This window comes from Mangrovimonas sp. sgz306409, assembly GCF_059735265.1.
Genome location: NZ_JCAPEU010000001.1, coordinates 634,388 through 692,058 on the forward strand (window position 1 = coordinate 634,388; position 57,671 = coordinate 692,058).

Genomic DNA, 57,671 nt, shown 5'->3' on the forward strand with positions numbered 1-57,671 from the left:
AACCATAGCGTCGGCAGGAATGGATTTGCGAGCCAATTTATCAGAACCTCGAACCTTAAAACCTTTGGAGCGTACCATTGTTGGAACCGGTTTGTTTATAGAATTACCGATTGGTTATGAAGCCCAAGTAAGACCAAGAAGTGGTTTGGCGGCCAAAAAGGGAATCACCGTTTTGAATGCACCTGGAACTGTAGATGCCGATTATAGAGGAGAAGTGGGAGTGATTTTGGTGAATCTTTCCAATGAAGAGTTTACCATAGAAAATGGTGAGCGTATCGCCCAGATGGTGATTGCAAAACACGAACGTGCCGAATGGATTCAAGTAGAGACGCTTTCTGAAACAGCTCGTGGAGAAGGTGGTTTTGGAAGTACCGGAACCAAATAAAAATTAATAAAAAGATCCCCGCTTAGGCGGGCAATGCATATGAAAATTATCGTACCAATGGCGGGACGTGGCTCCCGATTAAGACCTCATACATTAACTGTTCCAAAACCTTTGATACCTGTAGCGGGACAGCCTATTGTACATCGCTTGGTTAAGGACATTGCCAAAGTACTTGGAGAACCAATTGAAGAGATTGCCTTTGTATTGGGAGATCCAGCCTTTTTTGGGGATGATGTTGTTGAAAGCTTGACTAAATTGGCTGAGGGCCTTGGGGCTAAAGCATCCATTTATAGACAGGATCAGCCTTTGGGAACTGGCCATGCCATCATGAGTGCAGAACCGTCACTTTCGGGGCCGGCCGTAATTGCCTATGCCGATACTTTGATTCGAGCCAATTTCAATCTAGATCCAGAAGCCGATGCCGTAATTTGGACCAAAAAAGTAGATAATCCTGAAGCTTATGGCGTGGTAAACCTTAATGACAAGGAAGAAATCGTAGAGTTGGTTGAAAAGCCGAAAACTTTTGTAAGCGATCAAGCGGTAATTGGTATTTATTACTTTAAGGATGTGGCTGTTTTGAAACAGAAGCTTCAAGAAGTGTTGGATGAAAACATCATGAATGGAGGCGAATACCAAATCAATGACGGTATCAAGCGTATGATGGCCGAAGGCAAGATATTCAAAACAGGAACGGTAGACGAGTGGATGGATTGTGGAAACAAGGCCGTAACTGTGGAAACCAATGGAAAAATGTTGGAATTTTTAGCTAGTGATGGCGAGGAGCAATTGGTATCCAATTCTGTTATCAATAAAAATTCAACTGTAATCGAACCTTGTTTTATAGGAGAAAATGTGGTGCTCAACAATACAACTGTTGGGCCATACGTTTCTATTGGAAATGATTGTGTACTGGATAATGTAACCGTTAAAAATAGTTTAATTCAGAATGCAACAATCATTAAAAATGCTACCTTAGACGAAGCCATGATTGGAAATCATGTAGTGTATGATGGCAATTTCAAGGCAATTAGCATTGGAGATTATTCCGTGTTGGAATAGCTGCTGAAAGTTTATCAAAAAAATTAAAAAAGGTTTGTTATGAGACTAAAAATCTACAGTTGCCTAGTTGTTTTCGGAATGGCCTTAAGCCTAACCCAAGAGACCTATGCCCAAGTAGATTTTAACAAACGTCCAGACGATGATCTTGGAAATGTAGAGGACGCTTACCAAGAATACTTCTTTGAAGCCCTAAAGCAAAAGGGAATTGAAAACTACCAACGTTCGGTAGAAGCCTTGCAGCAATGTCTTAGAATAAACGATTCCGATGCCGTATTGTATTTTGAACTTGGTAAAAACTACAACAAGCTAAAAAACTTTGGAGCGGCAGAGGATGCACTTAAAAAGGCCATTTCAAAAGAACCAGACAACGAATGGTATTTGGACGAATTGTACGATGTCTACATTCAGCAGAATGAAGTGGACAAAGCCATAAAAACGGTTAAGCAATTGGTGAAATACCATCCTACCTATGGTGATGATTTGGTTGGGCTTTACATTAGAGCCAAAAAGTATAAAAATGCCCTGCAATTACTGGACGAATTGGATAAGGATTATGGCGTTAGTGAGGATCGGGATTATATGCGAAATCAAATCTACAATATTACCGGAGATGATGATGAGCGCATAGAAAATCTTGAGGAACGTCTGGAATCGAATCCGGAGAATGAGGACAACTATTTAAAATTGGTATACCGTTACAGCGAAAGTGGTGAAAAGGAAAAGGCCTTCAAAACAGCCAAAAAGTTGTTGGAAGTCAACCCAAATTCACAATTGGTACACTTGGCACTATATAAATTCTACTTGGATGACAATCAAGTGGACAATGCGGTCAATTCCATGAAAATTGTATTGACCAGTTCCTCTATTAATCCAGATGCCAAGGCTAAAGTTTTAAATGACTTTGTTGGTTTTGTAGGAACACACCCTGAGTACGAAGGCGAATTGTTGGAAGTTGTCACTCTAATTGACAATGATAAAAGCACCAAGACACTAAAGGAACTTGGGCAATATTATCTTAAAACAGACGATAAGGCAAAAGCTTTGACTTATTATGAGCAAGCCTTGAAAGAAGAGCCTAGCAATTACAATTTGATTAAGGATGTACTTTTGTTGCAGTTGGATATGAACCAAAATGAAAAGGCCATTATCAAGAGTAATGAGGCTTTGGAGTTGTATCCGGCGCAACCTATTTTTTATCTTATCAATGGGGTGGCCAATAACAAGATGGGTTATGCCAAACAGGCAATTGAAGTCTTGGAAACAGGTTTGGATTATGTGATTGAAGATCCAAAAATGGAATCCGATTTTTACACCCAATTAAGTGTTGCCTACGGCAAACAAGGGAATGCCCAAAAGGCCCGAAACTTTGCCAAAAAAGCAGAAGCCCTGAAAAATGGGCAGGAGTAATGCCCAATAAACCTAAACTATGATGAAAGTTATCAAACCTCTTGTGTTAGCTGCTGTGTTGAGCCTTGTGGTAGGCTGTAAATCGGCGTTAACGGTAAGCAGTTCGGGAGAACTCAATAAAGAGGTGACGGCGAAACAGCTTATAAAAGAGAATTCAAAACAAGAATTGAAGTTCAAGACTTTTCAGTCTAAAGTAAAGATTGATTATATCGAAGGCACCACCACGCAATCCTACGGTGTCAATTTGCGGATTGAAAAGGACAAAGTGATTTGGATCAATGCCACTTTGGGACTTGCCAGAGTTATGATTACACCCAATGAGGTGAAATATTACGATAAAATCAACAACCAGTTTTTTGATGGCGACTATCGTTTGTTAAGTGAGCTGTTGGGCATAGAATTGGATTTCCAAAAAGTGCAGAACCTTCTGTTGGCGGAACCTATATTCGGTTATAAATCGAATAAATATGTGGCCTCTACACATGAGAATTCATATGTACTCCAACCTGAAGAGCAGAATGCCGTTTTAGAACTGTTCTATTTGTTGAATCCAAAGCACTTTAAAATGGATTCCCAACAGTTATACCAGCCATCAAGACGAAGAATGTTTCAAATAGATTATAAAACCTACCAAGACGTAGATAAACAAATTGTGCCTGAAAAGGTCCATATCAATGCAGTTGAAGGCAATGACGGCGTAACGATAGATTTGGAATATAAATCGGTGACCTTTAATGAAGAATTACGTTTTCCATTCAAAATACCTAAAGGATTTAAAGAGATTGTGATTGATGAGGCTAACTAAACCAACCTACTTACTTTTTATTATTTGTGTGTTCCTTGGGACCACATTTGCCCAAGCACAAAGCGACAAGCAAAAGCAATTGGAGGCTAGACGCCAACAGTTGAAAAAGGAAATGGAGCAACTTAACAGCTTGTTGTTTGCCAACAAAAAGAAAGAAAAGAACGTGATTACTTTGGTTGAGGATTTAAACTATAAAGTGAGCGTGCGTAAAAATTTGATTAAGGTTACTAATGATCAAGCCAATCTGTTGACTCGTGATATCAATGCCAATCAAAAGGAAATTTCGGAGCTTCGTGATCAATTGGAGGAGTTGAAAAAGCAGTATGCTGACATGATCGTGAAGTCCTATAAAAGTAAATCACAATTGAGTCGCGTCATGTTTTTAATGTCTTCTTCCAATTTTAAACAGGCTTACAAACGACTTCAGTACATCAAGCAATATACAGATTACCAAAAGCAGCAAGGAGAGGAAATAAAGGCCAAAACCTTAAAACTGCAGGAGCTCAATACCCAATTGCTTAAACAAAAGGAGGAAAAGCAAAAATTGGTAGAAGAGAATAGAATTGCTAAAAAGGAGTTGGAGGCAGAGCTGAAAGAACATGAAGTGTTGATGGCTTCCATTCGCAGCAACATGAGTAAATACAATGCGGAATTAAAGCAAAAGCAGAAGGAATCTGACAGGATTGACAAGGAAATTGATCGTTTGATTAAGGAGGCTATTGCGGCGTCCAATAAGAAGGCAGGCAAGTCTACAAGTTCATCGTCTTTTGCCTTGACTCCCGAAGCCAAAGCTTTAGCTGCCAGTTTTCAGGCTAATAAAGGTAAGTTGCCTTGGCCTGTAGAACGCGGTATTGTAAAAATGCGTTTTGGAAAACAACCTTCAATTATTGATAAAACTGTTGCTGTAAATAGTAAAGGGGTTATGATTGCGACTGAAAAAGGAGCTAAAGTAAGGGCCGTATTTGAGGGAGAGGTGTCGCAGATTATTGTAATTCCAAATGCTAATCCAGTAGTTATTTTACGACATGGTAATTACATGACGGTGTATAAAAACCTGTCTAAGATTTATGTGAACAAGGGAGATAAGGTAAGTACCAAACAAGACATAGGTGAGGTGTTTACCAATAAAACAACTGGTGAAACCCTTTTATATTTTAGGGTATATAAAGATTCTAAACTGGAAAATCCAGCTTATTGGATCAATAAGCTGTAAGCAATTAGTTTTAAAGATTAAAAAAGGCCCTGTATTAATGATACAGGGCCTTTTTTGATGTTTGTTGTAGCTTAATAAGCATCAATTATTTTAATGGTATTGATTAGGTCTTGCGTGACAATTCTAAGCAATTCTTTGCGGTGCTTTAGTAATTCCTGACCGTTTTGGAAATCTGGAGTCAATTCTGGTTGGCTTACCTTATACACATATTCCCAATCATTGCTCCCCACACTAGGAGGGTTGTTGATTAAGCTCTTGTATTCGTTAAGTTTTGCCGTATAAGAAGTTTCCGCAGTGGCAATATTGCGTTTTAAGTTGTTGGTATAGTTTTCCAACTCACGTTTGTTACCCAATTTGGTCTTTTTCATGGCCAAATTGTAATAGGTATCCAAATCTGATTCCAGTTTGGTAAGGTCGTAGTTGAGACTGTATAATTTGGTATTGTAGCTGTTAAACATCCCTTCAATATCCTTCTCGTTCTTCACCGATTTTTTGATATCGAAAGACAACTGCAACCCATCTGCGGCAGAAGATTCAATTTCATAGGTTCCCAACCAAACAATACTACCGCTGTTAATGTCTATCAATTTTGCATTAAACAAAACCTTCATCCATTTTAGGGAAACAGATTCAGGTAATTGGTTTGGAATGCTACCATAGCTAAGCCCTGCGTGATGACTTACAAATTCCTGTACACTTTCATAATCGGATATGTTAAGCGATTTGCTTTTTGGTTCAAAGGTCAGGTTGATTTGGAAGAGATAATCGGCTTGGTCAGCACCGTTTTGCGCCGCTCTGATCACTTCAGCAATATCTGTCATTTCCTGATTGTCCTTTTCGCGGTTTTTGCCTGGCAACCCACGTTGGCTCACCTTGTCAATTTCAGAAATTACTTCGGTATATTGTTGTGGTGTAATTTTACCGTCGGTCAACTGTTTTTTGTATTCCTGTTTAACTACATCGTATTCGCCATTTTCAAGGAGTTTTTCAGACCAATCTGAAAACCACCAAGGGCGTTCGTTGGCGCGGTCGCGTAAGTCTCTTAATTTGGCCTCAAATTTAGAGCGGTCCAAAACGTTGAATCCTTGACGCAATAGGGCTTGTTCAATAGCGCGTTCCGCTTGGTTATAGTAACCGTCGGTATTAAAATCGTTGGTATTGATATTATCTGTAGTAACGTCTTTTTGCTCGTTGGTTTGTGGTACAGCAATAATTACAGAGGGAGCTTTACCATTTTTATTCTTTTGGGCTCCTGGATTGTTGTAATAATCTTCAGATTTTACCGGATATTCTTTTTTCAGGTCAACGTTAAGCACAAGTTCTTTGGTGTCTGGCACTTGGTTGACTTCTGCATTATCATAACTTGGGATGTGTTCTAATTGAGGTTTGGTAGTGTAGAAAGGTTCAAAGGTTTTTTTTCCACAACTGGAAAGCACCAGCAATAAGGAACAATAGAGTAAAGTGTTTTGTTTCATGTTGGTATAGTTTTTAGAAGTTGGCCAAACATATAAAAAATACCTTACAGACTGTAGAAATATCTGTATTTCAACAAGTTTTATCGATAAACTGTAAAAGACTCATTTTGTGGCCTTAATTTAATTTTTAAAAAGGCTTAAACTAAGTGAAAATGCAGGGTATAGGGATATAATTCCAATCCGGCAATAAGAGAAGGAAAAGTGGGAACTACTATCGGAAGGAAAAGAAATTATTCCTCGAAAAGTGCTTTTAGCTCTGTAGCATCTTTCGGTTTCATCTTTTTTGCAAGCACCAAACTCAATTGCTTTCTGCGTAAAGCAGCGGCATAGCGCTCTTTTTCAAGATCGGTTTCAGGGGTTACCTGAGGCACTTTTACAGGCCTTCCAGTTTCGTCAACGGCAACAAAGGTGTAAATGGCCTCGTTGGCTTTGGTACGTTCGCCAGATTCGCGATCTTCAATCCAAACGTCTATAAACACTTCCATAGAGCTTGTAAAAGCTCTGGATACGTTAGCTTCAACGGTTACTACACTTCCTAAAGGAATCGCTCTATTAAAGGCTACATGGTTTACGGAAGCCGTTACTACAATTCTTCGGGAGTGGCGTCTGGCAGAAATACTGGCAGCACGATCCATTCTAGCCAATAGTTCGCCTCCAAAAAGATTGTTCAAAGGGTTGGTTTCACTAGGTAAAACCAAATCGGTCATAACGGTTCTTGTAGAGCTAGGTGTTTTTGCTTCCATGGGTTTTGTTTACAGTGGTGCAAAGGTAAAGCGATTTTGGGCAATCACCCAAAAATTGGATGAATTATCCTAAAACCATTGCATACAACAATACACTCTGAAAATCAGAATTAAATAATTAAAATCGAAATGGGTGTAAATGAAACTAAGGGATTAGTCCAATTGTTTTACCAACAACCAAGCATCTTGACTGTGTTCGCTCTTAATTTTTTGCAACATTTGTAGGGCTTCCAAACGATTGTTGAAGCTAGCATACACTACTTCATGAAGACCGTACTTGTTAACACCAATTTTACGAGCGTTGTAACCCAAGCCTTGCAATTGCTCAACTTTTTTGTCTGAGTTAGCTTCAACTCTAAAAGCTCCTGCAACAATGTGGTAATTCCCAGATTGCTTGGCGACATTTAAAGTTACAGATGGTAGTGGATTGTCAATAACAAAAGTGGCTTCCTGTACTTTGTGATCCAATTGTTCGTTAGCTTGCTCTTGAGCTAATTGATTGTGTGTTTCTACATCCTTCATGTAGTAGTTGGATATAGCAAAACTTCCCACAGTCAAGGCAATAAGGGCTACAGCTGCATAACGCAAATATGGTCTTGCCTTGCGCGTTTCAGGAGTCACCGTAATAGGGACTACCTTTTCAAGGGCTTCAACCTCTTCTTTATATACTTCTCTAGTAATACTAGTAGAATTGAATTGAGACAAGCCAAAGGCATCTGTTAAATAGTTTACGTGGAATGAAGGGTCGAATACAATTTTACCTTCAGAATTCAACACCAAATCCCCAATGTTGTGGAAGGTTAAAGTTTCACCTTGTACCAAATAGGATTTAATGGATTTTACATGTTTGCTCAATTTTTGAGCCGCAACCTCATAAGGGATTTTTTCAACCTCAGAGATGTAATTGGCAAGCAAACCATCGTTGCTTTGCAATTGCTCGTTGAAAGACAATACTTTTTTAGGAGGGAAAAACGCATTGGTATCTGCATCGATCTTGGCAGAAACGCGGTTTGTTAAAAAGGCTCCAAATTCAGGGATGATCACGCAGTCATACCTGTAAAGTAAATCGCTTATGTAGGTTTCTATATGCATAAAAACAAAGTTATAAATTTTTTAAGACGAATAAAAAATGACCTTAAGTATTTATTAACAGCCTAAAATTGCCGTACTTTAAGTTTACAATCAGGAAATTATAGTATGACAGACGACCAATTGCTCTATACTTTGGCCTTACAGCATATTCCGAAAATAGGGGATATCACGGCGAAAAAATTGATTCAGCACTGCGGAACTGCCGAAATGGTGCTCAAGGAGAAGCCCGAAAAATTGCTCCTGATTGATGGGGTTGGAAAACTTACTATAGATGATTTTAAGAATCCCAAATATGTAAAGGAGGCCGAGGCAGAAATGCAATTTATAAAGGACAATGGTATTGCTTGTTTGTATTTTATGAACGACGATTATCCTGATAAATTGAAGCATTGTATAGATGGGCCAGTGCTTATGTTTCAGGTTGGGAATATCGATCTTAAGGATCGGCATATTATTAGCATTGTAGGTGCGAGAAAAATCACTAATCATGGTGTAGCTTTTTGCGAACGCTTGGTAGAAGAGTTGGCAGTTTTCAATCCAGTGATTGTTTCTGGTTTTGCCTATGGTACTGATATTACTGCACAAAAGGCGGCCATGAACCATAATTTACCGACTATTGGCTGTTTGGCTCATGGTCTCAATCAAATATATCCCAAAACCCATAAACGTTATATGGCAAGTGTTGAGAGTAATGGTGGGTTCTTCACCGATTTTTGGAGTACGGATGCTTTTGACAGGACCAACTTTTTAAAACGCAACCGAATCATAGCGGGCCTAAGTGAGGCAACGATTGTAATTGAGTCAGCCGAAACAGGAGGGAGCTTGGTAACCGCCGATATTGCCAATTCTTATAATCGAGAAGTGTTTGCCGTCCCTGGGCGTCCAACGGATCTACAGAGTGTGGGGTGTAATAATCTAATCAAACAGCAAAAGGCGCATTTACTCTCTACGCCTATGGATGTGCCCTATATTTTAAACTGGTCCATAGAGCAAAAGCCAGCTGTTGTTCAAAAACAGTTGTTTGTGGAATTGGATGAAGATGAAAAAAAAGTGTTTAACTATTTGAAGGAGCATGACAAACAGTTGTTGGATAGCATTGCTTTAGCCTGCCAGCTTCCAATCTTTAAAATAGCGGGAATTCTCTTAAATATGGAATTGAAAGGGGTGGTAAGGCCACTTCCGGGGAAATTATTTGAAGTTGTTTGAGTTGTGTTCATTAGAAATGAAACTAAACAAAAAGCCTCCATTTTAAGTGGAGGCTTTTTGTTTATAAGTGTTTTTGGAATTAATATCCAGCCTTTTCTCTTACACGTTTTAAGACATCATTAGCTACCAATTTAGCTTTTTCGGCACCAAGGGCCAATGCTTTGTCAAGTTCTTCCAAGTTGTTCATATAGTACTGATACTTTTCTCTTGGTTCGGCAAATCTTTCAACGATGAGTTCAAACAGGGCTTGTTTGGCATGTCCGTAGCCATAATTGCCGTTTTCATAGTTGGCTTTCATGGTTGCTATTTGAGCGTCATCTGCCAACAGACTATAAATGGCGAAACAATTACAAGTGGACCAATCCTTAGGCTCTTCCAATGGGGTGCTATCGGTTTTGATGCCCATAATTTGCTTACGAAGCTTTTTATCCGTTTCAAAAATATTGATAAAGTTGTTGCGGGACTTGCTCATTTTCTCTCCATCGGTCCCTGGAATAAGCATAGTGTTCTCCTGGATTTTTCCTTCTGGTAACACAAAAACGTCTCCCATTTTTGCATGAAAACGGGAAGCGACATCTCTTGTCATTTCAATATGTTGCAATTGGTCTTTTCCTACCGGAATAATTTCTGCATCATACAACAAAATGTCAGCAGCCATTAACATAGGATACGTAAACAAACCGGCATTGACATCCTCCAAACGGTCTGCCTTGTCCTTAAAACTATGCGCTAAAGTAAGTCGTTGGTATGGGAAAAAGCAGCTTAGGTACCATGATAATTCAGTGGTTTGTGGGATATCGCTTTGTCTGTAAAAAACCGTTTTTTCAATGTCCAAGCCAAAGGCAAGCCAAGTTGCAGCTACAGAATAGGTGTTGTATCGCAACTCTTCGGCATCTTTAATCTGTGTTAAGGTGTGAAGGTTGGCGATAAACAAAAACGAATCGTTTGCTTCGTCTTTAGACATTTCTATGGCCGGTAAAATAGCGCCCAAAATGTTCCCTAAATGAGGGGTTCCTGTACTCTGTATTCCTGTAAGTATTCTTGCCATGTGTAGTTTCCCTGAAATGGAAATTATTTAAAATTCGACTTTTCTTTTTTGGAAGAACAAAGGTACTTTTTTTACTACAATAGCTCAATAAATTTGACTAGTTTTGGTCGCAATGAAGATATTCAAATATATATTTTGGCTGTTATACCGCATTTGGTTTTATATTTTGGTTGCGGTTCCTATTATAGTTTTATTTCCGTTTTTGATCATTTCCATTCTTAAAGAAAGCTGGTATCCTTTTTTCTTTAGGCTGGCGCGAATATGGGCTAGGTTCATTTTAATTGGGATGGGCTTTAGGGTGAAAATTGAACGGGAAACAGTTCCCGAAAGGAACGAGAGCTATATGTTTGTGGCCAACCATACATCGATGACGGATATTATGTTGATGCTCCTAAGTGTTAAGAATCCGTTTGTGTTTGTGGGGAAACAGGAACTGGCAAAAATCCCGTTGTTTGGATTTTTCTATAAGCGTACTTGTATTTTGGTAGATCGCAGTTCTGAAAAAAGTAGAAAGGCGGTTTTTTTAAGAGCTCAAAAACGGTTGAAGCAGGGATTGAGTATTTGTATTTTTCCTGAAGGAGGCGTACCTGATGAGTCCATTGTGTTGGATGAATTTAAGGACGGAGCCTTCCGATTGGCTATCAACCATCAAATTCCTGTGGTTCCTTTAACCTTTGCGGATAACAAAAGGCGATTTTCCTATACTTTTTTTAGTGGTAGTCCGGGAAAGATGAGAGCGAAAGTGCATAAGTTTATCCCCACCGAGGGATTGACCATTGCCGATACAAAAACCGTGAATGCAAAAACTAAGGCGGTTATTCTACAACAATTAACCGAATTCCATAACACATGAAAGCTGCCCTTTGGCAGAGGGCAGCTTTCAGCAATTACTGCAGATTTAAGCAATAATTCATCTAACCAACTAAAAAACTAAAATTTGTAACTCAACCCAGTATACACACCAATAAAGTATGGCTGAAAATCGCCAGAGGTGTTATTGAAGGTATTGAGCTGGTACTTGAACATGGGTTCAAGGTTCACTTTTATTTTTCGAGATACATTGTAATTCATTCCTAATCCAAAATTGGCACTATAACTCATGTCGTTAATGTTGGTGGCCTCTCCAATATGAATTCGATAACCATCGCCAGTAGCGTATACATCGTTGTGGTTTGTGAATAGGGTACTAAATCCACCTATAAGGTTAAGCCCCAGTTTTTTGTTCACCAAAGCATATTCCAACTCGACAGGTACTTCAATAAAGCCGAATTGTTGCTCCAAGGCGCCGTATGTTTTTACATTCATAACCTCAGGTGAGCTACTGTTAAGGTTTTGCGTGCTCATGACGGAGTTGTTGGAAGCACTATTGCTCATTCGTAAATTTTGCAACTGAGAATTATTATTGTTGGCGCTGTTATAAGCAATCACATTTTTGGTGCTGTATCCAAGGTCTACTTTGTTGACCCCTACACGAACTTTTATTTTGTCGTTAAAGGCATAGCTTCCGTTTACCCCATAACTAGTATTGATTTCGCCGCTTTTGGAATTGTTAACAAACTGTTCGTCAATAGGAGAGCCTTTGCCCATTGTGTTGAAATAAACAGGCGCCACATTTGGAGAAATGTTCCACCTGTTTAGTTTCTCTTCTTTTTCCTTTTCATTAGTTTGTTCATTGGCTTCTGCAATAGCCTCTTCTATTGTGGTTTCTTCTTTTTCTTCTACTGAAGCTACTTCTTCTGACTCATCAATGGTTCCGTTTAGAGCATCCTTAGGTGTATTGGAATTATCATTGTCATTGGAAGTAGAAGGTGTGGTGGTTCCTGCAACCCGTGTTGTTGTGTCTGTCTTGTCTGTCTGAAGACTGTTGGGTTGTGGGTTCTTGTTTAGAGTGGCAGAATTATTTGGATTAGGTTCAGGTAGATTTGGAACATTATTGGTTAAGGCTCTGTCAGTATTAGGTAAAAGAGCATCCTTTTGTTTTTGAGGGCTATTGTTTTGTTTGTATGAGGTGTTTTCTTCGGAAGAAATTACAACCGTAGAAGCATTATTTGCACTTGAAATGGAGTTGTTTTGTTGAGGTAGTCCCTTTTTGGAACCATTTAATGCATCATCCCTTTGGTTGTTTTCTGTTACAGTATTTTTGGTGCTTGAATTGAAATCGATAGTCGAATCAATCACTGCGTTTTGTGAGGTGCTATCGTTATTTTCACTGTTGGTTTGCTCTTCAACTAATGGTGTTGAGTTCTCTTCAATAATATCTGAAGGGGTAAACATGAATTTGCCTGCTGTAAACAGCAGTGCCAAGAGTGCGGCAACACCTGCCAGTTGCCACCAAATAGGAATGACTCTGCGCTTCCGTTTGTTGCCATGCAAGCGCTGTTCTATGTTGTTCCAGACCTCTTCATTGGGAGTGGCTTCAAAATTTTTGAACTGCTCCTGAAATAGCCTGTCAATATGTTTTTTATCACTCATTATAACGATTGGGAATTGGATCCCGTTTTATGCATTTCAATTTTTTCTTTTAAAATCAATCGAGCCCTTGCCAAATTGGATTTTGAGGTTCCCGTGGATATCTCCAACATTTTGGCAATTTCCTTATGCGAATACCCATCCAGAACATAAAGGTTGAACACCAATCTGTAACGGTCCGGTAGCTGTTGGATGATGCCCAATAGGAAATCGAGGGAGATTTGTTCTTCATCAATTTCCAAAGAAACATCTTCTATTTGGCCTTCGTTTACAATGTCAAACACACCTGTGCTACGATAGCGCTGTAAGGCCGTGTTGATGGCTATGCGTTTCATCCAGCCTTCCAGAGAACCTTTGCCTTGATATTGCGAGATTTTACTAAAAATGGTAACAAATGCGTCTTGCAGATTGTCTTCTGCCTCGGCATAGTTTCTAGAATACTTTAGGCATAGCGAGAATAGTTTGCTCGCGTAGAGCTTGTATATCTGGCTTTGTGCTTTAGCATCATTTTTTTTACAACTTTCTATAAGTTGCTCTAGGCTCACATTATCGCGGTATTTGGTTAGGTTTTAATGTTTATTCTACTACGGGGACTTCAACAATATAGTACAAATCATTCCCGTTCTCATCTTCACCTTGCCAAAATTTGAATATATAAGTTCCGTTGCTTACTACTTTAAAGTTAAAGGATACTTCCTCAATTTCTTCTTCCTCATATTCAATGCAATCATTGGTGTATACTTTGTCTACAATTGCAATGGTTCTTTCATTAAGTTCACTATCATAGTAGAGGTTGTTGAATACGTAGCAGCTTGAAGGCTTTATGTAACTTAGGTAGATTGGGTAGGTTTCTCCTAGGACAAATTCCTCAGGCATGTCAACGCTTTCAATTGGTAGAATTTCATAATAGAAAGAAGGTGTACTGTCATCATCAAGGCTACAGGACATAAGGGTAAGTAGGAATGCGCACGCAAATAATATCTTTTTCATTTTCAATAGTATTGGGTTTAAAGAATAATACCTTTTTCAAAGGTAAGATGCGAAAGAGGTGAAATGGTTGCGTTAAAAACAAAAAAAATCCCGTTTTAAACGGGATTTTAATTTTTGGTTAGGATAAAGTCGCTTCTTTTGCAACTTTCCTTACTTTTCCTTCCAGCTCATCCATGAGCTCTGGATTGTCTTTTATCAAGGCTTTTACGGCATCACGGCCTTGGCCAAGTTTGGTGTCTTCGTAGCTAAACCAAGAACCACTTTTCTTGATGATTTCATTCTCTACGGCAATATCCAGAACTTCTCCAACTTTGGAAATTCCTTCGCCGTACATGATGTCAAACTCAGCAGTTTTAAATGGAGGCGCTACTTTGTTTTTAACCACTTTCACTCTAGTTTTGCTTCCAGATACGTTCCCGTCGCTTTCCTTAATTTGGGTTGAACGTCTAATATCTAAACGTACCGAAGCATAGAATTTAAGGGCATTACCACCGGTAGTCGTTTCAGGGTTTCCAAACATAACTCCAATCTTTTCACGTAATTGGTTGATGAAAATCATGGTACAGTTGGTCTTGCTAATAGAACCTGTTAATTTTCTAAGGGCTTGAGACATCAATCGCGCGTGAAGGCCCATTTTAGAATCTCCCATTTCACCTTCAATTTCACTTTTTGGTGTCAAGGCTGCCACAGAATCCACCACTATAATGTCAATAGCTCCAGAGCGGATTAGGTTATCAGCAATTTCAAGAGCCTGTTCCCCGTTGTCCGGTTGAGATATGATAAGGTTTTCTAAATCTACTCCCAGTTTTTCAGCATAAAATCTATCAAAGGCGTGCTCAGCGTCAATAAAGGCTGCAATCCCACCAGATTTTTGCGCTTCTGCAATGGCATGCAAAGTAAGAGTTGTTTTACCTGAAGATTCAGGACCGTATATTTCAATGATTCGTCCTCTTGGATATCCGCCTACACCAAGTGCAATGTCCAAACCAAGGGATCCAGAGGAAATGGCTTCAACATCAGAGATTGCCTGGTCGCTCATCTTCATCACCGTTCCTTTTCCGTAAGCCTTGTCCAATTTGTCCAAGGTAAGCTTCAAGGCCTTTAATTTTGCATCTTTTTCAGTACTCATTATTCAGTTTTTCTAAAATTAAATTCAGGCTAAAATACGATAACTTTTGAATTTTTTCAATCTTATCACGCAACCTTTTTGAGCAATTCACATCTACTTTATAATTAGGGGAAATCTTGCTATGAAATTCTTTAAGGAAACAATTGTTAACACCGCATTGGGCGTTTCGGTTGCCATTACTTTTAATAGCAGCTGTAAAGCCGATGGAGGCTAACTCGGACGTATATTTTTGAGTTTAAACAACAAATAAAAAAGTATCAAATCGAGTTAGTCTGTAAAAAGCACTTTAGGCAATCTAAAGTGCTTTTTTCTTTGTTATGGCGCAATGATTTAAAAATAGTACCTTTGCGGCATTAAAATAAAATCTTTAACCTTAAAACATTAGTATAGCATGCAACTGTACAATAAATTAAGTGCTAAAGAGCGAGCGGAATTAATCGATCAGGCAGGTAAGAATCGATTAACGCTTTCTTTTTACCAATACGCGAAAATTCAAAATCCTCAAGAATTTAGAGATCAATTGTTTATTGTCTGGGACCGTTTAGAGGTCTTGGGTCGAATTTATGTGGCTCACGAAGGTATCAACGGACAATTGTCTTTGCCAGCCGATCGTTTCAACGAGTTCAAGACACATTTGGATACCATTGATTTCTTAAAAGATATCCGTTTGAATGTTGCTGTAGAGCAAGACAACAAATCGTTCTTAAAGCTTAAAGTGAAAGTTCGTGATAAAATTGTTGCCGACGGATTGAACGACGACACCTTCGATGTAACAAACAAAGGAATTCATTTAAAAGCAGAAGATTTCAATCGCTTCATTGAAGACGAAAATACTGTGTTGGTGGATATGCGCAACCATTACGAAAGCGAAATTGGTCATTTTAAAAATGCGGTTACGCCAGATGTAGACACCTTTAGAGAATCGTTGGATATTATTGAAGATGATTTAAAAGATCATAAAGAAGATAAAAACCTTGTAATGTATTGTACTGGTGGGATTCGCTGTGAAAAGGCGAGTGCTTACTTTAAGCATAAAGGGTTTAAAAATGTATTTCAACTTGAAGGTGGAATTATCGAGTACACCCGTCAGGTGAAAGAACAAAACTTAGAAAATAAGTTTTTAGGTCAGAATTTCGTGTTCGACGAGCGTCGTGCCGAACGTATTAGTGATGATGTAATTGCGCAATGTCACCAATGTGGAGAGCCTTTTGATGTGCATACCAATTGCGCTAACGATGCTTGTCACTTGTTGTTTATCCAATGTCCGAAATGTCAGGAAGAAATGGAAAACTGTTGTTCTACCACTTGTATGGAGATTAACAGATTGCCATACGAAGAGCAAAAAGTATTGCGTAAGGGGCAAGGAAACAGTAACGATATCTTCAAAAAAGGTCGTGCCGATCACTTGCCTTTCAAAAAAGATTTAAGAAACATTTTCGAGCATTTTAAACAAGAAAAAGCCTAGTTGTATTATGCAAAAGATTGAATTAATGGCTCCTGCAGGGAATTTTGAATCGTTGCAAGCGGCCCTAGATAATGGTGCAGATTCTGTTTATTTTGGTGTAGAGCAGCTTAACATGCGTGCCAGAGCATCCATTAACTTTACTTTGGACGACCTTCCTGAAATTTCCAGAAGATGTCAGGAAAAAGGTGTTAGAACTTATCTGACCTTAAACACCATTATTTATGATCACGATTTATCTATCGTAAAAACTTTGGTTAAGCGTGCCAAAGAGGCTGATATTACCGCTGTGATTGCCATGGACCAAGCTGTGATTATGGTAGCTCGTGAATTGGGAATGGAAGTGCATATTTCTACGCAAATCAATATCACCAACATTGAAACGGTGAAGTTTTATGCCATGTTCGCAGACACTATGGTAATGAGTAGGGAGTTGAGTTTGCGTCAAGTAAAGAAGATTTCAGAGCAAATAGAAAAGGAGCAAATCAAAGGTCCCTCAGGAAAACTGGTAGAGATTGAAATTTTTGGTCACGGAGCACTCTGCATGGCGGTTTCTGGAAAATGTTATATGAGTTTGCATTCGCATAATTCTTCTGCAAACAGAGGCGCTTGCAAGCAAAACTGTAGAAAGAAATATACCGTGGTTGATCAAGAAACAGGCTTTGAAATGGAATTGGACAATGAGTACATCATGTCTCCAAAAGACTTGTGTACCATCGATTTTCTGGAAGAAGTAATCGATGCCGGAATTACCGTGTTGAAAATAGAAGGTCGGGGACGAGCGCCAGAATATGTGGCCAATGTCATTAAATGTTACCGTGAGGCAATTGATAGTATTGAAAACGGAACCTATTCCAAAGAGAAGGTAATTGGTTGGATGCAGGAATTGGAAAAAGTTTACAATCGGGGCTTTTGGAGTGGCTACTATTTAGGTCAGAAATTGGGAGAATGGAGTAAAGGTTCGGGGTCGCATGCAACACAGAAAAAGGTGTATATCGGTAAAGGGGTGCACTATTATCCAAAAAGTAGTATTGGGGAATTTAAGATTGAAGCCTACGATTTGTCTTTGGGTGACACCATTTTAATTACTGGACCAACTACAGGTGCCAAGGAAATGACAGTGGACACTATGCTGGTTAACGATGAGCAGTTGGAAAAAGGAGTAAAGGGGGATTCGGTAACCATTCCAATACCTTTTAGAGTGCGTCCTTCTGACAAACTTTATAAGATTGTAGAAAATAAAGTTGAGGCTTAATGGTAGTTGTAACCCTTCAGAGGAATAAATGTATCGGTTGTAATTATTGTGTAGAATTGGCTCCTGAGCAGTTTCAAATGTCCAAAAAGGATGGGAAAACGGTGCTTTTGAGAAGTCAGGAGAAAAAAGGTTTTTTTACCTTAAAATCTCCAGACGAGGCTATTTTGGATCCTTGCGATCAGGCAGCAAAAGCTTGTCCCGTTAAAATAATTTCGGTGAAAAGCATTTAAGTATTAATGTCTTAACTATCTTGCAGTGGATGGAATTTTACAAGCTATTGCAGTTAAATAGAAAGGTCAAATGGCATAGGGTAAAGTTTTTTGGGCTTTACTTACTGCATAAATTCAATAAGCGGTATTTGGCAGTGAATCTAGATCCTGTTATGGCCTGTAATTTACGATGTAAGATGTGTTATTTTACGGATGCTGATTATGTGAAGACGCTTAAAGGACAATTTAAGCCAGAGGAGTTGAAAGCTGTGGCAAAGGCCATTTTTGGAAGAGCATTGAAGTTGCAGATTGGCTGTGGAACAGAGCCCACTTTATATAAAAATTTAGCGGATCTTGTAGCGCTGGGCAAGAACTATAAAGTACCCTACATTTCCTTGACGACCAATGCTAATTTGTTGACTGAGGAAAAGATAGAAGAGTTGTTGAAGGCTGGCTTGAATGAATTCACAATTTCGCTACACGGTGTGACAAAGGAAACTTATGAAGGCTTTATGAAAAAGGCTAGTTATGAAAAGTTTCATGATGCCTTTAAGGCTTTTGCAGAACTGAAATCTAAGTATGATTTTAAGGTGCGTATCAATTATACCTTCAACAAGGATAATTTCTATGAGTTGCAGGAGTTTTTTGAGCACTTCGATCCCAAGAGCTTTGATATTCTTCAAATAAGACCAATTCAAAAAATAGGGAATACCGAGTATAATGATTTTGACATCTCTACTTTGGTTGGGGATTATCCTGGGATTATTAAGGACATTAAAGAAACCTGCAAGTCTAACGAGATTACGCTTTTGGCTCCTGATGAATTATCTATATTGGCAGGTGAGAACCAATCTAGTTTTATTTTCGACTATACATTTTGCTATATTTCTCCGAAGCAATTTTGGAAAGAGGGGTTTAATTGGCGTGAAGTGAGTTTTAATGACTTTTCCCGTAAAATAGGTTGGAGCTCAACGTTGTTGTCCAATGTTTTTAAGTCGAAAAAAACGTTAAAATCCCTCTCCAACAGACTGAATTATGAGATAGAGATTTAATTAATTCCCAATAAAAACAGTGATGTTTTTATGTCATTAGAATAATCTTATCTTTACATTTTAGAAAACAAATTATTAATCTCCATTTGCTAGTCTAGATTAGCAAATTATATATAAAATTTATGGGTTGTAACAGTTGCTCAACTGGTAAGGATGGTCAACCAAAAGGATGCAAGAACAATGGAACTTGTGGAACCGATAGCTGTAACAAGCTAACGGTTTTTGATTGGTTGTCCAACATGTCCCTTCCTCAGGGACAAGAACCTTTTGATGGGGTGGAAGTACGTTTTAAGAACGGAAGAAAACAGTACTACAGAAATACAGAAAATTTATCATTGAATATAGGCGACATTGTCGCTACACAAGCTCAGTCTGGACACGATATTGGTATGGTGACGCTTACAGGTGAATTGGTTAGAATTCAAATGAAGCGCAAAAAAATAGATATCAATAACCAAGATGAGGTTCTGAAAATTTACCGAAAGGCCAATCAGCGAGATATCGATGTGTGGTCTAAGGCTAGGGATAAGGAAGAGCCTATGAAGGTTAAGGCAAGGCAGTTTGCCATTGATTTGAAACTGAAAATGAAAATCTCCGATATCGAATATCAGGGAGATGCCAGTAAGGCGACCTTTTACTACACAGCCGAAGAGCGTGTAGACTTTAGGGAACTTATTAAGTTGTTTGCCAAAGAGTTTAGAACCCGTATCGAAATGAAGCAGGTTGGGTTCCGTCAGGAAGCTGCCAGACTTGGAGGTATCGGGTCTTGTGGGCGCGAATTGTGCTGTTCCACTTGGTTGACAGATTTTAGGTCTGTAAGTACTTCCGCGGCGAGATATCAGCAGTTGTCATTGAATCCACTTAAGCTTGCGGGACAATGTGGAAAACTGAAGTGTTGTCTTAATTATGAATTGGATGCCTATTTAGATGCTTTAAAGGAATTTCCAAAAACTGAAATCAAGTTGTATACCGAAAAGGGTGTTGCCTTGTGTCAAAAAACGGATATTTTTAAAGGCGTGATGTGGTATGCCTATGAAGGCGAATGGATGCATTGGCATAAACTAACCGTTGAACAGGCTAATGAAATCATCGAAAAAAACAAGAAAAAACAAAAGGTTGCCAGCCTCGAAGAATACGCGGCAGAACTAGTGGAAGACACTAAAACCGAGTTTGAAAATGTTGTAGGACAAGATAGTTTAACAAGGTTTGATAGTCCAAAAGGCAAAAGAAAACGTAAAAATAATAAGAGGAAACCTAGAAGAAACAACAATAAGTCTCAAAATAATGCCAAAAAATAGTTATTGGTTAGTTCTTTTAATGGGCATACTGTATTTGTCATGCGATTCCAATCAGGTTTATGATGAATACCAAACCGTACCCAACAAGTGGCATAAAGATGCTGTCATTTCTTTTAAGGTAACGCCTCCAGATTCGTTGAACAACTATAACCTGTTTGTAAATCTTCGAAATACTAGTGCCTACAAGTACAGTAATTTGTTTTTGATTGTAGGAATGGAATATCCTAACGGTAAGATAACCAAGGATACTTTGGAGTATGCCATGGCCAAACCTAACGGAGAGTTTTTGGGAACTGGATTTTCGGATGTTAAGGAAAATAAGTTGTGGTACAAGGGTTATGAGAGTCCTTTTGTTTTTGATGAATCAGGGGAATATACCATCCACATCCAACAGGCCATGAGAGAAAATGGTCATGTGGAAGGAGTAGAAGAGTTGGAAGGTATTACCGATATTGGTTTTAGAATAGAACACGCAAACACTAAATAATTATTATGGCTAAAAAGGCAACAAATAAGAAAAACGCAGCACCTGATTTTTCTAAGTATATCCGTTGGTTTTGGATTACTTTCACGGGCGGTTTGCTTTTTGTAGTGCTGTTATTTTTATTAGCATCTTTTGGGGTGTTTGGAGAAATGCCAGACCACACCGTGTTGGAGAATCCTAAAACCAATTTGGCCACAGAAATCATTTCTTCGGATGGGAAAACATTGGGTAAATTCTACTACAATGATAACAGAACACCTGTAGATTACAGTGAGTTGCCTCAGAATTTGGTAGATGCCTTAATTGCTACGGAAGATGCCAGATATAAAGAGCATTCAGGAATCGATGCAATAGGTACTTTAAGAGCCGCTGTTTTTCTTGGAACTAAGGGAGGAGCAAGTACCATTTCCCAGCAGTTGGCCAAGCAGTTGTTTCATAAAAGGGAAAATGCCAATATCGTTGAGAAACTATCACAGAAGATAAGGGAGTGGATTATAGCTATTCGTTTGGAGCGTCAGTATACCAAAGAAGAAATCATGGCTATGTATTTCAATATCTATGACTTTGGTAACAATGCCGATGGTATCCGCAGTGCTTCCCGTATTTACTTCGGTAAGGAGCCTATCGATTTAGAAACTAAGGAGTCGGCTATGTTGGTGGGGATGTTTAAAAATTCGTCCCTATACAACCCAAGAAGGAATGTGGAAGGGGTTACCAATAGACGTAACACTGTTTTGGGACAAATGGTGAAATATGGATATCTGGATGAACAAGTTTCGGATTCCCTTCAAGAAACCGGTTTGGATTTGAACTATTCACCAGAATCGCATAGAGAGGGAATTGCTACCTATTTTAGAGAGTATTTGAAGCAATTCATGAAAGAATGGATTGCTGAAAATCCTAAGGCAGATGGCGAAAAATACCACCTTTATAATGATGGGTTAAAAATATATACTACGATAGATTCTCGAATGCAACAATATGCGGAGGATGCTGTGCAAAAGCACATGGCAAGGCTGCAGGCGGAATTTGATCATCAAAATACACCAGATCGTAACCCTACGGCACCTTTCTTGGATTTGAATAATAGTGAGATAGATGCCCTAATGAAACGTTCCATGAGACAAAGTGAGCGTTGGAGGCACATGAAGTACGATCTTAAAAAATCGAATGATGAAATTATAGCTTCTTTCGATGTCCCTACAGATATGAAAATTTTCTCATGGAGTGGTGAAATCGATACTATTATGAAACCTATTGATTCCATGAGATACTATAAGTCATTCTTACATACAGGGATGATGTCCATGGATCCACAAACAGGTCACGTTAAAGCATGGGTTGGTGGTATCAACTACAGGCATTTTCAATACGATCACGTAAAACAAGGGAAGCGCCAAGTAGGGTCTACCTTTAAGCCATTTGTATATGCTTCGGCTATAGACCAATTACATTTGTCTCCTTGCGATACTTTACCAAATACTCAAATCACCATTGAGGCCAATAAGTTTGGGAATCCAGAACCTTGGACTGCCAAAAACTCAGATGGTAAATATGGTGGTTTTATGACATTGAAACATGCTCTTGCAACCTCTACCAATACCGTTACCGCGAGGCTAATGGATAGAATTGGACCGCAACCGGTAATCGATATGGCTAAGAATTTGGGAGTAGAGGAAGATATTTTGCCAGTTCCAGCCATTGCCTTGGGGACGCCAGATTTAAGTGTATATGAAATGGTTGCAGCGTACTCAACGTTTGCAAATAAAGGTGTTTATAATAAGCCGGTTATGGTAACGCGTATTGAGGATAAAAATGGCACAGTATTGTATCAATTTACGCCGGAGTCTCGCGATGTGTTGAGTGAAGAGGTGGCTTATGTAACTGTAAATTTATTGGAAGGGGTAACACATGGTGGTTCTGGAACCCGTTTGAGAACTACAGGAGCCGATAAATACAGTGCAGCTTATCGGGAAATTATTACGGGCTACCCTTACGAGTTTACCAATCCTATTGCGGGAAAAACTGGGACAACCCAAAACCAAAGTGATGGATGGTTTATGGGGATGGTGCCAAACTTGGTAACAGGTGTTTGGGTTGGTGCCGAAGATAGAGCGGCGCACTTTAAAACCATTACCTATGGTCAGGGAGCTGCTATGGCCTTACCTATTTGGGGGCTGTACATGAAGAGCTGCTATGCCGATGAGGACCTTGGAATTTCAAAAGAAGATTTTGAAAGACCTGAAGAGTTGTCCATCCGTGTAGATTGTAACGCGAGTGAAGAAGATGAAGAAGCTGAGATGCTTTTGGAAGAAGATGAGGACCTTGGTCTCGGATTTTAATATTTTGGAATATTGACATTAAAACGCTTGAATTATTGTTGATTGCAAAATATTAGCTAAAAAATATTACTCTTATCAAAAAAAACCGAAGTTATTCTTTTTAGAATCGCTTCGGTTTTTTGTATTTTACCCCTATAAAATTCTTAGCAAATGATTAATAAAAAAGTAGCAAATGTGTCGGAAGCACTTGAGGGTGTTTCGGATGATATGACCTTTATGCTTGGAGGCTTTGGGCTTTGTGGTATCCCTGAGAATGCCATTGCAAAGTTGGTACAACTTGGTATAAAAGGACTGACATGTATTTCCAATAATGCCGGGGTTGACGATTTTGGCCTTGGGCTTCTTCTTCAAAAGAAACAAATCAAAAAAATGGTGTCTTCATATGTTGGTGAAAATGACGAGTTCGAACGACAGATGTTGAGTGGAGAATTGGAGGTGGAGTTAATTCCTCAAGGAACGCTTGCCGAACGTTGCAGAGCTGCCCAAGCTGGGATTCCTGCTTTTTTTACACCTGCAGGATATGGTACAGAAGTTGCTGAAGGAAAGGAAACCCGTGAATTCAATGGTAAGATGCATGTGTTGGAAAATGCTTTTAAAGCAGATTTCTCGTTTGTTAAGGCATGGAAGGGTGACGAGGCTGGTAACTTAATATTTAAGGGAACAGCACGCAATTTTAACCCTGCTATGTGTGGTGCTGCAAATATTACAGTGGCTGAGGTGGAAGAATTGGTGCCTGTTGGCACTTTAGATCCTAATGAAATACATATTCCAGGGATTTTTGTACAGCGTATTTTCCAAGGGGAAGTATATGAAAAGAGAATTGAACAACGAACCGTTAGAGTTAAAAATGAAACAATTTGATGATTGGGTGATTTGAAAATGAGAAATGATCGAAACAATGTAATTGTAAACCTAACCATGGAATTCTCTCTCGAAATCATTAAATTTTCTGAGGAATTAAGAGGCTTGAATAAATTTGAAATGGCTTCACAAATTTTTAGAAGTGGCACTTCCATAGGTGCTAATATTCGTGAGGCTCAGAATGCTGAAAGCAAGAATGATTTCATCCATAAATTTAAAATATCGGCTAAAGAGGCTGATGAATTGGAATATTGGCTGGAATTATGTGAGAAGTCAGAGTTTTATCCAAACCCAAAAAAGGAGCTATTGGAAGGTTTAAATTCAATTATAAAAATCATCAGTAAGATTATTTCAACCTCTAAAAAGTAATTTTCAAATCGTATAATTTTCAAATTAAAAAATTATCGAAATATGTTAGATAAAACAGGAATAGCAAAACGAATTGCCAAAGAAGTAAAAGATGGCTATTACGTGAATCTTGGAATAGGAATTCCAACGTTGGTGGCTAATTATGTGCGACATGATATCCAAGTGGAATTCCAAAGTGAAAACGGTGTGTTGGGCATGGGGCCTTTTCCTTATGAAGGGGAAGAAGATGCCGATATTATCAATGCGGGTAAGCAAACAATCACAACCTTGCCCGGAGCTAGTTTTTTTGACTCCTCTATGAGTTTTTCCATGATTCGTGGGCAACACGTAGATCTGACCATTTTGGGAGCCATGGAGGTTGCTGAAAATGGAGATATTGCCAATTGGAAAATCCCCGGTAAAATGGTGAAAGGTATGGGAGGTGCTATGGACTTGGTAGCCAGTGCCGAAAATATTATTGTTGCTATGATGCATACCAATAAAGCAGGTGAATCCAAATTGCTTAAGGAGTGTACTTTGCCGCTTACGGGTGTAGGTTGTGTTAAGAAGATCGTGACTAATCTAGCGGTGATAGAAGTTACCGATAAAGGTTTTAAACTTTTAGAACGTGCACCGGGAGTTTCAGTTGAAGAAATTCAAAATGCAACCGAAGGGCATTTAATTGTGGAAGGAGAGATTCCAGAAATGCAATTATAGCATTTATAGATGTTTAGAGAAGCTACTTTATAAAGTAGCTTTTTTTTGATAGATACATTAAATTTGTAGGAAAAGTATTTTGTTTTAAATCTAAATGTTAAAAATTAATACGTTTTATCGATTTTTAATGTATTTAAACTGATTTTTCAAAAAAATGTTTCATATTAGCTAAACCAAATCGAGACAAGGTAATTTACCAAGTCTATCATAAACTTAATTTATGATTTGCCCCAAATTTATCATGAATTTATGCTTATGGAAAATGTTGCCCCAAATCTACCAAGACCTACTTATTTTGAAAACAGGATACTTACTGTAATTCAAAATACTTTAAGCCTACTTAAGAATATTTTTGCCCTAATTAAAAAATTATTCATGCTATAACCCCTTCGGGATGGCATGAATTAATTTTTTGGTGTATTCCCTTTTTGGATTGTTGTAAATTATATCGGCGTCATCCAATTCTTCAATTTGTCCTTTGTTCATCACCAATAATTGATCCGACATATATTTTACCACAGCAAGATCATGAGAAATGAAAATATAGGTAAAGTTATAATTGGACTTCAATTCGTTAAGTAAATTCAGCACTTGTGCTTGCACAGAAATATCCAATGCAGAAACCGATTCGTCACAAACAATCAATTTAGGTTGTAAAGCAATGGCTCTGGCAATCCCAACACGTTGACGTTGGCCTCCAGAAAATTCATGCGGGTATTTATAAAAGGATTCTTCTGTCAAGCCTACTTTTTCCAAAATTTCTAAAACCAATTGCTTTCTTTCCTTGTCGGAATTACCAATGTTATGTACTGTCATGGGTTCCATGATGGCCTTTCCAATAGGCATTCTGGGATTGAGTGAAGCAAATGGATCCTGAAAAATAATCTGTATGTCTTTTCTAAGGGCTCTAACCTGAGTTTTAGATAGTTTGTTGATGTCCGTTCCTCTGTAGAAGATTTCTCCCGAAGAAGCTTTGTCCAATAATAAAATGGCGTTGCTTAAAGTTGATTTTCCACAGCCGGATTCTCCAACTAGGCCAAGGGTTTCCCCTTCATAAAGTTGAAAACTTACATTGTTGACGGCTTTAAAGGCTTCAGGTTTTGAAAACCATCCCGATTTTGAAACATAGGTTTTGTTGAGATTCTTTACTTCCAATAAAGGCGTTTTGGAGTAAAGCTCTTTATGAAAAGCTTTTCGGTCTTCCGAAGAAATGATAGTGTTGTCTACCGAATCATTGATGACATCTTTAATGGTTGGCAACCTTTTAAGCCGAACATCCAAGGATGGCTTGGATTGTAACAGGGCTTTGGTGTAGGTGTCTTTAGGTGCTGTGAATACTTCGTTGGCAATACCTTGTTCTACAATATTTCCTTGGTACATCACCAAAAGTCTATCGGCAATTTCGGAAACTAAGGATAGGTCATGAGAAATGAAAATAATGCTCATTTGTTCTTCCTGCTGGAGTTGTTTCAACAAGAGAATGATTTCCTTCTGAACGGTTACATCCAAGGCGGTTGTAGGCTCGTCCGCAATTAAAATTTTGGGTTTGCAGGCAATGGCCATTGCAATCATTACACGTTGCTTTTGTCCTCCTGAGATTTCGTGAGGATAGGCATCGTAAATGCGTTCTGGGAGCGGTAATTTCACTTTCTCAAAAAGAGATAAGGTTTCAGTTTTGGCTTCCGTTTTGGAAAGTGATGTGTGCTGCAATAAAATTTCCTGAACCTGTTTGCCGCATTTCATTGATGGATTCAAAGAACTCATGGGTTCCTGAAAAATCATGGCAATTTCATTTCCCCTAATATCTTGAAACTGTTTTGCAGGTAGGGTTGTAAGATCTTGACCTTGAAATAAGATGTGTCCATTGGTTATTTTTGAAATCTTCGGAGGCAATAATCCCATAAGGGCTAATGAAGAAACGGACTTTCCAGATCCCGATTCTCCTACAATTCCTAAAATTTCATTCTCAAACAAATCATAACTTATTTGATGGATGATTTCCTTTTCGGATTTATTCGATATAAAGGAAATGCTAAGCTCTTTTACAGATAAAAGGGGTGGTGTGGCCATGTGCTAAACACTAATAATTTCATTGTCCTGTAACAGTTCGTCGCCTCGCAGTCTTAAAAATATTTGGGCTACGGCCACTGTATCTTTTTCGCAATAGATGACAATTCTGTCAATATCATTTTCTTCGTAATACACTCTTCTTACTTCGCTGCCATCAATATCGTCTTTTGGTGATGGAATACCGAGAACATTGGTAAGGAGCTTAAGAGAGGTGAAATGTTTGTAATCTCCAAATTTCCATAGTTCCAATGTGTCTAAATGGGGTACTTCCCAAGGCTTTTTGCCAAAAAGATTGAGTTTGTATGGTAATTCGATGTTGTGGATGATCATTCGTCGCGCAATGTATGGAAAATCGAATTCTTTCCCGTTATGAGCGCACAATACATGTTTTGGTTGTCCAAAGTGGGTAGACAATAAGTTTTTGAAGTCCTGAAGAATTTTAATTTCATCTCCAAAAAATGAGGTGACCCGAAACTGTCTCATGTCTCCCTGAAAACTAAAATAGCCAACGGAAATACAAACAATTTTCCCGAATTCGGCCCAAATACCTGCGCGTTCATAGAATTCTTCAGCGGTATATTCGTCCCGTCTTTGGTATTGGGATTTGGCATCCCATAAATATTGTTTGGTGGTGTCCAAATCTGAAAAATGTTCTGTTTCCGGAACGGTTTCAATGTCTAAAAATAATATGTTTTCCAGTGGCAGTTTAGAGATCATATCCTAACATGTTATAGGCTTCTTCTATGTAAATTGAAATATCATCAGTAAAAGTGGCTACAGCTGATCCATCGCCTTTTGAGTGTCCTAAGCGCACAATAATGATATTGTCATTTGGTTCTACAATCACGTACTGCCCAAGGTGACCTCGCATCATAAAAAAGTGCTTGTCCCCAACATCTTTTAGCCACCAGCCATAACCGTATTCAGGGCTTGCAGCAAATCTTGGGGTAATAGACTTTGCAATAAAAGCGGAGTCCAATACTTGTTGGCCATTCCATTTACCATGGTCTTTATAGAGTTTTCCCATTCGGGCAAAATCCTTGGCATTGGAGGCGATACAACAATAGGCCTTAACTAAATTATGGTCTTCGCTGTCTACTTGCCAAAGGGCTTGGTTTTCGCAACCCAAAGGTTGCCAAAAACTTTCGGTGAGATAGTCGTACAGTTTCTTATTGGTGGCTCTTTCTATTACCATTGCCAACAATTGGGTGTCGCCACTAGCATATTTATAAGCTTTTCCAGGTTCGTCTACAACTTTCAAGCCTGTAATCACTTTTTCCAAATCATCATCAAAATAGGCGCGTGTGGTGATCGAGAAAGGCGAATAGTAGGCTTCGTCCCAATTGGTGCCGGATGCCATGCTTGACAGATCTCCAACAGTCATTTTTGCTGCCAAACCCTCACAAAATTCTGGAACAAAATCGCAGACAGGTTGATCCAAACTCTTAATATAACCATCCATGATAGCCTTTCCCAACATAGCCGACACATAACTTTTGGCCATTGAGAAGGAATTACTTTGGGAGTTGCTGTTAAATCCATCAAAGTAGTCTTCAAACCAAATGCTATCATTTTTTATGATAACATAAGCTACGCTACCATTTTCTTTATGGATGGTGCTTAAAAGTTCTGTGGCCTTTGCTGTGTTGTAATCTTTGTGGTTTGGCCAAGGTTGAGGTAGGCCTTGATCAATGACTTTGTTATCAAATTCTTTATAATCGTTCAAGTAGGCAGTAGTATGCCCATTTAAATAAATGGTGCGAAACGCTTTGATTAAATAATCGGTGTCTGTGGCATACAATGCTATTACAGGGATACCGCATAGGACTGCTGTCCATTTAAGGAGATTTTTGAGGAATTTCATGAGAGCTAATTTAATAACTAAATATAGGAGAATTTTTTAAAAAAGGCGCTGTTGTTTATATGGGCTTTCATGTTCCAAAAGCCATTGTTTCCGGTGTAATCCACCTGCATAACCAGTGAGGCTGCCATCACTTCCAATAACCCTATGACAGGGAATAATGATCCAAATGGGGTTTTTCCCATTGGCATTTGCCACGGCTCTTATAGCCTTGATGTCTCCCAATTGTTTGGAGAGTTCTAAATAGGAAGTTGTTTTTCCGAAAGGAATTGTTGCCAATTTATTCCAGACTGTTTTTTGGAATTCGGTGCCTTTTGGGTTTAGTGGAAGGTTAAATTGTTGACGCTTGCCATCAAAATATTCTTGTAGTTGATAAACGCAATCTTCCAAAGCTTCGGGAATAATATCCGTAACCGTTTCGTCACTGTCTAAAACTGTAACCGAAGTAATGCCATCTTGGTCGCCAGAAATTTTTGCAAATCCCAAAGGGGTATTGATGATGCAGGTTTCCATAAACTTTAATCTTCAATAAGTCCAAGGCGTTTGGCTCTATCTTCCCAACTTTTTCTGGCCAATAATTGTAAATCGGCAATGTTGTCGCTTTCGTCCATGATTTCAAGGCCCAAAAGGGTTTCAATCACATCTTCCATAGTTACCAAACCACTTATAGAGCCGTATTCGTCAACTACCAAAGCCATATGGTTTTTGCTTTCAACCAAGAGTTCAAAGAGTTTAGGGATAGGCATGTTCCTATTGATGATGATGATGTCACGCTTGATATCCGAAAGAATTTTGTCTCCATGGCCAAAGGCCATTTCTCTAAAAGCTTCATCTTTTAGTACTAAACCTGTAATATTATCGGCTTCGTTGGAATACACAGGGATTCTTGAAAATCGGATGTTTGAGTTTCTTTCAAAGAATTCTGCGACGGTTTCACTTTCATTTTCAATTGTCATGACGGTCCTTGGCGTCATGATATCTTTGGCCTGAACGTCCTTAAATGTCAAAAGGTTTTTAATTACTTTACTTTCAGATTCTAAAAAGACACCTTCTTCTTCTGCTAAATTGGTCATGGCATGAAAATCTTCACGACTTAGAACGCTGCCATGATGTCCTTTGCCTCCAATAAGTTTGGTGGTGAGTTGCAGTAGCCATAAAAGGCCAGTCCATTTTAAAGGAAAGATTAAAATGGTTAGGGCTTTGGCTGTAAAATTGGCCAGTTGTTTCCAATAGGTGGCACCAATGGTTTTAGGAATAATCTCCGAAACGACTAGAATCAAAAATGTCATGATAGCGGAAACCACGCCAACCGTATTTATTCCAAAAAGTTCAATTTTAAAGGGTAATTTTTCAGCTTGAATCCCTACCATCATCGCTCCCAAAGTATGGGCAATGGTGTTGAGTGTCAAAATAGAAATGAGAGGTTTGTCGACGTCCTTTTTTAAGTTTTCCAGAGTTTCAGCATAGTGCTTCCCTTCCTGTTTTTTAATGTTGATAAAGGTTGGCGTTACGCTCAACAAGACGGCTTCCAAAATGGAACATAAAAAAGAGAAGAAAATGGATATGGTAGCCCAAAAAATTAATGCGCTCATAAAATGGCTTTCGTTTTACTCGATTCTCGAATTCATTTATTTGGAACTCGAATTTTTGAATTACTACGTCGTGGTGACCCGCGAGGTAGTTCACTAATTTACGAAATCCAACGAGTTAAGCGCATAAAATATGAATTTGTGTGATTTTAAGACTTTCAAAAGAAAAGCCCTGGTCATTTCTAAAGTGGACCAGGGCCTTTATAAATTGAAGTAGTTTATCGATTTAAAATCTTAACCACATCCTTTGCAAAATAGGAAGCGATAATGTCGGCGCCAGCACGTTTGATGGCAGTAACCTGTTCCATCATTACGGCGTCGTGGTCAAGCCATCCTTTTTCGGCAGCGGCCTTTACCATGGCATATTCCCCAGAAACTTGGTATACAGCCACAGGCACATCCACTTCATTTTTGATTTCGCGAACAATATCCAAATAGCACAAGCCTGGTTTTACCATCACGATATCGGCACCTTCATCGATGTCCATTTCGGTTTCTCGAATGGCTTCAAAGCGGTTGGCGTAATCCATTTGGTAAGATTTTTTGTCCTTTGGAATATCGATCATGTCCACTGGAGCAGAATCCAGGGCATCTCTAAATGGCCCGTAAAACGCCGAGGCATATTTAGCAGAATAGCTCATGATACCCGTATTGAAATAACCTTCGTCCTCCAAAGCTTCCCTGATGGAAAGGATCCGACCATCCATCATGTCACTAGGGGCTACAAAGTTGGCGCCAGCTTCAGCATGCGAAAGGCTCATTTCTGTAAGGATGTCTACCGTGTCATCATTCAGAATCAAACCATTTTCTATAATGCCATCATGCCCGTATGAAGAATAAGGATCTAAAGCTACATCGGTCATCACCAACATTTCCGGACAGGCATTTTTTACAGTTTTTACGGCGCGTTGCATCAGTCCGTTAGGGTTGATGGCTTCCGTACCTTTGTTGTCTTTTAAATTGTCTGGGACTTTTACAAACAATAACACCGATTTCAATCCAAGTTTCCATAATTCCTTAACCTCTTTTTCCAAAAGGTCCAAGCTGTATCTAAAATAGTTGGGCATGGAAGGGATTTCTTCCTTCACATTTTTGCCCTCCACCACAAACAATGGTACTAGAAAATCGTTAGGGGTAATTATGGTTTCGCGAACCAATGAGCGAATGGCTTCATTGGTGCGTAGTCTTCTATTTCGTCTTAATGGGTACATTATGATTTACTTAAATTACGTTACAAATTTAAGGATTAAAAAAGTATTGTAGATTCTTACATGTTAATATATCTTCGCTCACTTTACAACCAATTAACTATTTTATTTATGATTAAAAAAACAATTGCCCCGTTGTTATTATTAGGAGGGCTGTTATGCCAAGCGCAAGTGAATACTGTTGAAATTCCTTTGGAAAAGGATCAAAAGGTCGTGCGAAATTATACTACGGAAAACGGTTACTCGTCAATTTTAGTTTTTGATAATAAGTCTAAAACAAAGAACTTGGAAATTTATACATATGATGATGATCTTAAGTTGAATTACAAAAAACAATTCGATACAGATTTCAATGATTTGTCTTCGGTTATGAATGGGTCACTTACTATTCCGAATTATAACATGATAAAATCAAGAAAGGGAGAATACTTTTATTCTAATGTGGATGAAATTTTTCTGGATCAGGGTGGAAACAAAATTGATTACGGTTTTACTATAGAAACAAGAAGACCTTTTGAATTGGAAGGCGGCGAAAGGGAGTTTTATGTTAAAAATCAATTTCTTACTCAGGAATATACTTGTTGGTTTGGGTTTTCATATTTGAAGAATAAGACTGGAAAGAAAAGGGATGGAGAATATTATTTTATAAGAAAGGACAACACAGATCAATCTAGAAAAGAATTCCCTATTAAGGTTTATGATGGGGAGGAAGGTAGGATGAATTTACAGTTGATAGACTTTAATGAAGAAATGTTTTATACTGTAAGTAAGGATTTAAATAAAGAGAGAACCAAAAATATATATCATATTTCAGGGCTAGACTATGAAGGGAATAAGGTCTATAGTTCTAAAATTTCAGTGGCCTTAGATGGAAAGTTTTTTATGCCTTCTAATAATGGAGGCGGTAATGTTCGTCCTATTTCATTGGGTACTGGGCTTAATCCAATAGGTACTAAGTTTGTAATGGGCTTTACATCTGCAAGTAATATTTATGTAGATAAGCAAAACGAGGTTTTTTATGTTTATGGACTATACACGGATCGTAAGGAGGGTGATTTTTACAATGCGAAATTTGGAGGATTTTACGTCCATAAATATAGTTTTGAGGGAGATGTTATTTGGAAATTGCAAAGAGAAATAGACGATAAAAAGGACTTTAATAAAAAAACTACAGCTGCTAATATGGTTGTAGATTTATATGCGGGCTTAAATGGAGAAATGGGGTTTAGTGTGCATAATACTTATTATGGATCCACATATGCCCATTTTTTTGTATTGAACGCTAATGAAGGAGAAATTACGAAGACTGAAAAAATAGATTTTAAAGTTGATCAAAAATTCCATAGAGGTGTTAGAAAAGGTATTAAAAAGGAGAATGCATTGCGGGCTGGAATTTCAATAGAGGATCAGTATGGGGAAAATTACATGGACATATATACGCTTTATGCGGCTTATGTTAACGAAAATGTGAAAAATTATTTGATTTCAAAGAAAGATGAAGATGTGTTGAGTTTTAATGCTACAATTACCTCGGAGGGAATTTATATTATTGAAGAAAATCTAGAGGATAAAATTTATAAGCTTATGAAGTTTGAGTGGGAACAAGCTTTCTAGTTCCATTAAAAAGAAATCTTGAGATAATATTAAATAGCCCTTTTGATTAAGGGCTATTTTTTTGCTTTTAGTTTTTCATTCATCTTATTCTGCATATCATCTGCAAATCCTACCAAAGATTTGGGTGCTTTAAAGCGATAACCTACAAATATTTGAAAATAGGGAATGTTGTCTGCTGCGCGGGATGACCTATCGGCAGAGTGGTTCAAAATTAAGTAACTATAATGAGCGCCTAAGTATAAGTTGTCAATATCGTAGGTGGCGGCGGCCCTAAAGTTCAATTCGGTCAATAAAGAGTTTAAGGCATCTTCTCCTTCCGATTTTGAGTGGTTCAATCCAATCCCGGCAGACACACCACCAGACAGAAGAAGGTTATTTGTGGGAACAAAATTGTAATAATAGGAAGGGGCAAAAGCAATATCAAAGGAATAGTAACTGAAATCAATGTAATCGCCAGTTTCAGTGCTATTGCCTTCCAAATTGAATTTTGAATAATAGTAGATAATTCTAGGAATAAAGCTTCCGGTACTTTTCAATTGTTTTTCGTCCTGTGAGGTGATGGCTCTAAACGAAAAATTCTCATTCCATATATAGGATGTGGCCCCTCCAATTTTAAAGTTTTTGGAATGTGGTAAATAGACGGATATATCGTCACTATTATTAAACTTCAGGTAGAACCCTTTCTCTTTAAACAATTCGAAGGTTTGCATGAAATGATCTCCAAAAAAGGTTCTAAAACTCAAGGTGAACAGTTTGGAGTCTTCATTGTCCTTATTGGTTCCCATAAAATCGGGCGAAAAAGAGTAGGAGCCTGAAATACCTCGAAAGGAAACAGAAGCTCCAATCCTGTTTTGTTTGTTGGGTTCGAGATTGAAGAAATCATCCGAGTTACGATCTTTGATTTTTAAGTCGTTGGAGGTGTTTACATAAAACGCACGGGCTGTAATCCTATTGGGGTAGGACGCCTTGTATTCCGAAGCCTCTTTGTAAATAATGTTTGTGGCCGTGGTGTCCTGAACAATTTCTTTAGGAGTAATTTGGGCCCAAACAGAGGTGACTGAAAGGACTATTAAAAGGTTAAGTATACCTAATTTTAAACCCATGTTTTTGGTTGTTTTAAAACGGAGAGCAATTCTGCTTCCTGGCTGCCCTCTTCGGGATGGTGATCATATACCCATTGTACATGAGGAGGTAAACTCATTAAAATACTTTCTATACGACCGTTGGTTCGTAATCCAAATAAAGTGCCTTTGTCGTGCACCAAATTGAATTCTACATAACGCCCGCGACGTATTTCTTGCCAAGTTCTGTTGGCTTCTGTATAAGGAAGATCCTTACGTTTTTCAACAATTGGTACATAGGCTTCCAAAAAGCTGTTGCCTACTTCGGTGACAAAATTATACCAATTTTCCATGCTCATTTCTTCTGTGGCTTTACAGTAGTCAAAGAACAAACCGCCAACGCCTCTGGCTTCATTGCGGTGGCTGTTCCAGAAATACTTATCGCATTTTGTTTTATATTCTTGGTAGAAGTCTGGATGGTGTTTGTCACAGGCTGTCTTACAAGTGTTATGAAAGTGAATGGCGTCTTCTTCAAATAGGTAATACGGCGTTAAATCCTGTCCGCCGCCAAACCATTGATCCACAATTTCGCCTTGTTCATTGTACATTTCAAAGTAGCGCCAATTGGCATGCACGGTTGGTACCATGGGGCTTTTTGGATGTAATACCAAACTAAGGCCACAGGCAAAAAAGTTGGCATCCTTCACGCCAAAATAGTTTTGCATGCTCTCCGGAAGTTTGCCGTGAACCGCTGAAATATTCACACCGCCTTTTTCAAACACATTACCGTTTTCAATGACTCTGGTTCTTCCGCCACCGCCTTCAGGGCGTTCCCAAAGATCTTGACGAAACTTGGCCTTGCCATCAATGGTTTCCAAAGTTGAGGTGATGCTATCTTGAAGGTTTTGTATGTAAGCGTAAAATTTATCTTTCATTATGTATTTGGTAAAGTTCCATATCCAGCGGTCCTTTTGCGGTGGATATATAATCGTTTTCTAATGTTTTTGCCCATGAAAACCCACATCTTTTGGCCACATTAACACTAGGTGTGTTGCTATTGTGGACCAAGATGTTTAAGGTTTGAAGCTCAAGCTTATCAAATGCAAATTCCATACAGGCTTTTAGGGCTTTGGCCATCCAGCCGTTACCTGTGTAATGGCTTCCAAGGCAATAGGCAAATTCCCCTTCCTTTTGGTTCCAGTTGAGGTTTTTAAGAATAACCAATCCTGCAACTTTAGAGGTTTCCAAGTCTTTAATGGCAAAGGTGTATTCTGTTTGATTTTCTATGGCTTCCCTTTGTTGGGAAATATAGTCTTTGGAAGCGTCTTCTGAAATATTCTGCGCTAAGGTTTTGGGTAGATACAACTGAAAGCGCCTTCCGTTGGTAATCATCAACTGGCTTAAGCTAGAAGCGTCTTCGGGTTTCAAAGTAGCCAATTCAAATGTGTCTTTTACCAAAACCATTTATTGTACGTTTTCTTTTGAATTATTCAGCTCCAAAAGTCTAACGGTTTCTTTGGAAGCTGCTGTTACTGAAAGTGGTAACACGATCATTAAGCATAAAATAGGAATTAAAAGGCAAAGTAAAAACACAATTCCGTTTCCAATTGCGGTGCCTTTGTTCTTCTTTACAAATTGAATGCTGTCGTGGTAATTGAAATGCCGCTCCAAAGTGTAGTCCATATTTCCAAAACCTGCATAATAGGCTTGAATTAAAAAGAGTAACACAGAGGATGCAATGCCAATAACAGGAATAAAACCTATTAAGAGCACAGGGATGGTAAGTGTGAGTTCTTTAAAAAGGTTACGCAAATTGATTTTAATACCTCGCGATAATTGCGAACCGAAAGAACTTTTGTTATTCCTTGGTAAAGGGCTGTTGGTTAAATGGGCTTCTATCCGTTCGGAAACGGGACTCATAAAGGGGGCCGAAAGGGCCATGACAATATGTTTGTAGAGCAATAGGCCAATGGCAACAATCGCCAAGCCAATGAATATTTCAGATAGATTTCTTAACCATGAAGAGGAATTCCAACTAGGGAAAATACTCAGGATGTAGTCGAAAATATTATCCGATAAACCATAGGCGGTCAAACCAATGCTAATGGCAGTCAAAAGACTGATGACAATTGGAATTGCAAAATATTTCCAAAGCCCAAGTTTTGAGATTAATGCAAAGGCTCCAAAATAGGCTTGTATGGCTTCGAAAATATTTTTTAGCATCTATAAGGTGGTTCCTGTGCCAATTGAATTGGCAAGGTTTTTAAAGATCTATGCTTTGTATTCCTTTACAGCATCAATAAATGCCTTGGCATTATCTAATGGAATATTTGGCAAAATACCGTGCCCTAGGTTGACAATGTATTTATCCTTTCCAAATTCATCAATCATTTGGTGAACCATCTTTTTGATGACGTCTGGAGGCGATAATAGTCTTGCTGGGTCGAAATTTCCTTGAAGGGTAATTTGTCCACCAGTTAAATAACGGGCATTTTTAGGAGAACAGGTCCAATCAACTCCAAGGGCAGAGGCATTGGATTGTGCCATTTCATGGAGGGCAAACCAACAACCTTTTCCGAAGGCAATTACTGGAGCATCATCTTTTAGGGCTTCAATAATTTGATTGATATACTGCCATGAAAATTCATGGTAATCGGTTGGAGATAACATACCTCCCCAAGAATCAAACACCTGAACTGCGTTAACACCAGCTTTTACTTTTTCCTTTAGGTAAGCAATAGTGGTATCGGTGATTTTTTGCAATAATTGGTGGGCTGCAATAGGATTGGTAAAACAAAATTCCTTGGCTTTGTCAAAGGTTTTGCTGCCTTGGCCTTGCACGCAGTAGCACAAAATAGTCCAAGGAGAGCCTGCAAATCCAATAAGAGGAATTTCGTCATTCAACAATTCTTTGGTGGCTTTTATCGCTTGGTAAACATAATCCAATTCTACCGTTACATCTGGCACAACTACATTGTCCACATCTTTTTGGCTGCGAACAGGGTTAGGTAAGTAGGGGCCAAAATTTGGCTTCATTTCCACCTCGATGTTCATAGCTTGTGGAATCACCAAGATATCAGAAAACAAGATGGCTGCATCCATACCGTAGCGACGAATAGGTTGAACGGTGATTTCGCTGGCCAATTCAGGAGTGCGACAACGTGTAAAGAAATCGTATTTTTCGCGAATTGCCATAAATTCTGGTAAATAGCGACCTGCTTGACGCATCATCCACACTGGTGGGCGTTCAACAGTTTCTCCTTTTAGGGCTCTTAAAAATAAATCGTTTTTTATCATGTTTATTCCGCTGAAAAGCGACTCTATTTAATTCAACTTTTTTAATTCAAACCTAAAGATTAGGCGTAATGTTCGTTTACCAGTTCTATCACACTTTCTACCGTAGGAACTTTGGCAATACGAACATCCTTGAAATATTTTTGGGCTTCCTTGGCAGTGGTTTCTCCTATACAGAAAGCAATGCCGTTGGGTTTATTTTGTTGGATAAAACTTTCTACGGTTGAAGGACTGTAAAACATAATGCCTTCAATATTGTCCTCCACTTTTTCCGAATCGTAACGGGTTTGGTAGGCTTCAATTTCCTCTACCTTGATGTGGTTGTCCTTTAAAATGGTTGGCAAATCGTCCAATCTCAAATTGCTGCAGAAATAAGTAACCTCTGTACCGTCAATATAATCAACTAAATATTCGGCCAAGGTTTTTGCGTTTTTGGCAGCATGTGCTACAGGGCCTATTTTTTGTTCAATAAGGCGTTTGGTACGACGGCCAACACAATAGATATTTTTAAAATTTAAGTCTTCGGAAGGGCAATTGGTAAGAATGGCATCTACCGCATTTTGACTTGTAATCACTACATTTTTAATTGAAGCCTTAAGCTTGCTTGCAGGGATTCTGTTGGGGTTGGTTTTGATGGCATCGTTGCTCTTTACAACCAAACTGTCGTTTAAAAGAAACTGCTGATCTTCGGTTAAGGATTTTGTAGAATAAATATTGGTTTGCTTCCCTGAATGTTTAATACCATCCATCAAGCGTTTGCCGCCACGTTCAATAACATTTTCGGCACATTGCTGTGCTAAATCTTGATGCCTACCTAATTTTACGGATCGGGAAACTTCAATCTTTTTGGTTCCGTCAGGACTTAATAAAACTCCAGTAAAACTGATTTCTTCATTTTTGATAGTTGCCAAGGCGCCAATAGGGGCAGAGCAACCACCTTCCAAAACTCTTAAGAAATTACGTTCTATAGAGGTGCAGATTTCTGTTTCTTCGTGGTTGATTTCACGACAGATTTCCAAAATATCCTCATCTTTTTCCAAAGCAGTTACCATCACAGCTCCCTGAGCAGGGGCAGGAATCATCCAATCTAAATTGAGGGCATTTTCAGGGCGAATTTGCAAACGTCCTAAGCCTGCCGCAGCAAAAATGGCACCATTCCAATCTTCGTGGTCTTCCAGTTTTTGAAGGCGTAAATTTACATTACCACGTAACCCAACTACGGTGTGAGTAGGGTAGCGGTTGAGCCATTGTGCTCTTCGGCGTAAACTTCCAGTGGCAATAATACCTTCTCTCTGTGATAGGAATTCTTCATTATGTTTAAAAACCAACATGTCCTTGTTGTTGCCACGTTTTAAAACTGCGGCTTGAACAATTCCGTTCGGTAAAGCTGTAGGGACATCTTTTAGGGAGTGGACTGCTATATCGATATCACCATTTAGCATGGCGATGTCCAAAGTTTTGGTGAAAATACCAGTAATTCCTAATTCATAAAGAGGTTTGTCAAGGACCAAATCCCCAGTTGATTTTACGGGAACAAGAACGGTTTTGTGGCCCAAGTGTTCCAGTTGATGCTGTACGGTTTTGGCTTGCCATAGCGCCAATTGGCTATCGCGGGTTCCAATGCGGATAATTTTAGACATGTTTTGTGGATTCTTCTAATTGAAACACCTTCTTAATTAATTCCAGGCTTTCATCAGTAGAAATGCCATCCTCTCTTAAATGATGTGCAAAGTGATTTGTAATCTTTTGAATGATATTGTTACTGATCAATTCGGCCTGCTCTTCATTGAAATTAGACAGCTTTTTACGTTGCGTGTCTAATTCTGCATTCTTAAAATCGGTCAGTTTTAGTTTTAGAGCCTTGATGGTAGGAGCAAATTTTCGGGTTTCCAACCAGGTGTTGAATTCCGCTTTTACTTCTTCAAGAATGGCCTCTGCTATTGGGATGTGCGCCTTTCTCTTTTCTAAGGTTTCATCTGTAATCTGAGAAAGGTCGTCTAGGTGAATCAAGGTGACATTGTCCAATTCGGTAACGTTGTGGTTCACGTTTCTAGGAATGGACAAATCCAAGATCAACAACGGTTTTTTGGTTTGAATCAAAAATTTGTCGACGGTAGGGTTTTGAGCGCCAGTGGCTACAATCATAACGTCAGACGCGTTGATTTCTTCCTGTAAATTGGCATAGTCCTTTACCAACAAGTTGAACTTGCCAGCAATTTCCTGTGCCTTTGTTTTGGTTCTGTTGATAAGGGTGATGTGCTCATTTTTAGTGTGCTTCACTAAATTTTCGCAAGTGTTACGCCCTATTTTTCCAGTTCCGAAGAGTAGAATATTTCGGTTGGAAATATCTTCAATATTGTTCAAGATGTAATGTACCGAAGCAAAAGACACCGAAGCCGCTCCCGAGGAAATATCGGTTTCCGTTTTGATACGTTTACTGGCTTGGATTACGGCATTGATCAAACGCTCCAAGTAGGAATTCAATAAACCTGCTTTTTTAGAATCCTTGGCGCTAGACTTTAACTGACTGATAATTTCAAAGTCACCAAGAATTTGACTGTCCAAACCAGAACCTACCTTAAACATGTGGGCGATAGCTTCTTTGTTTTTGTAGATGTAGGCAACTTCCTGAAACTCTTCAACGGTTCCTTTGGTGTTCTCGCAAAGTAACTTGATAAGTTGGTAAGGATGCTCGGCAAAACCGTAAAGTTCAGTACGGTTACAGGTAGAGGTTACAATAAGGCTGTCAATGCCATTTGCCTTGGCTTGGGTATATAGCAATTGCTTGCCATCATTATCCAAGCTAAAGTGGCCTCTTATATCTGCATCGGCTTTTTTGTAGCTTAGGCCAATGGCGTAAAAATATGTTGTTTTCGACTTAGTGTTGTATTCCATTAAATAACGTTGGAAATTCGGGAACAAAAATATATTTATGCAAATTAAAAAAATAACGCTAAAGGAACAATAAGTATCGCTGGTGGTTTTTTTGGCTTGTTTTTCGAATTAATGTAAATAATATCATACTTTTGCAGTTGAAACAACGTGTTTGACGAAGTTTGTTTAGAACAGGTCTAAATAGTTTTGAGATGGATTCGAGTTTTGATGCAGAAAAAAATATCGCCATAGGTTCTTTAAATACGGCCATAGATTCTTTTAATGAAGTAGAGATAGAAAAGGATTTTTATGTGCTGACCTACCAAAACGAAACCGATAAAGTGGTGACTCTTGAAAGGGAAATTGATAGTAGTTTTATTCAATTTCACTTTTGTTTAAAGGGCATTTGTAAGTTTATTTTCAATAATGGTCGTTATGCTTTGAATATTGAAGATGAAAATTCATTGCTACTCTATAATCCACAACAGGATTTGCCTCTTCATATGGATTGTCAACCACAATCTTGGTTGGTTTCGGTGATTATTTCTATTAAAAAATTTCATGGATTGTTTTCGCAGGAGGCGGATTATATTACGTTTTTGAGTGAAGACAATAAGGATAAGAAGTACTATGATGACGGGAAGATTACACCGTCAATGGCCATTGTGCTTACCCAGTTGATTAATTTCAATCTTAATAATTCCATTAAAAATCTCTACTTTAAAGGGAAGGCTTATGAGCTTTTGAGCTTGTATTTTAACCGAAGTGAAGATGCCAATGTGGAGCAATGCCCATTTTTGGTAGACGAATCCAATGTCATCAAAATTAGAAAGGCTAAGGATATCATCATTTCCCGAATGACCGAACCGCCAACCTTACAGGAACTTTCAGAGGAAATTCAGTTGAGTTTAAAGAAATTAAAGGAAGGCTTTAAAGAGATTTATGGAGATTCTGTCTATAGCTTTCTGTTTGATTATAAAATGGAGGTGGCCAGAAAATTGTTGGAATCGGGAAACCATAATGTCAATGAAGTTGGTTTAAGGGTAGGTTACAGTACAGCGAGTCATTTTATTTCAGCCTTTAAAAAGAAATATGGAACAACCCCCAAAAAATACATACAATCAATATTATGAACATGAAACACTTATTGCGAATAGCCATATTTTTTATAAGTATCATTGCTCAGGCGCAATCGGATACAGAAGGTGTAAAAGTTGAGTTGCTGAAGTACTTTGATTATGTGGAAGCTAATAATTCCGATGGGGTGATTGGTTACATGCATCCTAAAGTATTTGAAACCATTTCCAAAGAGCAGATGAAAGCGGGAATGGATCAGATGCTGCAGAATGAACAGATGAAAATCGAGTTTTTGAGTACGGAAATCACCAATATTTCAAAAATTATTACGCTTCGGGATAGTCAATACAGTCTTATTGATTATTCCAACGATATGAGAATGACATTTCTTTCCGCAGCAGATAAGACCTTGGAAGAAAAACAGACCTTCATGGATTTTATGGCGCCTACGATAGAAGAGCAGTTTGGAGAGGGCAATGTGAAGGAAGATGCGGAAACTGCTTCTTTGATAATTCATGTGGAAAGTAATATTTACGCTGTTAACAATGTTGACTTTGGTGGTTGGAAATTTTTGGCCAACGATCCAAATATGGCAACGGTTGTGAATGGAATCATTCCTGCGGAAGTGAGAAATGAATTGACAAAACAAAACTAAAATAGGTTAATAACGGCTTTATAGGATTTATGAAAAAGGGAATTTTACTTGTTAATTTAGGGTCGCCAGACAGTCCAGACCCAAAAGATGTGAAAAAATATCTTGGTGAATTTTTAATGGATGAGCGGGTAATCGACGTTCCGCTTTGGGCAAGAAACTTGTTGGTAAAGGGCATTATTTTAAATACCCGTCCTAAAGCTTCTGCAGAGGCTTATGGTAAAATTTGGTGGGAAGAAGGTTCACCGTTAATTGTGATTTCTGAACGCGTAAAGGCAGGAATCCAAAAGCAAGTAGATGCTCCTGTAGCTTTAGCCATGCGTTATGGAAGCATGACCATTAAAAAAGGCTTGCAGGAATTGGTGGATCAAGGAGTGGAAGAAGTATTTATTGTGCCATTATATCCGCAATTTGCCATGGCAACTACGGAAACAATTTTAGTATTGGCAGAAGAGATAAGAAAAGAGCACTTCCCGAATTTGAAATTCTCCGATTTAAAGGCTTTCTACAACCGTCCTGATTATATTGAAGTGCTTTCCAATAGTGTGGCAAGACATTTGGAAGGAAAACCATTTGAGCATTTATTGTTCTCATATCATGGGGTTCCTGAGCGCCACATTAGAAAAAGAGATGTTACCAAATCTCATTGTAAAATTGATGGAAGCTGTTGCGCTACACCTTCCAAAGCCCATGAATTTTGCTACAGACACCAATGTTTGGAAGTGACGCGATTGGTTGCTGAAAAATTACAGTTGGCCGAAGGAACCTATTCTACTTCGTTTCAATCAAGACTAGGTTTTGATCCTTGGTTATTGCCTTATACCGATAGAACTATTGAGGCATTAGGTAAAAAAGGATTAAAAAGTATGGCCATTGTAACGCCTGCCTTTGTGAGTGATTGCTTGGAGACTTTGGAAGAAATTGCCATGGAAGGAAAGGAGATTTTTGAAGAAATGGGGGGTGAGCATTTTACAACCGTACCTTGTTTGAATGATGACAAAGAGTGGATTGACTTGTTGTCTAAATGGATGAATGATTGGCTAACATCAGAAACGGTTAAGGCGTAATGGCAAAAATTTCTGCCCAAGAATTAGGTTCACAGCCTATTGGGAAACTATTAATTAAACAGGCGGTTCCTGCGTCTATTGGTATTTTGGTAATGTCCTTGAACATTCTTGTAGATACCATTTTTGTAGGGAATTGGATTGGGCCAACGGCAATTGCTGCCATTAATGTGGTATTGCCGGTATCCTTCTTCATTGCTGCTTTGGGAATGAGTATTGGTGTAGGCGGTTCGTCCATTATTTCTCGAGCTCTTGGTGCCAACGATCATGAAAAGGCACTGAAAACATTCGGAAATCAAATTACGCTTACCTTATTGTTTACTGTTACGCTCGTTATCTTAGGGCTGACATTTGTGGATGGCATTATTCCAGCTTTTGGTGGGAAGGGAGCCATTTTTGATCCCGCCAAAGTGTACTATATCATCGTGCTGTATGGAGTGCCGTTTTTGGCCTTGTGCATGATGGGGAATACGGTGATTAGGGCAGAAGGAAAGCCAAAATTCGCCATGTATGCCATGATGATCCCTTCGGTTGGAAATTTGATTTTTGACTATATTTTTATCAACCTAATGGATTTGGGCATGGAAGGTGCAGCTTGGGCTACCACGGGCTCTTACATGCTTTGTTTTGTATTCATTATTTGGTTTTTTATGTCCAAAAATTCCGAGCTAAAGATAGGGTTGTCCCATTTTGGCTTGAATTCAAAAATTGTATCCGAAATAGGGTCTTTGGGCTTCGTTACTTTGGCTAGACAGGCTGTGGTAAGTATCACCTATCTGTTTATGAACAATATTCTATATAACCTAGGAGGGGAAGTTTCGGTTACAGCTTATGCCATTGTTGGGAGGATGCTCATGTTTGCCCTGTTCCCAGTGTTTGGAATTACCCAAGGGTTTCTGCCCATTGCAGGTTTTAATTATGGAGCATCCCAATTTGATAGGGTTAGAGAAACAATCAATACCGCCATTAAATATGCCATTCTGTTGGCGACGATTATATTTATTGCTTTGATGGTATTTCCTGAGGCGATTACCAGATTGTTTACAGATGATGCTGAGGTACTCAAAGAAACGCCAAGCGATATGCGCTGGGTATTTGCCGCTACACCAATTATTGCCATTCAATTAATTGGGGCAGCCTATTTTCAGGCCATTGGTAAAGCAACACCAGCCTTGCTATTGACATTGACGAGGCAAGGCTTCTTTTTTATTCCCCTTATTTTAATATTGCCTAAATTTTTTGGCGAACTTGGGGTATGGATGTCCTTTCCAATTTCGGATGTTTTGGCAACCATTGTGACTGCTTATTTTCTACATATAGAAGTCAAAAAAACACTCATTAGTGAAACTTAAATAGCTGTTATGGAATACTACAATTATATCAAGGCGCTGCACCTTATTTTCGTGATTACTTGGTTTGCAGGGTTGTTCTATATCCCGAGATTGTTTGTGTATCAAATAGAGGCTTTCCATAAACCCTCGCCAGATAAGGAAATTTTGGGAGAACAATTGAAGCTTATGGCCAAACGACTTTGGAATATCATTACTTGGCCTTCGGCTATTTTGGCAACGGTATTCGCAATTTGGTTGATTGTTTTAATGCCAAGTTGGTTACAGCAGGGGTGGATGCATGTGAAATTGGCTTTCGTTGTATTATTGATTATCTATCACTTAAAAACTCATCAATATTTCAAACAGTTGCAACGCGATGAGGTGAAAAAAACATCCAGCTACATGCGTTTATGGAATGAAGGAGCTACCTTTATTTTGTTTGCGGTGGTGTTTTTGGTAATCCTAAAAAATGCCATGAATTGGATTTTTGGAGTTGTTGGCATTGTGGTGTTGGGCATCTTGATCATGTTGGGCTACAAAATCTACAAGAACATCAGGGCTAAAAATCCAAACGCGTAAACAAATCTGTTTTGGTGTGATTATTGTTATATTTATCGCACTAGAAAATTTCAAATGAAATTAAAAAAGCTTTCCCTTCGCGTCCGCATTTTCTTGGCCATGATTTTATTGGTGTTGATTGCTTCCATTCTTATTGTGGCGGTTACCGTTTACCAATACAACGAAGAGGCGTTGGACTACCATAGGGATCGCTTGGATAAAAAGGAGGAGAACATTAAAAGTAGTATTGATTTCACCATCAAGGAAACTACCTATCCTGTTACAACCGAAAATATTCCCAAAATTTTTAAGGACAAGATTTATGAAATTGCAGCTATTCACAAGCTGCAGGTAAACTTGTATGATTTGGAAGGAGGTTTGCTTAAAAGTTCACGTCAGAGTATTTCCAACGATACTATTGCCAAATGTATCAATGCTGAAATTTTAAACACCTTGGCCAATACAGCCGAACACCGGCATGTGACAAAATACGTGGAAAACGGAAAGATTATCCAGTCTTCCTATACTTATATTACAGACCAGAAATTTAAGCCCTTAGGTATCCTGAATTTGCCATATATGGAAGACGACAAGTTTATGGATAAAGAGCTGTACGACTTTCTGGAGCGTTTGGCTTATGCCTATATTTTCATGATGTTGATTGCAGTGGCCTTGGCTTATTTGTTGTCAAAATACATTACGAAATCACTCAAGACCATTAGTGACAAGATTAACGAAACCCGACTTGAAAAACGCAATAAGAAAATTGATATAGAGTCTTCGAGTGAAGAGATAGTGACCTTGGTACATTCATATAATACTATGATTGACCAATTGGAGGAGAGTGCTGTAAAGTTGGCTACTAGCGAGCGTGAGCAGGCTTGGAGAGAAATGGCAAAACAGGTGGCGCATGAGATTAAAAACCCGTTAACACCTATGCGTTTGACCGTTCAGAATTTTCAAAGAAAGTTCGATCCACAGGATCCTGACATCTATAAAAAGGTGAATGAATATTCCAAAACCTTGATTCAGCAAATCGATACCATGAGTTCCATTGCTTCTGCATTTTCAAACTTTGCCAAAATGCCGGCACAGGAAAAGGAAACGCTTAATGTGGTGAAAATCGTCAAACTTGGTTTGGATATCTTTAGCGAGGATTATATCATGTTTACTTCCGAAAAGGAAGAAATCATGGCTAAGTTTGATAGGACCCAACTCATCAGGGTGATTACCAATTTGGTGAAAAATGGTATTCAGGCCATCCCAGATGAACAGGAGGAAAAGAAGATTGTAGTGGCTGTTTTGGACGATCATTCGAATGTGATTATTACGGTGGCCGATAATGGTCAGGGTATCACTGAGGCAAACAAGCAAAAAATCTTCGAACCTAAGTTTACTACAAAGTCAAGCGGTATGGGACTTGGGCTTGCCATGGTAAAAAATATTGTGGAAACTTATAATGGAAGTATTACCTTTACCTCTGAAAAAGGAAAAGGGACCGTTTTTAAGGTGATTTTCCCTAAAGTATAACCTCTCTAGGCCTGTTAGAGTTTTTAAATATTGGGCCTTTTTAATCTTCTTTACGATGAATTACGATAATATTATTTCTGAAGTAAATAATGGCATTGCCACTATTACCATAAACCGACCAAATAAGTTGAATGCTTTAAACAAAGCTACCATACAAGAACTACACCATGCTTTTAAGGAAGCAGATGAAGACAATGGAGTTAAGGTTATTATCGTTACGGGCTCAGGAGAAAAAGCCTTTGTAGCTGGAGCCGATATTAGCGAATTTGCTGATTTCAGTGTAATTCAGGGAAAGGAATTGGCGGCTAAAGGACATGAGTTATTGTTCGATTTTGTGGCAAATTTATCCACTCCGGTTATTGCCGCAGTGAATGGTTTTGCACTTGGTGGCGGATTGGAGCTGGCCATGGCGGCACACTTTAGAATTGCCAGTAGCAATGCTAAAATGGGATTGCCGGAGGTGTCTTTGGGAGTAATTCCAGGATATGGTGGAACCCAAAGATTGCCACAATTGGTGGGGAAAGGACGTGCTATGGAAATGATCATGACTGCAGGAATGATCGATGCGCAAACTGCCTTGTCCTATGGATTGGTGAATCATGTAACGGCTCAGGAAGAATTGATGGATTTAGCTGAAAGTCTTGCAGCAAAAATTATGAAGAATTCTTCTGTGGCTATTGGTGCATCCATTGCCGCCGTTAATGCTAATTATGAAGATGGCGTGAATGGCTTTGAGCAGGAAATTCAGAAATTTGGTGAGGCTTTCGGAACGGAAGATTTCAAGGAAGGTACTACGGCGTTTTTAGAAAAACGTAAGGCCGAGTTTCCTGGAAAATAAAATTGATATTAAATAAGTTATAGAAAATGGGTTTGTTGAAAACCCATTTTTTATTTAACAGTTTTAGAGAGGCAATCTTCGTAAATTTAAAACACTTGTTTTTATAACTAGGTAAATTATTACTTATGGATTCAAAGGCTATCATCAAAGGAAGAGGGGCGCAAGTAAATGTGTCCAATCGCTTTTTTGAGCTAAGCCATGAACTTCGTGATGATTTTTTGGAGTATTGTGCCCAGGAGGGAGAGCCCGTGGATCCAAATAAAACAAGATATTTGGAGGTGTCCCCTAAAACCATTGTCAACAAGGTGGATAGCCCAGATGTAGGCATGGGCTATTCCTTGAATATGTACCAAGGCTGCGAGCATGGATGTATTTATTGTTATGCACGTAACAGTCACGAATATTGGGGCTATAGTGCAGGGTTGGATTTCGAGCGACAGATTTTGGTTAAAAAGGAAGCTCCTAAATTATTGGAAGCCTTCATAAAAAAGAAAAGTTGGAAGACCCATACCATTGTGTTGTCTGGCAATACAGATTGTTATCAGCCTGCTGAACAGCAATTTGAAATTACAAGGAGATGTCTGGAGGTTTTCTTAAAATATAAGCATCCAGTGGGCATTATTACCAAAAATGCTTTGATATTGCGAGATCTGGATATTCTGCAGGAATTAGCCAAAGATAATCTGGTAGCAGTAAATATTTCCATTACTTCCCTTTCGGAAGAGACAAGACGTATTTTGGAACCAAGGACGACCACTATTAAGAAGCGATTAGAGACAGTAAAAGTATTGAGTGAGCATGGTGTTCCTGTTAATGTGATGATCGCTCCAATTATTCCATCGATTAATAGTCACGAAATACTGCCTTTGGCCAAAGTGGCGGCAGATGCTGGAGCTTTATCTATAGGGCATACCATTGTACGATTAAACGGTGCTATTGGGGAAATTTTTACCGATTGGATTAAGAAAACCATGCCAGATAGGGCTGATAAAGTATTGCATCAAATTGAAGATTGTCATGGTGGTTCTCTTAATGATAGTCGATACGGTACGCGAATGAGAGGTGAAGGGAAAATTGCGGAACAAATAAATGACTTGATTAAGTTGGCTCGAAATAAATACTTCAAGGATAAAAAGATGCCTGGTTTAAATCATGATCTTCACGAGCAATATAAGGATGGGCAATTAAAATTGTTTTAAAACGAAAAGAGCAGCCCTAAAGCTGCTCCCTTACTAACTAACATTCTAACATTATCTAATAATCAAACTTGTAAAATGGGTTATATTTTCATGGAATGTGTAAATTCTCTACCTTCAGTAGTCACAACAATTCTATAATCCCCTTTTCTGCTTTTATCCAATTTGTAAATACGCTCTACCACTTTTTCGTTTTTAATGGTTTCAGAGTGAATAGATTCAAACTCGTCATCGTGGTCGTAAGAATCGTCATAGTAAATGTCTACTTCAACAGGAGTTAATTCCAAATCTAATTTAGAGAACATGATTTTGTTGCCTTCTACTCTAAAAATAGGCTTGTAGAATTTGGTCTCTTTTTGTTTGTTGAATTCCACTTCGTGGGATTGTACTTTAAATGGAATGATCTCAATGGCTACGTCCTTGTCTATTTCAAAGAAATAATTCCCGTTTGGAAGTTCTGTAAGGTCGAACAAGTTGGTATAAGTTCCAGAGCTAGTAATGGTTTCTTTATAAAGTACCAATCCGCTTAAATCTCTGATCATTAATTTTTGTCCCTGTTTTACATCTTCCAAAGTCAACATTGTTTTTTTTGCTGCCTTCATTTCTAAGGAAGAAATGTTTGTGTTCGCATAACCGCTCATGGCTGCAATTAATGCTACCATAAGGATACTGTTTTTAATTGCTCTTTTCATGACACATATTTTTTAAGTTATTTGATATTCCAAAAGTAGGCGCAATTTCAGGGGAGAAAAACATCAATTTTTTCCAATTTATATGTTTAATTAACATTAATGCGTGTGTTAAGAAATTATTAAGTTAATTTAGCATAGATAATAGTTAAAATGGCATATACGTTAGGTTTCCATTAATATTAATTTTGTATTTAAATTGCTGTTCCAATGAAAATTAAGCCTACATATGAGAAGGTAAGCCCTAGTTTTGGTAACTCTATACTTGTTAGCCAACATACTGAAGCCGCGACCAATAATAATGGGAAGTGGCATTTTCATCCAGAAATTGAATTGGTGTATGTAAATCAAGGAAGAGGAAAACGTCATATTGGCAATCACCTATCCTATTTTAACAACAGTCAATTGATTTTGTTGGGTTCCAATCTGCCTCATTATGGCTTTACCGATCGTTTAACCAGTAAGGGTTCTGAAACTATTATTCATTTTATGCCCGATTTTTTGGGAGATTTGTTTTTTCAGAAACCAGAAATGGCTGCCATTAATCAATTGTTGGAACGTGCCAAAAGTGGCATTCTGTTTAAACCGGATACTAAAAAGATTGTGGGGCCGAAAATTGAAAGCTTGATTGAATATGAAGGTTTCAATAGAATAATGAAACTTTTGGAGATCTTAAACGATTTAGGGCTGTCTAAAGACTATACCTTATTAAACGTAGATGGGTTTGCTTTTGAAACGGAGCCTAAAGATAGTGACAAGCTCAATATTATTTTTAAATACATCAATAACCATTTTATGGCGCCTATTCCCTTGGAGGATATCGCCGATAGAGTGAGTATGACGGTACCTGCCTTCTGTAGGTATTTAAAAAAGGCAACGGGAAAGACTTTTACCAGATTGGTAAATGAATACCGAGTTGTGCACGCAACAAAATTATTGAACGAAAGTCAACTTAGTATTGCCGATATCTGTTTTGAAAGTGGTTTCAACAACTTCTCACATTTCAACAAAACCTTTAAGGAGATAACTGGTAAAAGTGCCTCAAAATACCGTGCCGAAATCAAGCACCTTATTCAATATTAGACTTACTTTTCACCATCCCATTCTGCATAGAATTGCTGAAGGTATTGCTCCATAAAGGCATGGCGTTGCTCCGCAATTTGCTTGCCTGTTTGGGTATTCATGCGATCTTTTAGGAGTAATAACTTTTCATAAAAATGATTGATGGAAGGCGCTTTGGAAGCTTTGTACTCTTCCTTACTCATGTTGAGGTTGGGTTGAATTTCAGGGTCATACAGTTTACGGTTTTTGAAACCTCCATAATTAAAGCATCGAGCGATCCCAATAGCGCCAATGGCATCTAGTCTGTCGGCATCTTGTACAACATCCAATTCAGGAGACTTGAATACCTGTGCTTCATTGCCGCCTTTAAAGGAAATATGGGAAATGATATTGACGACATGCTCAATTATAACAGAATCTACATTTTGATTGAACAGAAATTCTCTGGCAACTTTTGGTCCTAAGGTTTCATCACCGTCATGGAACTTACTGTCTGCAATATCGTGCAGCAAAGCGCCCAACTGTACTGTGAACAAATCGACATTTTCGGTTTTGCCTATATGCACGGCATTGTTGTAAACTCTTAAAATATGAAACCAATCGTGTCCGCCTTCGGCTTTGGAAAGTTGTTCTTGGACAAAGGTTTTGGTATTGGCAATAATCTGTTCTGTATTCATATGCTGTAAAACTAAAAATTCCTTTTAGAAAACTAAAAGGAATTTATATAGAGTTAGATTGGTTTATTATTTCAATGCAGCTGGCTCTACCCATTTAAATTGGTATGAGTTTTCTGGAACTCTCATACGCTCTGATAAACGCGTTAACCTTGCAGGTAGCTTCATTAAATAATCTCTTGCTTTTTCTGCCTCGTCATTAAGATTAGTAATCTTGTCAATTTCCCAACGTTTTATAAGCTTTTCCAGTATTTCTACATAATCTGCAGAGGTGTAAACCCCTATACGTTGTGCTGTATTCGAAAATTCTTCAAAAGCCGTAGAAATTTTATCTCCAGATTCTCTTAGGAAATGTGCTGGCATGGTAATTTTTTTCTTCATCATGTATTGAAAGGCCATCATCATTTGACTAGGATCCACTTTAAAAATACGATCCACAAAATCACAGTAAGCGTGGTGGTGGCGCATTTCGTCTCCAGAAATAATTTTACACATTTTGGCCAATTGCTTGTTCCCTTTGTCTTTGGCAATCTTCGCTACGCGGTTATGCGAAATGTAAGTGGCCAATTCCTGGAAACTGGTATACAAGAAGTTCTTGTAAGGATCTCTATCGGTTCCAATGTCAAAACCATCGGCAATTAAGTATTGCGTGGTTTTTTCAATTTCTTTCATGTTTACGCGACCAGAAAGGTAAAGGTATTTGTTAAGCACATCTCCGTGGCGGTTTTCTTCGGCTGTCCAATGTCGCACCCATTTTCCCCAGCCATTACGGCCTACTTGATCTACTCCTTCTACGTCCATTAACCAGGATTCGTATGTTGGCAAGGCTTCTTCAGTAATCATATCGCCTACTAAAACTACCCAAAAATCATAAGGAAGTTCTTTGGACAACTCACGGATTTCTTCAATTTCAGAGAAAAAGGTGTCGGATTCCGAATCTGGCAAAAAGTCTGTTGGTTGCCAGATGGTTTCTATAGGGAGAAGGTACTTATCTATCAAGGAATCAACGTCTTTTTCCAAAAACTTCATGACTTCCAATCGTACATTTTTTAAAGACATAATAATATGTATTAATTGTTTGGTGTTAAGGTTGAACGTTTGAGGTAATTGTGTGTTCTACGCTATCAATCAGCTCATCGGTATTTGCAAAGGTAGCGATTTTAAGAGGCTTATGCACCGTCAAGGTAATATTTGCCCCCAATCCCATCGGGAATTTACCGTAACGTAAAGTCTTCCAGGAGTTATTTATGGTTAACGGCACTACCGTAGCTGTTGGAATATTTTTGATCAAAGTTTGTAATCCACGTCTTTGAAAAGGCTTTGGATGCCCATTTTTACTGCGTGTACCTTCTGGGAAAATAACCGCAGCATAGTTAGTTTCGTTGATGAATTTTGAAAAGTCACTAATGGCTTTAATGGACTGTCTAGGGTTTTTACGATCAATCAATGCTGAACCTCCGTGTCGTAAATTGTAAGAGACACTAGGAATGCCTTTTCCCAATTCAATCTTACTTATAAACTTAGGGTGATGTTTTCTCATAAACCACATTATTGGCGAAATATCATACATGCTCTGATGGTTGGCCACAATGATAACGGGAGCATCAGTATCGATATTGTGAGGGTTGTTATAGGTAAAGCGGGTGCCAAGAATGTTCAAACAGCGTAACAAACAAAATTGAAGGATGTTGACGGTTTTTTCAAGGGTGTGGTAACCAAAAACACGGTGACTGATCCATAGGATGGGGTGGAATATCAAGAGTGTCAATCCAAAGGCAATAAAGTAAAGAACCGTTAGAGGGTATGCTAGGATTTTCATTTAGTAGCTAATAGGTTTTAAATTAAGGTCCAAAATTACACATAAAAAAACCACGCAAAAAGCGTGGTTTGCAATATTTGGAAAAAGTTGTTTAGCAAAACTCGTTGTAGGCGTCCACAAGGTTTTCGGCAATCATTTCGGCCGGACGTCCTTCAATGTGGTGACGCTCTAGCATGTGTACCAATTCTCCATTTTTAAATAGCGCCATAGAAGGGGAGCTTGGAGGAAAAGGAATCATATATGAACGGGCTTTGTCCGTTGCTTCTTTATCTACACCTGCAAAAACAGTTACCAAGTGGTCTGGGCGTTTTGCATTTTGCAAACTTTGTCTTGCTCCAGGTCTTGCATTGGCTGCGGCACATCCGCATACAGAATTTACTACCACAAGTGTGGTTCCTTCTTTTGCAATTGCAGCGTCTACAGCTTCTACGGTGTGTAGTTCTTCAAAACCAACTTTGGTTAAATCTTCGCGCATTGGTTTTACTAATTCTGCTGGATACATATGTTTAAGTTTTTTTGTTAAAAATTCATTCGATGCAAAGTTAATCAAAAATAGGGCAAAAAAGGCTTGGCAAATATATGTTCGTGTTAATCTTTGTTAAAGGTGAGGAGAAAGCCATCGGCGGCAACATTGTCATCTAGAGTCATTTGGTTACCGGAGATGTTGAGTTGTCCATTCAGCATGTTTTCAATGGTAATATACTGTCCATCTTCTGTGGTGCTTAGGCTGTAGTTGTATGTACCGGTTGATAGTCCGTCATAAATAGTGTTCTCTGTATTGTTGTTGGTAACAGTTATGGTGGTGTTGGATGTATTGAAATCCCAAATAATGCGGCCCGGTTCAAATTCGTCATCTACACCTGCAAAGCCACCGGTAACTCTCACTAGGTTCCAAGAGCCCTCTAAAGTGTTGGTGTTGGCATTGTCATCGTCCGAATTGCAACAGGAATATAAACTACTGAAGAATAGGAGTGCAATTAAAAGTTGGGTTTTCATAAAGCGTGGCTGTGTGTTGTGATTTATAGATGATGAAAATGTCTAAAGGTTGCGTATTCCAAAGTAAAATACATCAATGAAAAATTGCAAAATAGTATCTTTGGAATTCAAAACGAAACAGATGAGTTTTTCAAAATGGATTGGGGCTTCCCTAGGGTGGTCTATTGGTGGACCAATAGGAGCTATTATTGGTTTGGCACTTGGTAGTATGGTGGATGCTGCGGTTAATGAAAATAGAGATACCTTATTGGGAGAGGGCAAGGGCCGCAAAAGGCCTCAATATTCAACAGAAACACATACAAGGCCACAAACGCAATCGGGGGATTTTGAAGTGAGTTTGCTGGTGTTGGCCTCCGTAGTCATCAAGGCTGATGGCAAACAAGACCAACGTGAATTGGATTTTGTGCGCCAGCAGTTTGCCAATATGTATGGAAAAGAGCGTGCCAACCATGCCTTCAAACTTTTTAAAGGCATTAGCAAACAGAATATTTCTACACGACAGGTCTGCGGGCAGATTTATAGAATGATGGATCATCCATCACGTTTGCAACTGTTGCATTTTCTCTTCGGAATCGCCAAGGCCGATGGGCATGTTACCGAAGCTGAAGTCACGCAAATCTATACCATTTCGGGGTATTTGGGTATTAGTGCCCGAGACTTTGAAAGCATCAAGGCTATGTTCTATAATAGCACCGATAATGCCTATAAAATCTTGGAAATTGAGCAGTCGGCTTCAGTAGAAGAGATTAAGGCTGCGTATCGCAAAATGGCGAAAAAGTACCATCCAGATAGAGTGATTCACCTAGGTGAAGAGCATCGAAAGGGCGCAGAAGAGAAGTTTCGACAGGTTCAGGAAGCCTATGAACAACTTCAAAAGGAGAAGGGATTTTAAGTGGAGTCGGTAGATTAGACAGTGTTCAATAAAAAAATAATTTTAAAACTATAGGAGACCTTTTTTGAAAATGACCATAAAGTAATAAAGACAATTTATGAGCGATCAAAAAATAGTGGCACTTTTCAAATCTGGTCATCGAGAAAAGGCGTTCAGGCAACTGTATAAGCTGTACCCAAAAATTGAAAGAATGATACTTTCTAAAGGTGGGAAAAAGCAAGATGCCAAGGACGTATTCCAAGAGGCTTTGATTGTGCTGTACCGCAATCTCCAAAAGCCCAATTTTCAACTTACTTCTTCAATTTACACCTATCTATATGCCGTGTCAAGGTATATTTGGAGTGATACCCAAAACAATCTCAACAAACTTTCTAAAAGTGATCTTAATGAGAATTTAGAAGATATTTCCAATCAAGTTCAGGAGGAAAAAAAGTACCGCTTTGCAGAGCGTGCTTTTTCTGAATTAGGAGAACGATGTCAGCAATTGTTGCTTATGTTTTATCACAAAAAAATGTCCTTTAGGGATATTGCCAAAGTGATGCAATTTAAATCAGAAAAAATTGCGAAAAACCAAAAGTATAAATGTTTGGCCAGGGCCAAAGACATTTTTCAAAACACCTTTCAATCTGTTCAATCCTAATTCAAAACCTCATGGAAAACTATATAAATAACATAGAATTAATCGACCAATATGTAAACGGATTGTTGTCTAGTGAAGCGTTGGTTAGCTTTGAAGAGCGATTGCAATACGATGGGGATTTTAATAGTTTGTACCAAGCGCATTTGGTGATGCTGGGTGGTATGGATCGTGTGGCTTTAAAGGCCGAAATGGCTAAGGGGTACCAAGCCTATAAGCTAGGTAAAGGGCTTAAGGTTGTTGCGGTTTCGGTATTTGTAGCAATTGTTTCTGCAGTCTTGTTTGTAGTATTATCAAAGTCTGGTGAGGGAGAAGAAATTCCCAAGTCGAGTACAACAAAGTCCATCATTGATCCAATTACTGGGGAAGAATATCCTAAAGAGCAAGTTGTAATTGCTTTGGATTCCATCCAAGTGGAAAAAGCTTCCAATATAGGTTTGGTGAAAGATTCTGTGCAGGTTCAGACATTCGCTAAAACCTCAAAGCAAACGTATAAGCCAATTTTGAAAGAGGCTGAAATCATAGTCGTGAATACGGCTAAAGATACGGTGATAGTTTGCAGGGAAGGCACAAGGTTGCGGATCAAAGCCAATTCATTTGTTTATAAAAATTCAGGACGTAAAGTCAATGGAAATGTCAATTTAAAAGTGTCGGAATATTATGAGTTAGCAGATATGCTCTTGGCAAATTTAACCACTCGTAGTCATGATGAGCAGTTAGAAACAGGAGGCATGCTACATCTGGAAGCTTCTCAAAAGGGGAAAGCTCTAGAGTTAAAAAATGGAGTTGCCATAGAAATAGGGTTTCCTAAAAAGGGTCAAAAGGATGGCATGCAATTGTTTGCTGGGGAAGTGCAAGGTGGTTATATCAATTGGGAAGTTCAGCCTGTAATAGAGGAAATGGTATCTGTTGAAGAAGTAGAGGAAGTTGATATTGAAGTGCCATTTGCGGTAATAGAACAGGCGCCCATCTTCCCTGGTTGTGAAAATAAGGGTGATGAGCAGTTGCGTCGGGAATGTTTTAATGCGGCAATAAATAAACATGTTCAAAGGTATTTTAACACTGATATTGTTGCTGGTCTTGGAGTTTCTGGGAGACAACGAATCATGAGCATATTTAAAATTAGCAAGTCTGGAGAGCTGCAGTTTATTCAATCTAGTGCTGCCCATCCAGTATTGGAGGAAGAAGCCAACAGGGTAATTGGGCTTTTGCCTAAAATGATCCCAGGCAAGCAAAGAGGAAAGGCGGTTGCGGTACCCTATTCGTTTCCAATATTATTTAGTGTAGAAAATGAACAGGTTGAAGGATTTGGGGTTAGGGATACAGCATTGGTGACTACCGAGATGTTACGCAGAGGTGCGTTTCCTGCGGATACCATTTATACGCAAGTAAGAGGGGTTACCGAGAAGATCAGGGAGATCATGAGGGATAAGGATTTTGTGGTGGATTCTGCTTTTGTGAAAGAATGGCGAAGATGTGAAGAGGAGAAATTGATTCGTGAGTTTGGTTGGGCAAGTACCAGAAAAGTTATGTTGAGAAAACCATTGTTTGAAATGCAGGGAAGCAGATTTAAGATTCTTGAGAATGATTCCATTACGCGAGGAGGGCATGTTATTAGGATTCCTTTGGATAGTTCGGAGGTGCCATCACAAACTGTAGAAATGGAATTAGTGCCCAAAGTCATTGGGTATATTGGCGGGGATAAGGTAAGTGCCGAAGTGTTTGAAAAGAGAGTTGACGATAGTACAGATGATAAAGTGACTTCTAAAGATGTGAGTTATTATGTGTTGAGGACTGCTAATTTGGGTTGGATCAATTGCGATAGGTTTGTAAAGAGTCGAGGTGCAAAAGTCAAATTTAAACTTAAAATCAAAAATTCTGAAGGTGCCAATGTCAATATGGTTTTTAAGGATTATAATTCGGTGTTGCCAGGTTGGAAAGCGAATGATGAAATTGACTTTGGTACCGTGTCCAAAAACGAGGATATTACTATTGTGGCGATTAAACGAGACGGAGGGAAACTTTATTTTGATGCG

The 57,671-nt window shown here is 38.7% G+C and carries 57 protein-coding genes (2 of these 57 running past the window's edge); 30 read left to right on the top strand and 27 right to left on the bottom strand.

What is annotated here, in order from left to right:
- The 5 genes in view from dut to AC6I5C_RS02835 are tightly spaced (at most 39 nt apart) and all read left to right on the top strand, a layout consistent with a single transcriptional unit that may run on beyond the window.
- Window positions 1–385 carry the 3' portion of a dUTP diphosphatase gene (gene dut, locus AC6I5C_RS02815; protein ID WP_497903846.1) on the top strand. 50 nt of this gene lie to the left of the window's left edge, so the window shows 385 of its 435 coding nt (coding positions 51–435); its start codon lies beyond the left edge, outside the window; it ends in the stop codon at window positions 383–385.
- Between the two features lie 39 nt (window positions 386–424).
- Entirely contained in the window at window positions 425–1,444 is a 1,020-nt protein-coding gene (locus tag AC6I5C_RS02820) for a sugar phosphate nucleotidyltransferase (protein ID WP_497903847.1), read from the top strand.
- Between the two features lie 39 nt (window positions 1,445–1,483).
- Window positions 1,484–2,851, top strand: a complete 1,368-nt coding sequence (locus tag AC6I5C_RS02825; RefSeq protein ID WP_497903848.1) for a tetratricopeptide repeat protein — start codon at window positions 1,484–1,486, stop codon at window positions 2,849–2,851.
- 19 nt (window positions 2,852–2,870) lie between these two features.
- Window positions 2,871–3,656: a lipoprotein insertase outer membrane protein LolB1 gene (gene lolB1 / locus AC6I5C_RS02830; RefSeq protein WP_497903849.1), complete on the top strand. Its 786-nt coding sequence runs from the start codon at window positions 2,871–2,873 to the stop codon at window positions 3,654–3,656.
- Window positions 3,643–4,869 (top strand): murein hydrolase activator EnvC family protein, encoded by a 1,227-nt coding sequence (locus AC6I5C_RS02835; protein ID WP_497903850.1) that lies wholly within the window; start codon window positions 3,643–3,645, stop codon window positions 4,867–4,869. Before lolB1 ends, AC6I5C_RS02835 begins: the two co-directional genes overlap by 14 nt.
- Window positions 4,870–4,940: 71 nt before the next feature.
- Here AC6I5C_RS02835 and AC6I5C_RS02840 read toward each other — a convergent pair whose 3' ends face one another.
- The 3 genes from AC6I5C_RS02840 to AC6I5C_RS02850 form a co-directional block, all read right to left on the bottom strand.
- Window positions 4,941–6,344: a hypothetical protein gene (locus AC6I5C_RS02840; RefSeq protein ID WP_497903851.1), complete on the bottom strand. Its 1,404-nt coding sequence runs from the start codon at window positions 6,342–6,344 to the stop codon at window positions 4,941–4,943.
- Window positions 6,345–6,574: 230 nt separating this feature from the next.
- Window positions 6,575–7,087, bottom strand: a complete 513-nt coding sequence (locus tag AC6I5C_RS02845; protein WP_053976467.1) for an acyl-CoA thioesterase — start codon at window positions 7,085–7,087, stop codon at window positions 6,575–6,577.
- A gap of 153 nt (window positions 7,088–7,240) precedes the next feature.
- On the bottom strand, window positions 7,241–8,179 hold the full coding sequence (locus AC6I5C_RS02850) for an HU domain-containing protein (RefSeq protein WP_497903852.1): 939 nt from the start codon (window positions 8,177–8,179) through the stop codon (window positions 7,241–7,243).
- A gap of 105 nt (window positions 8,180–8,284) precedes the next feature.
- Here AC6I5C_RS02850 and dprA point away from each other — a divergent pair, with 105 nt between their 5' ends.
- Entirely contained in the window at window positions 8,285–9,385 is a 1,101-nt protein-coding gene (dprA, locus tag AC6I5C_RS02855; protein WP_497903853.1) for a DNA-processing protein DprA, read from the top strand.
- 79 nt (window positions 9,386–9,464) lie between these two features.
- On the opposite strand, the gene trpS is transcribed toward dprA, so the two are convergent.
- Window positions 9,465–10,433, bottom strand: coding sequence for a tryptophan--tRNA ligase (gene trpS / locus AC6I5C_RS02860; RefSeq protein WP_497903854.1), 969 nt, complete (start codon window positions 10,431–10,433; stop codon window positions 9,465–9,467).
- Between the two features lie 112 nt (window positions 10,434–10,545).
- Between trpS and AC6I5C_RS02865 the strand changes: the two genes are divergently transcribed.
- The gene (locus AC6I5C_RS02865) at window positions 10,546–11,286 is read left to right on the top strand and encodes a lysophospholipid acyltransferase family protein (protein WP_497903855.1); all 741 of its coding nucleotides are present in this window, start codon (window positions 10,546–10,548) and stop codon (window positions 11,284–11,286) included.
- Between the two features lie 77 nt (window positions 11,287–11,363).
- Here AC6I5C_RS02865 and AC6I5C_RS02870 read toward each other — a convergent pair whose 3' ends face one another.
- From AC6I5C_RS02870 to recA, 4 genes are all read right to left on the bottom strand, one after another.
- Window positions 11,364–12,905 (bottom strand): hypothetical protein, encoded by a 1,542-nt coding sequence (locus AC6I5C_RS02870; protein WP_497903856.1) that lies wholly within the window; start codon window positions 12,903–12,905, stop codon window positions 11,364–11,366.
- On the bottom strand, window positions 12,905–13,447 hold the full coding sequence (locus tag AC6I5C_RS02875; protein WP_497903857.1) for an RNA polymerase sigma factor: 543 nt from the start codon (window positions 13,445–13,447) through the stop codon (window positions 12,905–12,907). Before AC6I5C_RS02875 ends, AC6I5C_RS02870 begins: the two co-directional genes overlap by 1 nt.
- A gap of 31 nt (window positions 13,448–13,478) precedes the next feature.
- On the bottom strand, window positions 13,479–13,892 hold the full coding sequence (locus tag AC6I5C_RS02880) for a hypothetical protein (RefSeq protein ID WP_497903858.1): 414 nt from the start codon (window positions 13,890–13,892) through the stop codon (window positions 13,479–13,481).
- A gap of 118 nt (window positions 13,893–14,010) precedes the next feature.
- The gene (gene recA / locus AC6I5C_RS02885; RefSeq protein WP_497903859.1) at window positions 14,011–15,021 is read right to left on the bottom strand and encodes a recombinase RecA; all 1,011 of its coding nucleotides are present in this window, start codon (window positions 15,019–15,021) and stop codon (window positions 14,011–14,013) included.
- Between the two features lie 391 nt (window positions 15,022–15,412).
- On the opposite strand from recA, the gene trhO reads away from it, so the two are divergent.
- The 10 genes from trhO (at window position 15,413) to AC6I5C_RS02935 (ending at window position 25,049) form a co-directional block, all read left to right on the top strand.
- A complete protein-coding gene (gene trhO / locus AC6I5C_RS02890) occupies window positions 15,413–16,486 on the top strand; it encodes an oxygen-dependent tRNA uridine(34) hydroxylase TrhO (RefSeq protein WP_497903860.1) in 1,074 nt (357 codons plus the stop codon).
- A gap of 7 nt (window positions 16,487–16,493) precedes the next feature.
- A complete protein-coding gene (locus tag AC6I5C_RS02895; protein WP_497903861.1) occupies window positions 16,494–17,738 on the top strand; it encodes a peptidase U32 family protein in 1,245 nt (414 codons plus the stop codon).
- Window positions 17,738–17,968 (top strand): ferredoxin, encoded by a 231-nt coding sequence (locus AC6I5C_RS02900; protein WP_497903862.1) that lies wholly within the window; start codon window positions 17,738–17,740, stop codon window positions 17,966–17,968. Before AC6I5C_RS02895 ends, AC6I5C_RS02900 begins: the two co-directional genes overlap by 1 nt.
- A 29-nt stretch (window positions 17,969–17,997) precedes the next feature.
- Entirely contained in the window at window positions 17,998–18,999 is a 1,002-nt protein-coding gene (locus tag AC6I5C_RS02905; RefSeq protein WP_497903863.1) for a radical SAM protein, read from the top strand.
- Between the two features lie 122 nt (window positions 19,000–19,121).
- On the top strand, window positions 19,122–20,297 hold the full coding sequence (locus AC6I5C_RS02910; protein WP_497903864.1) for a PSP1 domain-containing protein: 1,176 nt from the start codon (window positions 19,122–19,124) through the stop codon (window positions 20,295–20,297).
- Window positions 20,284–20,784 carry a gliding motility lipoprotein GldH gene (locus AC6I5C_RS02915; RefSeq protein WP_497903865.1) on the top strand — a complete coding sequence of 167 codons (501 nt, stop codon included), beginning with the start codon at window positions 20,284–20,286 and terminating at the stop codon, window positions 20,782–20,784. The genes AC6I5C_RS02910 and AC6I5C_RS02915 overlap by 14 nt, the downstream gene beginning before the upstream one ends.
- Window positions 20,785–20,789: 5 nt before the next feature.
- Window positions 20,790–23,123 carry a penicillin-binding protein 1A gene (locus AC6I5C_RS02920; RefSeq protein WP_497903866.1) on the top strand — a complete coding sequence of 778 codons (2,334 nt, stop codon included), beginning with the start codon at window positions 20,790–20,792 and terminating at the stop codon, window positions 23,121–23,123.
- 150 nt (window positions 23,124–23,273) lie between these two features.
- Entirely contained in the window at window positions 23,274–23,984 is a 711-nt protein-coding gene (locus AC6I5C_RS02925) for a CoA transferase subunit A (protein ID WP_497903867.1), read from the top strand.
- A gap of 18 nt (window positions 23,985–24,002) precedes the next feature.
- The gene (locus AC6I5C_RS02930) at window positions 24,003–24,353 is read left to right on the top strand and encodes a four helix bundle protein (RefSeq protein ID WP_497903868.1); all 351 of its coding nucleotides are present in this window, start codon (window positions 24,003–24,005) and stop codon (window positions 24,351–24,353) included.
- Window positions 24,354–24,395: 42 nt separating this feature from the next.
- The gene (locus tag AC6I5C_RS02935) at window positions 24,396–25,049 is read left to right on the top strand and encodes a 3-oxoacid CoA-transferase subunit B (RefSeq protein WP_497903869.1); all 654 of its coding nucleotides are present in this window, start codon (window positions 24,396–24,398) and stop codon (window positions 25,047–25,049) included.
- Between the two features lie 378 nt (window positions 25,050–25,427).
- Here AC6I5C_RS02935 and AC6I5C_RS02940 read toward each other — a convergent pair whose 3' ends face one another.
- The 6 genes from AC6I5C_RS02940 to hemB all read right to left on the bottom strand — a co-directional run bounded on the left by AC6I5C_RS02940 (window position 25,428) and on the right by hemB (window position 31,780).
- On the bottom strand, window positions 25,428–27,119 hold the full coding sequence (locus AC6I5C_RS02940; protein WP_497903870.1) for an ABC transporter ATP-binding protein: 1,692 nt from the start codon (window positions 27,117–27,119) through the stop codon (window positions 25,428–25,430).
- 3 nt (window positions 27,120–27,122) lie between these two features.
- The gene (locus AC6I5C_RS02945) at window positions 27,123–27,836 is read right to left on the bottom strand and encodes a 3'-5' exonuclease (protein WP_497903871.1); all 714 of its coding nucleotides are present in this window, start codon (window positions 27,834–27,836) and stop codon (window positions 27,123–27,125) included.
- Window positions 27,826–28,983, bottom strand: a complete 1,158-nt coding sequence (locus AC6I5C_RS02950) for a serine hydrolase domain-containing protein (protein ID WP_497903872.1) — start codon at window positions 28,981–28,983, stop codon at window positions 27,826–27,828. The genes AC6I5C_RS02945 and AC6I5C_RS02950 overlap by 11 nt, the downstream gene beginning before the upstream one ends.
- Before the next feature lie 36 nt (window positions 28,984–29,019).
- Window positions 29,020–29,493, bottom strand: a complete 474-nt coding sequence (locus AC6I5C_RS02955; protein ID WP_497903873.1) for a methylated-DNA--[protein]-cysteine S-methyltransferase — start codon at window positions 29,491–29,493, stop codon at window positions 29,020–29,022.
- A 5-nt stretch (window positions 29,494–29,498) separates the two neighbouring features.
- Window positions 29,499–30,572, bottom strand: coding sequence for a CNNM domain-containing protein (locus AC6I5C_RS02960; RefSeq protein WP_497903874.1), 1,074 nt, complete (start codon window positions 30,570–30,572; stop codon window positions 29,499–29,501).
- 215 nt (window positions 30,573–30,787) lie between these two features.
- On the bottom strand, window positions 30,788–31,780 hold the full coding sequence (gene hemB / locus AC6I5C_RS02965) for a porphobilinogen synthase (protein ID WP_497903875.1): 993 nt from the start codon (window positions 31,778–31,780) through the stop codon (window positions 30,788–30,790).
- 108 nt (window positions 31,781–31,888) lie between these two features.
- Here hemB and AC6I5C_RS02970 point away from each other — a divergent pair, with 108 nt between their 5' ends.
- On the top strand, window positions 31,889–33,391 hold the full coding sequence (locus AC6I5C_RS02970) for a hypothetical protein (RefSeq protein ID WP_497903876.1): 1,503 nt from the start codon (window positions 31,889–31,891) through the stop codon (window positions 33,389–33,391).
- A 53-nt stretch (window positions 33,392–33,444) separates the two neighbouring features.
- Here the strand turns inward: AC6I5C_RS02970 and AC6I5C_RS02975 are convergent, their stop codons facing one another.
- The 7 genes from AC6I5C_RS02975 to hemA are packed head-to-tail and all read right to left on the bottom strand — an operon-like array spanning window position 33,445 to window position 40,641.
- Window positions 33,445–34,494 (bottom strand): DUF4421 domain-containing protein, encoded by a 1,050-nt coding sequence (locus AC6I5C_RS02975; RefSeq protein ID WP_497903877.1) that lies wholly within the window; start codon window positions 34,492–34,494, stop codon window positions 33,445–33,447.
- Window positions 34,485–35,387: an oxygen-dependent coproporphyrinogen oxidase gene (hemF, locus tag AC6I5C_RS02980; protein ID WP_497903878.1), complete on the bottom strand. Its 903-nt coding sequence runs from the start codon at window positions 35,385–35,387 to the stop codon at window positions 34,485–34,487. The genes AC6I5C_RS02975 and hemF overlap by 10 nt, the downstream gene beginning before the upstream one ends.
- Window positions 35,377–35,916, bottom strand: a complete 540-nt coding sequence (locus AC6I5C_RS02985) for a GNAT family N-acetyltransferase (protein ID WP_497903879.1) — start codon at window positions 35,914–35,916, stop codon at window positions 35,377–35,379. Before AC6I5C_RS02985 ends, hemF begins: the two co-directional genes overlap by 11 nt.
- The gene (locus tag AC6I5C_RS02990) at window positions 35,917–36,675 is read right to left on the bottom strand and encodes an EI24 domain-containing protein (protein ID WP_497903880.1); all 759 of its coding nucleotides are present in this window, start codon (window positions 36,673–36,675) and stop codon (window positions 35,917–35,919) included.
- Window positions 36,676–36,723: 48 nt separating this feature from the next.
- Window positions 36,724–37,749, bottom strand: a complete 1,026-nt coding sequence (gene hemE, locus AC6I5C_RS02995) for a uroporphyrinogen decarboxylase (protein ID WP_497903881.1) — start codon at window positions 37,747–37,749, stop codon at window positions 36,724–36,726.
- A gap of 59 nt (window positions 37,750–37,808) precedes the next feature.
- Window positions 37,809–39,386: a hydroxymethylbilane synthase gene (gene hemC, locus AC6I5C_RS03000; RefSeq protein ID WP_497903882.1), complete on the bottom strand. Its 1,578-nt coding sequence runs from the start codon at window positions 39,384–39,386 to the stop codon at window positions 37,809–37,811.
- A complete protein-coding gene (gene hemA / locus AC6I5C_RS03005) occupies window positions 39,379–40,641 on the bottom strand; it encodes a glutamyl-tRNA reductase (RefSeq protein WP_053976440.1) in 1,263 nt (420 codons plus the stop codon). Before hemA ends, hemC begins: the two co-directional genes overlap by 8 nt.
- A 191-nt stretch (window positions 40,642–40,832) precedes the next feature.
- On the opposite strand from hemA, the gene AC6I5C_RS03010 reads away from it, so the two are divergent.
- The 8 genes from AC6I5C_RS03010 to AC6I5C_RS03045 all read left to right on the top strand — a co-directional run bounded on the left by AC6I5C_RS03010 (window position 40,833) and on the right by AC6I5C_RS03045 (window position 48,869).
- Entirely contained in the window at window positions 40,833–41,753 is a 921-nt protein-coding gene (locus AC6I5C_RS03010; RefSeq protein WP_076662563.1) for a helix-turn-helix transcriptional regulator, read from the top strand.
- A 2-nt stretch (window positions 41,754–41,755) separates the two neighbouring features.
- Entirely contained in the window at window positions 41,756–42,352 is a 597-nt protein-coding gene (locus AC6I5C_RS03015; RefSeq protein ID WP_497903883.1) for a hypothetical protein, read from the top strand.
- 29 nt (window positions 42,353–42,381) lie between these two features.
- Window positions 42,382–43,416 (top strand): ferrochelatase, encoded by a 1,035-nt coding sequence (gene hemH, locus AC6I5C_RS03020; protein WP_497903884.1) that lies wholly within the window; start codon window positions 42,382–42,384, stop codon window positions 43,414–43,416.
- Window positions 43,416–44,765, top strand: a complete 1,350-nt coding sequence (locus AC6I5C_RS03025) for an MATE family efflux transporter (protein ID WP_497903885.1) — start codon at window positions 43,416–43,418, stop codon at window positions 44,763–44,765. The genes hemH and AC6I5C_RS03025 overlap by 1 nt, the downstream gene beginning before the upstream one ends.
- A gap of 9 nt (window positions 44,766–44,774) precedes the next feature.
- Window positions 44,775–45,323 carry a CopD family protein gene (locus tag AC6I5C_RS03030; protein ID WP_053976435.1) on the top strand — a complete coding sequence of 183 codons (549 nt, stop codon included), beginning with the start codon at window positions 44,775–44,777 and terminating at the stop codon, window positions 45,321–45,323.
- A 54-nt stretch (window positions 45,324–45,377) separates the two neighbouring features.
- Window positions 45,378–46,832 carry a sensor histidine kinase gene (locus AC6I5C_RS03035; RefSeq protein ID WP_497903886.1) on the top strand — a complete coding sequence of 485 codons (1,455 nt, stop codon included), beginning with the start codon at window positions 45,378–45,380 and terminating at the stop codon, window positions 46,830–46,832.
- Window positions 46,833–46,887: 55 nt separating this feature from the next.
- Window positions 46,888–47,670 (top strand): enoyl-CoA hydratase/isomerase family protein, encoded by a 783-nt coding sequence (locus tag AC6I5C_RS03040; RefSeq protein ID WP_497903887.1) that lies wholly within the window; start codon window positions 46,888–46,890, stop codon window positions 47,668–47,670.
- A gap of 125 nt (window positions 47,671–47,795) precedes the next feature.
- Complete coding sequence (locus AC6I5C_RS03045; protein ID WP_497903888.1) at window positions 47,796–48,869, top strand: PA0069 family radical SAM protein; 1,074 nt, start codon at window positions 47,796–47,798, stop codon at window positions 48,867–48,869.
- Between the two features lie 80 nt (window positions 48,870–48,949).
- On the opposite strand, the gene AC6I5C_RS03050 is transcribed toward AC6I5C_RS03045, so the two are convergent.
- Entirely contained in the window at window positions 48,950–49,558 is a 609-nt protein-coding gene (locus AC6I5C_RS03050) for a hypothetical protein (protein WP_076662556.1), read from the bottom strand.
- Between the two features lie 207 nt (window positions 49,559–49,765).
- Between AC6I5C_RS03050 and AC6I5C_RS03055 the strand changes: the two genes are divergently transcribed.
- On the top strand, window positions 49,766–50,638 hold the full coding sequence (locus AC6I5C_RS03055; protein ID WP_497903889.1) for an AraC family transcriptional regulator: 873 nt from the start codon (window positions 49,766–49,768) through the stop codon (window positions 50,636–50,638).
- Between the two features lie 2 nt (window positions 50,639–50,640).
- On the opposite strand, the gene AC6I5C_RS03060 is transcribed toward AC6I5C_RS03055, so the two are convergent.
- The 5 genes from AC6I5C_RS03060 to AC6I5C_RS03080 all read right to left on the bottom strand — a co-directional run bounded on the left by AC6I5C_RS03060 (window position 50,641) and on the right by AC6I5C_RS03080 (window position 54,106).
- Window positions 50,641–51,294, bottom strand: coding sequence for an HD domain-containing protein (locus AC6I5C_RS03060; RefSeq protein WP_497903890.1), 654 nt, complete (start codon window positions 51,292–51,294; stop codon window positions 50,641–50,643).
- A gap of 66 nt (window positions 51,295–51,360) precedes the next feature.
- Window positions 51,361–52,350 carry an acyl-ACP desaturase gene (locus AC6I5C_RS03065; RefSeq protein ID WP_497903891.1) on the bottom strand — a complete coding sequence of 330 codons (990 nt, stop codon included), beginning with the start codon at window positions 52,348–52,350 and terminating at the stop codon, window positions 51,361–51,363.
- A 25-nt stretch (window positions 52,351–52,375) separates the two neighbouring features.
- A complete protein-coding gene (locus AC6I5C_RS03070) occupies window positions 52,376–53,110 on the bottom strand; it encodes a lysophospholipid acyltransferase family protein (RefSeq protein ID WP_497903892.1) in 735 nt (244 codons plus the stop codon).
- A gap of 91 nt (window positions 53,111–53,201) precedes the next feature.
- Window positions 53,202–53,612, bottom strand: a complete 411-nt coding sequence (locus AC6I5C_RS03075) for a BrxA/BrxB family bacilliredoxin (RefSeq protein ID WP_053977081.1) — start codon at window positions 53,610–53,612, stop codon at window positions 53,202–53,204.
- Window positions 53,613–53,698: 86 nt separating this feature from the next.
- A complete protein-coding gene (locus AC6I5C_RS03080; RefSeq protein ID WP_497903893.1) occupies window positions 53,699–54,106 on the bottom strand; it encodes a hypothetical protein in 408 nt (135 codons plus the stop codon).
- Between the two features lie 121 nt (window positions 54,107–54,227).
- On the opposite strand from AC6I5C_RS03080, the gene AC6I5C_RS03085 reads away from it, so the two are divergent.
- The 3 genes from AC6I5C_RS03085 to AC6I5C_RS03095 form a co-directional block, all read left to right on the top strand.
- Window positions 54,228–54,998 carry a molecular chaperone DjiA gene (locus tag AC6I5C_RS03085; RefSeq protein ID WP_053977080.1) on the top strand — a complete coding sequence of 257 codons (771 nt, stop codon included), beginning with the start codon at window positions 54,228–54,230 and terminating at the stop codon, window positions 54,996–54,998.
- A 97-nt stretch (window positions 54,999–55,095) separates the two neighbouring features.
- Entirely contained in the window at window positions 55,096–55,638 is a 543-nt protein-coding gene (locus AC6I5C_RS03090; protein WP_497903894.1) for an RNA polymerase sigma factor, read from the top strand.
- A gap of 11 nt (window positions 55,639–55,649) precedes the next feature.
- On the top strand, window positions 55,650–57,671 hold the 5' portion of the coding sequence (locus AC6I5C_RS03095; RefSeq protein ID WP_497903895.1) for an energy transducer TonB. It continues 105 nt past the right edge of the window; the window shows 2,022 of its 2,127 coding nt (coding positions 1–2,022); it begins with the start codon at window positions 55,650–55,652; its stop codon lies off the right edge, out of view.

Coding starts and splice junctions, on each gene's coding strand:
- AC6I5C_RS03025 (WP_497903885.1), top strand. CDS start 43,416: ATGGCAAAAATTTCTGCCCAAGAATTAGGTTCACAGCCTATTGGGAAA.
- AC6I5C_RS02840 (WP_497903851.1), bottom strand. CDS start 6,344: ATGAAACAAAACACTTTACTCTATTGTTCCTTATTGCTGGTGCTTTCC.
- AC6I5C_RS03075 (WP_053977081.1), bottom strand. CDS start 53,612: ATGTATCCAGCAGAATTAGTAAAACCAATGCGCGAAGATTTAACCAAA.
- AC6I5C_RS02985 (WP_497903879.1), bottom strand. CDS start 35,916: ATGGTTTTGGTAAAAGACACATTTGAATTGGCTACTTTGAAACCCGAA.
- hemE (WP_497903881.1), bottom strand. CDS start 37,749: ATGATAAAAAACGATTTATTTTTAAGAGCCCTAAAAGGAGAAACTGTT.
- AC6I5C_RS02900 (WP_497903862.1), top strand. CDS start 17,738: ATGGTAGTTGTAACCCTTCAGAGGAATAAATGTATCGGTTGTAATTAT.
- AC6I5C_RS03065 (WP_497903891.1), bottom strand. CDS start 52,350: ATGTCTTTAAAAAATGTACGATTGGAAGTCATGAAGTTTTTGGAAAAA.
- AC6I5C_RS03080 (WP_497903893.1), bottom strand. CDS start 54,106: ATGAAAACCCAACTTTTAATTGCACTCCTATTCTTCAGTAGTTTATAT.
- AC6I5C_RS03055 (WP_497903889.1), top strand. CDS start 49,766: ATGAAAATTAAGCCTACATATGAGAAGGTAAGCCCTAGTTTTGGTAAC.
- AC6I5C_RS02845 (WP_053976467.1), bottom strand. CDS start 7,087: ATGGAAGCAAAAACACCTAGCTCTACAAGAACCGTTATGACCGATTTG.
- AC6I5C_RS02825 (WP_497903848.1), top strand. CDS start 1,484: ATGAGACTAAAAATCTACAGTTGCCTAGTTGTTTTCGGAATGGCCTTA.
- AC6I5C_RS02820 (WP_497903847.1), top strand. CDS start 425: ATGAAAATTATCGTACCAATGGCGGGACGTGGCTCCCGATTAAGACCT.
- AC6I5C_RS03050 (WP_076662556.1), bottom strand. CDS start 49,558: ATGAAAAGAGCAATTAAAAACAGTATCCTTATGGTAGCATTAATTGCA.
- AC6I5C_RS02920 (WP_497903866.1), top strand. CDS start 20,790: ATGGCTAAAAAGGCAACAAATAAGAAAAACGCAGCACCTGATTTTTCT.
- AC6I5C_RS03060 (WP_497903890.1), bottom strand. CDS start 51,294: ATGAATACAGAACAGATTATTGCCAATACCAAAACCTTTGTCCAAGAA.
- AC6I5C_RS02870 (WP_497903856.1), bottom strand. CDS start 12,905: ATGAGTGATAAAAAACATATTGACAGGCTATTTCAGGAGCAGTTCAAA.
- AC6I5C_RS02915 (WP_497903865.1), top strand. CDS start 20,284: ATGCCAAAAAATAGTTATTGGTTAGTTCTTTTAATGGGCATACTGTAT.
- AC6I5C_RS02990 (WP_497903880.1), bottom strand. CDS start 36,675: ATGCTAAAAAATATTTTCGAAGCCATACAAGCCTATTTTGGAGCCTTT.
- hemF (WP_497903878.1), bottom strand. CDS start 35,387: ATGAAAGATAAATTTTACGCTTACATACAAAACCTTCAAGATAGCATC.
- AC6I5C_RS02925 (WP_497903867.1), top strand. CDS start 23,274: ATGATTAATAAAAAAGTAGCAAATGTGTCGGAAGCACTTGAGGGTGTT.
- AC6I5C_RS02960 (WP_497903874.1), bottom strand. CDS start 30,572: ATGAGCGCATTAATTTTTTGGGCTACCATATCCATTTTCTTCTCTTTT.
- AC6I5C_RS03015 (WP_497903883.1), top strand. CDS start 41,756: ATGAAACACTTATTGCGAATAGCCATATTTTTTATAAGTATCATTGCT.
- hemC (WP_497903882.1), bottom strand. CDS start 39,386: ATGTCTAAAATTATCCGCATTGGAACCCGCGATAGCCAATTGGCGCTA.
- AC6I5C_RS03045 (WP_497903888.1), top strand. CDS start 47,796: ATGGATTCAAAGGCTATCATCAAAGGAAGAGGGGCGCAAGTAAATGTG.
- hemB (WP_497903875.1), bottom strand. CDS start 31,780: ATGTACCCATTAAGACGAAATAGAAGACTACGCACCAATGAAGCCATT.
- AC6I5C_RS03010 (WP_076662563.1), top strand. CDS start 40,833: ATGGATTCGAGTTTTGATGCAGAAAAAAATATCGCCATAGGTTCTTTA.
- trhO (WP_497903860.1), top strand. CDS start 15,413: ATGCAACTGTACAATAAATTAAGTGCTAAAGAGCGAGCGGAATTAATC.
- trpS (WP_497903854.1), bottom strand. CDS start 10,433: ATGGCAAGAATACTTACAGGAATACAGAGTACAGGAACCCCTCATTTA.
- AC6I5C_RS02975 (WP_497903877.1), bottom strand. CDS start 34,494: ATGGGTTTAAAATTAGGTATACTTAACCTTTTAATAGTCCTTTCAGTC.
- AC6I5C_RS02945 (WP_497903871.1), bottom strand. CDS start 27,836: ATGATCTCTAAACTGCCACTGGAAAACATATTATTTTTAGACATTGAA.
- AC6I5C_RS02940 (WP_497903870.1), bottom strand. CDS start 27,119: ATGGCCACACCACCCCTTTTATCTGTAAAAGAGCTTAGCATTTCCTTT.
- hemA (WP_053976440.1), bottom strand. CDS start 40,641: ATGGAATACAACACTAAGTCGAAAACAACATATTTTTACGCCATTGGC.
- AC6I5C_RS03070 (WP_497903892.1), bottom strand. CDS start 53,110: ATGAAAATCCTAGCATACCCTCTAACGGTTCTTTACTTTATTGCCTTT.
- AC6I5C_RS03040 (WP_497903887.1), top strand. CDS start 46,888: ATGAATTACGATAATATTATTTCTGAAGTAAATAATGGCATTGCCACT.
- AC6I5C_RS02850 (WP_497903852.1), bottom strand. CDS start 8,179: ATGCATATAGAAACCTACATAAGCGATTTACTTTACAGGTATGACTGC.
- AC6I5C_RS03035 (WP_497903886.1), top strand. CDS start 45,378: ATGAAATTAAAAAAGCTTTCCCTTCGCGTCCGCATTTTCTTGGCCATG.
- AC6I5C_RS02935 (WP_497903869.1), top strand. CDS start 24,396: ATGTTAGATAAAACAGGAATAGCAAAACGAATTGCCAAAGAAGTAAAA.
- AC6I5C_RS03090 (WP_497903894.1), top strand. CDS start 55,096: ATGAGCGATCAAAAAATAGTGGCACTTTTCAAATCTGGTCATCGAGAA.
- AC6I5C_RS02930 (WP_497903868.1), top strand. CDS start 24,003: ATGAGAAATGATCGAAACAATGTAATTGTAAACCTAACCATGGAATTC.
- recA (WP_497903859.1), bottom strand. CDS start 15,021: ATGAGTACTGAAAAAGATGCAAAATTAAAGGCCTTGAAGCTTACCTTG.
- AC6I5C_RS02835 (WP_497903850.1), top strand. CDS start 3,643: ATGAGGCTAACTAAACCAACCTACTTACTTTTTATTATTTGTGTGTTC.
- AC6I5C_RS02880 (WP_497903858.1), bottom strand. CDS start 13,892: ATGAAAAAGATATTATTTGCGTGCGCATTCCTACTTACCCTTATGTCC.
- AC6I5C_RS02865 (WP_497903855.1), top strand. CDS start 10,546: ATGAAGATATTCAAATATATATTTTGGCTGTTATACCGCATTTGGTTT.
- AC6I5C_RS03030 (WP_053976435.1), top strand. CDS start 44,775: ATGGAATACTACAATTATATCAAGGCGCTGCACCTTATTTTCGTGATT.
- AC6I5C_RS02970 (WP_497903876.1), top strand. CDS start 31,889: ATGATTAAAAAAACAATTGCCCCGTTGTTATTATTAGGAGGGCTGTTA.
- AC6I5C_RS02895 (WP_497903861.1), top strand. CDS start 16,494: ATGCAAAAGATTGAATTAATGGCTCCTGCAGGGAATTTTGAATCGTTG.
- AC6I5C_RS02955 (WP_497903873.1), bottom strand. CDS start 29,493: ATGGAAACCTGCATCATCAATACCCCTTTGGGATTTGCAAAAATTTCT.
- hemH (WP_497903884.1), top strand. CDS start 42,382: ATGAAAAAGGGAATTTTACTTGTTAATTTAGGGTCGCCAGACAGTCCA.
- AC6I5C_RS02950 (WP_497903872.1), bottom strand. CDS start 28,983: ATGAAATTCCTCAAAAATCTCCTTAAATGGACAGCAGTCCTATGCGGT.
- AC6I5C_RS02910 (WP_497903864.1), top strand. CDS start 19,122: ATGGGTTGTAACAGTTGCTCAACTGGTAAGGATGGTCAACCAAAAGGA.
- dprA (WP_497903853.1), top strand. CDS start 8,285: ATGACAGACGACCAATTGCTCTATACTTTGGCCTTACAGCATATTCCG.
- AC6I5C_RS02905 (WP_497903863.1), top strand. CDS start 17,998: ATGGAATTTTACAAGCTATTGCAGTTAAATAGAAAGGTCAAATGGCAT.
- AC6I5C_RS03085 (WP_053977080.1), top strand. CDS start 54,228: ATGAGTTTTTCAAAATGGATTGGGGCTTCCCTAGGGTGGTCTATTGGT.
- lolB1 (WP_497903849.1), top strand. CDS start 2,871: ATGATGAAAGTTATCAAACCTCTTGTGTTAGCTGCTGTGTTGAGCCTT.